This is a genomic window from Pseudomonadota bacterium (assembly GCA_026388315.1).
Lineage (GTDB): Bacteria > Desulfobacterota > Syntrophorhabdia > Syntrophorhabdales > Syntrophorhabdaceae > MWEV01.
The window spans coordinates 57,672-115,342 of record JAPLKA010000110.1 but is presented as its reverse complement, the minus strand read 5'-3'; the positions used below and the strand labels follow the sequence as shown (position 1 = coordinate 115,342).

Here is a 57,671-nt window from a genome sequence, read left to right as displayed (position 1 = left end):
CCGAAATGGTACAGCAGATTTCCGACGTTCTCCCGGGCGCTAATGTCATGGCCATTCAACAGGTAGTGAAGGGCCGCATGGAAACACTCAATCAGTTCGAGAAATTTTCCTATGGGGTTTCAGCCCTGGTCTTGCTTGTGGGGAGCCTCATGGTACTCGTAACAATGATGGGGAGCGTAAGGGAGCGTACAGTCGAAATCGGCATATTCCGGGCCATGGGTTTCCGGAGGAGCCATATCATACGGATCATTCTCCTTGAGGCTGCCATCATCTCCGGGGCGGCAGGTATCCTCGGGTATTTTGCCGGTTTTTTCGCAACAAAGATGCTGATTCCGTTTTTCACTGAAGGTCATGGCGCTGTAGTCCCGTTTAGCCCTGTCCTCGCTGTAGGGGCATTTATGCTGGCAATTTTTGTTGGACTTACGTCAAGCACTTATCCGGCGCTCATGGCGGCTCGTCTTGACCCTAATGAGGCGCTTCGGGCGCTTTAGAATAGACTATCAGGAGGATAAATAATGAAGCTGATACAAGCAGATCAAATAGTAAAACAGTATGGGAAAGGAGAGGCGATGGTGACTGCTGTAAGGGAAGCAAGTTTTGCTATCGACGCAGGTGAATTTGTGGCAGTTATGGGTGAATCGGGTTCAGGAAAATCGACCATACTCTCCATAGTGGGCGCCTTGAATACCCCCACTTCAGGAAAACTCATGGTAGACAGTGTTGATGTATATGCTCTCGGACAGGACGAAAGAGCCGACTTCAGGCAGAAATCTATAGGCTTTGTCTTCCAGAATTTTCACCTCATCCCCTATCTGACTCTCGCAGAGAACGTGATGCTCCCCCTGGCCACCGTAAAAGAAAAAAAAGCTAAGAAGCGTGCCATGGCTCTTGAAGCCCTGAAACAGGTTAACCTTTTGGAAAAGGCGGAACGCCTTCCGAGTCAGGTTTCCGGTGGAGAGCAGGAACGGGTTGCCATTGCCCGCGCCATTGTCAACCGCCCGCCAATACTACTCGCCGATGAACCTACAGGCAATCTCGACTCAAAAACCGGGAGGGAGATTATGGGGCTCCTTAAAACTCTGAACGACGACGTTATGACGATTATCATGGTGACACACAATATGGACTATGCGGCATATGCACACAGGGTGCTTCTGGTGTCGGACGGGGTACTCACATAACAATGAGCAACCACAGGAGCGCAGACTGGATGAATATTGTCAAAGTAATGAAATCGTCCGTATTTGTAATTACTTTTGGTCTATCTATCGCTGTTGCAGGACTGATAATGATCCTCGTTTATCAGGTTACGGTCTTCAGCAAAAGAGTAACTGATTTTTATGCACCGACGATCCATTCCGTAAAGTCCTTTGAAGAGGCCGTAAAACATGTGGATATGGACATCGACAGCAAAGGGTATCCTGATAGGAGCTCGCTCATGATGCTTGAGGAATCGACAAAAAACCTCAAAAGCGTATCAATGAACTGGGATCCCGATTATCGGAAACACATAGAAGGAATGATTCTCACAGCAGAAAATTTTCTTTCAAAGATTTCAAAGGAGGGGATATCGAAAAAAGAGGTTCAGTCTCATATAAGGCAACTCAATAAACAGGCCACTGAACATGTGAAAATACATGATACCGAGCTGTATGACGCAAAAACCGGTATAGGAAGATCTGCGCTGAGCATAAGGGCTATTGCAATAGTTTTGTTGTTAATGGGGTGCATTGTATCTTACCGTGAAGTTCAGATGCATAGGTTGAGGGAGCGCGAACAGGAGAGGCTCTCGGCAATGAAGGTTCTCGTTTCCGCCCTTGACGCCCGCGATCCATATACAAAGGGGCACTCTTCGCGGGTTGCCGATTATGTGGTGGTGCTGGGAAAAGAAATGAACATTGACAAAAATATGCTCGAACACCTCTATATGGCCGGCTTGATGCATGACATAGGAAAGATTGCCGTCCCTGACGCCATTCTGAGAAAAACAGGAAGGCTTACCGATGACGAATGGAAGGAGATGAAAAAACACCCGGTTGCTACAGCGAAGATTTTAGGGGAACTCGAATCCCTCAAGGAAATTATACCGTGGGTACTATACCATCATGAACGGTATGACGGAAAAGGGTATCCCGAAGGAAAGGCAGGTCTTGAAATTCCTTTGTACGCACAGATACTTGCAGTGGCAGATTCCTACGATGCGATGATAAGCACGAGGCCTTACAGGATGGAAATGGATATGGATGCAGTGTCGGCGGAGATTGAAGCCAATAAAGGTAAACAATGGAAGGAAGATGTGGCGGATGCATTCATGAGGTGTTTAAAGAGCGGGCTCATCAATAAGGTACTTGCAAAGCAAGAAAAACTTGCTATTACTTAATAGTATAAAAACAGAGGAGGTAATAATGAAAAAACTGGCAATTATTCTTTTTATGGTATTAATGGTGGCGACCATCGTATCGGCAAAGGATTACGAGGTACAGAAAAAGGCGGGTGGATACGATGTCATTGTCAAAATTGACAGGAACTCTCCTGCTGTAGGAAACAATAACATGGAGATAACAATAAAAGATGCTGCCGCCAAATACGTTACCGGTGCAAAAGTGGTTGTCAATTACTCTATGCCTGCAATGCCCGGTATGCCTGCAATAAACTACAAGGCCGATACTCAGGTGAAGGGCAACTCCTATAAGGCTAAGATAAATTTCTCCATGGCAGGTTCATGGAATGTCGAAGTGAGGATAACACATCATGAAACAATTTCAGCGAAATTTACCATCGATGCGAAGTAGGAATACAGGGGTCAGGGGTCAGGAAGCAGGGGTCAGCGGTCGGGGACCGGGGGGTGGCGGTTGCTTTTCACTATTCACTATTCACCATTCACTATTCACTGTTTTCTTCTCCCTCTTCGCTCTCTGCTCCCCCCTCTTTGCCGATACTTCCGGCAATCTGAGCCTGAACGACCTGATCAGCGAGGGACTTAAGAATAACCCCGAGATACAAATGATTGAAGCAAGGGCACAGGCTGCGGGATACCGGATACCTCAGGCGAAGAGCCTTCCCGATCCGATGTTCATGTTCGGGTATCAGAATGAAGGGTTCCAAAAATTCACTATCGGAGAAGAACCGAATGCCCAGGGGATGTTCGGTATATCCCAGATGTTTCTCTTCCCCGGAAAGCGCGCCCTGAAGGGCGAGATGGCAACAAAGGAGGCGGAGGGCATTACCTCCACGTACCATGCTGCCCGATTAAAGGTTGTCGCTAAAATCAAGGAACTCTATTATGACCTCTTCCTTGCCTATAAAAACATTGACATCCTGGAAGAGAGAAACAAGCTTTTCTCAAGGGTAGAAAGTGCAGCGCTTGCTCGCTATTCATCGGGCATGGGTTCTCAGCAGGAGGTGGTAATGGCGCAGACGGAAAAGTATATGTCCCTTGAGAAAGAAGAGATGCTGAAGCAGAAGATGCAGGCCCTGGAAGGCATGATCAACGCCGCCATCGGGAAAGAGGTGAATGCACCCCTTGGCCGCCCTGTCGAATCGCCTCATTCTCCTCCTTATGCATACAGAATCGAAGACCTCCTGCAACTGGTAAAAGATAATTCACCTGAGATAAAATCGAAGGAAAAGATGATACAGGGGGCAGAAGCAAAGGTAAAAATGGCCCATAAGGAATATTATCCTGACGTAACCATCGGCGCAGGTTACTTCCCGAGAACCCAGGGTTTCCTGGATATGTGGAGCCTTACCGCAACTGTCAATCTCCCGATCTATAATAAGACAAAACAGAGTCAGGCTGTAAATGAGGCCAATTCTTCACTCGTTGAAGCAAAGAGAGACCTCAGGGCAACTCATTATATGCTCTCTTCGAGCATACGAGAGAACTACTCAATGGTCAATACGTCAGATAATCTCATGAAGCTGTATAAGGATGGCTTAATCCCGAAGATCTATCAGGACTTTGAACTTTCCCTTGCCGGGTATGTAAATGGCAAAACAGAAGCAATTACTGTAATTACGAGACTAAAAACCGTCCTTGACTATGAGACCCTTTACTGGGGGCAGTTTGTGGAGAGAGAGAAGGCGATCGCACGGCTTGAAGCGATAACGGGGGGCGCGAGTCAGGGATCAGGGGCCGGGAACCAGGGATTAGAGGTCAGGGGTCAGGGGCCGGAAGGGGGCATAAAATGAAAGGAAAAGGTATACCAATTGCAGTTGTTGTGTTAGTATTGCTGCTTTACCCTGTACTGGCGCTGACCCAGGCAGATTATTCTCAGCACGCTAAACCAGCTCCAACCAAGGTGAAGGAAAAACCCATAGCAAAGAGCGAAGAGGCTGCAAAACAGGAAACCCCAACCGTTGAGATCCCCCTCGAGAAACAGCAGCTTATCGGCGTAAAAACCGCCCAGGTCTCTGCAAGACCCCTTGAGAAGATTATCAGGACTGTGGGTCGCATCGAATATGACGAGCGAAAATTCACAACAATAAACACCAAGTATGAAGGTTATATTGAGAAGCTCCATGCCGACTATGTTGGCAGATACGTAAAGAAGGGCGATCCGCTGGCAGAGATATACAGTCCTGAGCTCTACGCAACCCAGCAGGAATTTCTGAATCTTCTCAACTGGAGCAAATCCAGAAAGAGTGATGATATGGGATTGATGCTCTCAAAAGACGCGGGTGCCATCCTCCAGGCAGCGCGGCAACGGCTGAAATTATGGGATATAACAGACGATCAGATTGAAAATATCGCAGCAACAGGAAAGCCGATCCGTACTTTAACCATCTACAGCCCTGTTAGCGGGTATATTATGCAAAAAACGGCGGTACAGGGGATGCGCACCATGCCTGGAGAAAAACTTTTTGACATTGCCGATCTCTCTAATGTCTGGGTTATCTCGGATATTTACGAGTATGAATTGCCCCTTATTAAGGTCGGGCAGATAGCCAACATTACCTTGAGCTACTTCCCCGGCAAGGTTTTTTCATCGAAGATCGACTATGTGTACCCGGCGCTATCGGGTGAAACAAGAACTGCAAAGGTAAGATTCTCAATTCCGAATCCTGGTGGACAGCTCAAGCCCCAGATGTACACCAATGTGGAAATAAAGATTGGACTTGGAAAGAAGCTTGCCATACCGGATGACGCTGTCATAGATACAGGAATACGGCAAGTGGTATATGTGGATAAGGGAAACGGCTATTTTGAGCCGAGAGAGGTGAGAACCGGACTGCGGGCAGAGGGGCTGGTGGAAATTACAGGAGGTCTGAAGGCTGGAGAAAAGATCGCAACGTCGGCCAACTTCCTTATCGATTCCGAGGCAAAGCTGAAGGGCATTGTACCCCTCGGCGCCGAATCAAAGACAAAACCGGGGAGCACGCCGCCCGCAGGAGGGCATAAACATTGAAATATAGTGAATAGTTGTTAGTGAATAGTGAATAGTTGGAGCAAGAAAAGCCAAAATCACTCTTCATTAATACTGTTTACTGATTTTAAATTGAAAGGAGGCAGTGGAGTGCATTATGTGGATATTTAACAGAAATTGCTTTTGTTATTCACTATTCACTATCGACTATTCACTGATTTTAATATGATAGCAAAAATTATAGAATACAGTGCACGGAATAAATTCATCGTCTTCCTGATGGTGTTCGCCCTGGCAGCCTGGGGGTACTGGGCATTAAAGAATACTCCCCTCGATGCCATACCCGATCTCAGCGATACGCAGGTTATTATATATACCGAATGGACCGGGAGAAGCCCCGACCTCGTGGAAGACCAGATTACCTACCCCATTTCTTCCACGCTTCTTGCGGCGCCTAAGGTGCAGGCGGTACGCGGTTTTTCTTTTCTCGGCAGCTCTTTCATCTACATCATTTTTCAGGAGGGTACCGATATCTACTGGGCGCGAAGCAGGGTCCTGGAGTACCTCCAGGCAGTAAAAAACAAACTCCCCGCCGATGTCAATCCTGTCCTCGGCCCTGACGCAACGAGCGTCGGCTGGGGATTCTCCTATGCCGTTGTCGATGAGACGGGGAAGCATGACCTTGCCCAATTGCGTTCCATTCAGGACTGGAACCTGAAGCTCGCCATCGAGAGCGTTCCCGGAGTTTCCCAGGTTGCCAGTATCGGCGGCTATGTACGTCAGTACCAGGTCACCGTAGACCCAAGCAGGCTCTCCGCGTACAATATCCCCATAACAAAGGTCATGGAGGCCGTGAGAAGGAGCAACCTCGATGTTGAGGGAAGGGTTCTGGAACTTTCAGGCTTTGAATACATGCTGCGGGGAAAGGGGTACATAAAAGGCGTAAAGGATATTGAACAGATTTCTGTTGGCGCAAATACCGCCGGAACACCGATCTACCTGAAAGATATAGCCCGGGTGCAGCTCGGCCCTGAGATAAGAAGGGGCATTGCAGAGCTTGACGGCAGGGGAGAAGTGGCGGGAGGTATTGTCGTAATAAGGTTCGGCGAAAATGTCCTCAATGTCATTGAAAGGGTAAAGGAAAAGCTTAAAAAGACTATTGAGCCGGGCCTTCCTGAAGGGGTAAAGATTGTCGTGACTTACGACCGATCTGACCTGATACACCGCTCCATTGCCACCCTCAAAGAAGAAATAGTTAAGCTCTCCATTGCGGTGAGCGTGGTCTGCATTGTGTTTCTCTTCCATCTGCCGAGCGCCCTTGTCGTCATACTCACATTACCTATGGCAATCATTATGTCTTTCATATCTATGTACTACCTTGGGGTCACTTCGAACATCATGAGCTTGAGCGGTATTGCCATTGCCATCGGCGCCATGGTTGATGCTTCCATTATTATGGTGGAAAATGCCCACAAGAAGCTGGAAGAATGGGAAAGTCAGCGGTCAGCGGTCAGGGGCCTGCCCTCGAATGAGTCTATCGGGGGTCAGGGGTCAGAAGACGCCGAACACCACCGTAGCCGGGTTGATGTTATTATCGAAGCATGCAAAGAGGTGGGGCCATCGCTCTTCTTTGCACTTCTTGTTATTACCGTGGGATTTCTTCCCGTATTTACCCTTCAGGCACAGGCAGGAAGACTTTTCAGACCACTTGCCTATACCAAGACCTTTGCCATGCTCTTTTCTGCCTTCCTTGCGGTGACACTGACGCCGGTCCTCATGACACTCTTTATCCGGGGGAAGATACGGCCTGAAGAAAAAAATCCCGTCAGCATCATCCTCCACAAACTCTATACACCGGTCGCAGAGTTCGCCCTCCGGTTCAAGAAAACTGTGCTTATATCTGCCCTTATTATCCTCCTTATGACTGCCTATCCATTCATGAAACTCGGCTCAGAATTCATGCCGCCTCTCTATGAAGGCACACTCTTCTTCATGCCTGTCACGGCGCCTGCGCCATCCATTTCCGTCGTAACAGATCTTCTGCAGCTTCAGGACAAAATATTGAAGAAGATGCCTGAAGTCTCGCAGGTCTTCGGGAAGGCGGGGCGAGCAGAGACTGCCACCGACCCTGCGCCTCTTGAGATGTTCGAAACCATTATCAACCTGAAGCCTGAATCGGAATGGCGAAAAGGCATGACCGTTGAAAAACTGAAAAATGATATGAACGACGCCCTCACCATTCCCGGTGTTGCCAATTCCTTTACCATGCCCATTAAGGCCCGTATGGATATGCTTTCTACGGGGATCAGGACCCCGGTTGGGATTAAGGTGCTTGGCCCCGATATTAACGAGATCGAACGGATCGGCCTTGAAATAGAACACCATGTAAAAAACATCCCGGGTACGCGGAGCGCCTATGCGGAGCGGGTAACAACAGGCTACTTTTTGGATTTTGAAATAAAACGTGACGAGATTGCCCGGTACGGTCTGGCCGTGGAAGATGTCCAGGATGTGATACAGGCCGCCATCGGCGGAATGAATGTAACGACTACCGTGGAAGGGAGGCAGCGTTATCCTGTGAATATCCGCTACGCAAGGGAATTGCGGGATAATGTGGATAAATTGAAAAGGGTTCTCGTGCCAACAAGCGGGATGGGGAGCAGCCAAGCAAATGAAACGATGGGGTCAGGGGTCAGGGGCCAGGGGTCAGGAATCCAATTCGCATCTCTAAAACCGCAATCTGTCCAGATCCCCCTCGGTGAACTTGCAGATATAAAGATCACAAAAGGCCCAACGGCAATAAAGAGCGAAGAAGGCCTCCTTACATCCTATGTCTATATTGATTTTTCAGGCAGGGATGTAGGAGGATATGTAGACGAGGCGAAAAAGAGCGTTGCTACCTTAAAAATACCTGAGGGCTACCGCCTCGAGTGGAGCGGCGAGTATGAGTACCTCGTAAAAACACACGAGAGGCTGAAGCTCGTTATACCCCTTACCGCCCTCATCATCTTCATTCTTATATACTTTAATACAAAGTCGGTGATGAAGACTATTATCGTCCTCCTCGCTGTTCCCTTCTCCCTTGTAGGTTCATTCTGGCTTCTCTACCTCCTCGGCTACAACATGAGCATAGCCGTATGGGTTGGCTTGATCGCCCTTGCGGGACTTGATGCGGAGACCGGGGTCGTCATGCTCCTCTATCTTGAGCTTGCCCACGATCAGTGGAAAAAGGAAGGGAGGTTGAAGAGTTTAAGCGATCTCAAAGACGCCATTATGCACGGCGCCGTCAAGAGAATCCGCCCCAAGATCATGACGGTGAGCGTCATCCTTGCCGGTCTCATACCTATCATGTTCAGTCACGGAACTGGGGCCGATGTGATGAAGCGGATCGCAGCCCCCATGGTTGGCGGTGTAATCACTTCAATGATACTGGAACTGGTCATCTACCCTACCATCTATATGATCTGGAAGGGGAGAGAATTCAAAAAGACAGAGTTAAACAAGTAATCCGGAAATCAACAATTTTGTCGCGATTGTAATCGGCTATGGCCTGAATTGACTATTTGGCAGTACGTGTATGAAGGCTCTATCTATTGTGGGAGTCAATTGTGGAGGGACGGTATGCATGGAAAACAGAATGAAGCAGCGTAGAGCGATATGGCATACTCTTCCGTTATTATTCGTTCTGATATGCATGTCTTTCAGTGGGTGTGCAAGTCTTTCCCTCGACAGCTACCAGCGAACCCGCTCTTCAGCCATTCCGTCATCAAATGAGACACGCCTGGGAAGAGAATTCGGGGCTCAGATGGAACAGCATCCACGAGAGTCAGGCTTCTGTCTCCTTTCTTCAGGCATAGATTCTTTTCTGGCCCGTGCGTATCTGATTGATAGATCCGATCACAGCCTCGATCTGCAATACTATATTTTTTATGATGATGTAACGGGCAGGCTTCTCCTTGAGCGTATGGTTGCGGCGGCTGACCGGGGGGTCAGGATACGTCTCCTTGTTGACGATTGGAACATCACGGGCAAGGACTTCAGCTTCGCGATGATAGCGGCCCATCCCAACATACAGGTTCGCACTTTTAACCCTTTTTCAGGCCACCGTTCATTAATACTTTCAAGGATGCTTCAGTACGGCTATGGACCCAAGAGGCTGAAGCGAAGGATGCACAATAAGGTCTTTATCGCCGACAACACGGCAGCTATAGTCGGAGGTCGTAATATTGGCGATGAGTATTTCGGCGCGCGGACGGACGTGAACTTCTCCGATCTCGACATTTTGACCCTGGGGCCTATTACGGAGAAGATATCGTCTGCTTTTGACGAGTATTGGAACAGTGAATTTGCCATTCCCATAGATGCCTTTGTGCGGTCGCCTCCAAGCGTTGAAAACCTTGAGGAGTGTCGGGCAGTGCTGCAAACCCATAAGGAGAAAATGAAGGATACGGTGTATGCAGAGCAACTCCGGGAAAACCAACATTTGGAGCATTTCAAATATGGCAACCTGCCCGTAGTCTGGACGGAGGGCGAATATCATTGGGACCGGCCTGGAAAGGTCGCTTCTTCGCGGGAGAATGAACCTACGTTCTACATGGCGCCCCATATTAACAGTCTCATTGATGAGACTCAGACCGAAGCGCTTTTGATATCGCCCTATTTTGTGCCGGGTAAGGCCGGGATGCAGTTGTTTGAGGGTCTGCGTGAAAGAGGAGCCAAGGTGAAAATCCTGACTAATTCCCTGGCCTCCAATGATGCTAAGGTAGTCCACGCAGGATACGCAAGATACCGCAAGGCATTGCTCCGGCTTGGCGTTGACCTGTATGAAATGAAGCCAACCTCCGGTGAGAGTCTCGCAGAGTACCGACGAGACATTGGCAGTTCCTCGCAGGGAGCCCTGCATGCAAAAACTCTTGTTCTTGATCGTAACGTACTCTTCGTGAGTTCCTTCAATCTTGATCCTCGCTCGGCATGGTTTGATACGCAGAACGGTATCGTGGTGAGGAGTCCGGAGATAGCCAGGCAAGTGGCACGTCTTTTTGAGACAGCCACTTCTCCGGAAAATGCATACCGGGTCACCTTCGAGGCGAAACTGCCGGGGGAAGACTTTTCGCGCCCGCAGGATGGAAAGCTTACCTGGATTACGGAGGAGGATGGTAAAGAGGTACGTTATTATAATGAGCCCATGACACGCTGGTGGCAAAGGATAGGTTTGAATATTCTTTCCTGGTTCGCACCCGAGGAAATGCTCTGAAACAGAACAAGCTTGGGACCTCCGCAGGTCAGCGACAGCTATCCATGAATTTATCAGGACGGAACAATACTAAACTAATCCTATCATATTTATAGGGTTTTAGTGTATACTGTGCTCATGGAAAGAAAAAGATTAGATAAACAATATGGTTTCGCAGAGTTGGATTATTCCTTTGAGAGAATTATGACCCTTTTTGGTTGTAAAGGAGAGGAACTGGAAAAACTCTACAAAGAGGCTGACCGGATAAGGCAAATTCTTATGGGTAATGAAATATATATCCGGGGCATTATCGAATTTTCGAACAACTGTGCTAACGATTGTCTTTACTGCGGGATCAGGGCGTCGAATCATGCAGTGAACCGTTATACCATGACCTCCGAAGAGATACTCACCACTGCCCGCGCCATGATCTTCAGACAGCAGACTACCGTTGTCCTTCAATCAGGAGAAACACCAGGAATAAATGACAGGGAAATCGGGAATATCATATTGAGGATCAAGGAGGAAACCCCTCTGGCTGTTACAGTTTCTGTGGGGAACAGACCTTATGAAACCTATCGTTACTGGAAGGACTGCGGCATGGACCGGTATCTGCTCAGATTTGAAACAAGTGACCCCGAATTATTCCGCAGGCTCCATCCCGATTGCACGCTCGAAGAAAGACTGGCGTGCCTTTATGCACTAAAAGAACTGGGCGTACAGACCGGAAGCGGTTTCATGATAGGGCTCCCGGGTGAAACGCATGGCATCCTGGCAAGGAATATCCTCCTCTGCCGGGAACTTGACCTCGACATGATAGGGATCGGCCCTTTCATACCTCATCCGGATACGCCTCTCGGAAAAGAAAAGAATGCATATGAAGGGGATGGGGAGATATTTTTCAAGGCCCTGGCCGTTCTCCGTATTTTCAATCCTGATGCCCACATACCTGCAACAACGGCCTATGATGCTGTCTTCCCCGGTGAGGGAAGAAATCTTGCCCTTCAAAGGGGCGCAAATGTATTCATGCCGAACGATACGCCGGTCAAGCACAGAAAGGACTATCTTCTCTACCCCGGTAAGCCCTGTATTGATGAGGGCGCCGATCACTGTGCCGGTTGCGTGCTTATGAGGATCGAATCCCTTGGGAGGGATGTGGGGAAAGGGCCGGGTCATTCAATGAAGTTGTCAGCGAATAAAACGACCTCATTGAGGAAAACCTTACATGCATAAAATGTTTTACCAGGAGATTGAATTGCTGGAATTTACCCTGTTTCATGATGCATTCCGATGGAGGATAAAATGAATAAAAAGGCCATATCTTTACTCTCCGGGGGACTGGATAGCCTTCTTGCAACAAAGTTGATCATGGATCAGGGGATTGAAATGGCAGCGCTCCACTTTACCTCTCCTTTTTGCAACTGTACTAAAGGTAACAAGGGGTGTGGTCTTCAGGCTGTGAGGACTGCCAGTGAGCTCAACATTAAGGTGACAGTGAAGGTCAAAGGTCTGGAGTATCTGGAGATCGTAAAGATGCCGAAACACGGTTACGGGAAAAATATGAACCCCTGCATTGATTGCAGGATATTCATGCTAAAGGAAACCGGTAAAATAATGGATGAGGTCGGTGCAAGCTTTGTCGTCACCGGAGAAGTTTTAGGCCAGAGACCCATGTCCCAGCGAAGGGACGCCATGCGGTTGATTGAAAAAGAAAGCGGTCTTGAAGGCTTGATTGTGAGGCCTCTTTCGGCAAAGCATTTTGAACCGACATTACCTGAAAAGGAAGGCATATTAGATAGAGAGAAACTGCTGGATATCACCGGACGGACAAGAAAACCCCAGTATAATCTTGCAGACAGCTACCAGCTCAAAGAGTTCAGTTGCCCCGGCGGCGGATGTCTCCTTACAGACCCGATCTTTGCACAAAAACTGAAGGACCTCTTTGCTTACTCAAATTCATATACCATGAAAGATGTGGCCCTCCTGAAGATCGGCAGGCACTTCAGGCTGAATGAGGATACAAAACTGATTCTCGGCAGGAACGAGGATGAAAACAAACGGCTTCAGGCAGCGGCATCAGATGGATGTACTTTTCTTGCACCCCTGGAATTCAAGGGACCCCAGGGGCTCTTATTCGGAGTATTAGATTATGACGTTATGCAAACAGCAGGGAATCTTATGGCGTTTTATGGGAAAGTTGATTCCTTCCCTGTTACCATAGAATCAAATAATGGTTTTGTTAACAGACACACAATAAACAAGACTCATATAGACAAAGAAATGCTTATGATATAGAAAGGATATAATAAGGATATAATAATGTGCATTGATAATATCGTTGAAAGGCTTAAAGAAAGGGCATTTAAATTGAAAAACACAGGTCTGCTCCGTTACCACCATAACCTTGAGACAGCAAGAAGCTTTTTCGATAATATCTGTTCCACCCACAAATATGAAGAGAATATAAATACGGTAAAAGCCGCAAAAGAGGCGGGCCTGTCCACATGCTCCGAGGGAATCATAGGTCTTGGGGAAACCATGGAACAGCGGATAGAACTGGCAATGACATTGAAAGAACTCGATGTGGACTGTGTTCCGGTGAATATCCTGAACCCGAGACCCGGCACACCCCTTGAGAATATTCCGCAGCTTTCCCCGATTGAAATTCTGATCACAATAGCAATATACAGGTTTATCCTTTCCGATAAGGATATAAAGCTCTGCGGCGGCAAGGAAAGAAACTTAAGACAACTCCTGCCCCTCGGAATTATGGCAGGTTGCAATTCCCTCATGATCGGTGATTATTTAACCACCCGGGGAAGAGACCAGGAGCTTGATAAAGAAATGATAAAAGACCTCGGGCTTAATGCGGTCTTCAAATAATGAATTGAGCGATGTCTATATTTCGTGTATCATTATGTGGGGAAAATATTAATAAGGGGTTGTTAAGCCATGTGGGAATATACAGATAAGGTAAGGGAGCATTTCCTGAATCCGAGAAACGTCGGTGAGATCGAAGACCCCGACGGGGTGGCTGAAGTTGGTTCCATTGCATGCGGCGACGCACTGAAGCTCACGTTCAAGCTCGACGAAAACAAGCGTATTAAGGATGTGAGATTCAAGACCTTCGGGTGTGCCAGCGCTATTGCCTCTGCGTCGGCTCTCACCGAGATGCTGAAGGGTAAGACTATAGAGGAGGCAACTGCAATAACAAACCAGGATATTGCCGACTATCTGGGCGGGCTGCCGCCGGAAAAGATGCACTGTTCTGTTCTCGGGCAGGAGGCCCTTGAGAAGGCTATCGAGAATTACCGCGGTATATCCCATAAGAAGCCGGAAGAAGAGATCGTCTGCGTTTGCTTTGGTGTCACCGACGGAGAGATTGAGCGCGCTGTCAGACAGAATCATCTTACCACCGTTGAGGAAGTAACAAACTACACCAAGGCAGGCGGCGGCTGCACGAATTGCCATGAAAAGATACAGACTTTAATAGACAGGGTTCATGCCGCAAAAAAAGAGGAACGGCCCGTTGAGAGACCGAGGCTTTCCAATATCCAGAAGATCAGGATGATCGAAGAGACGATCGAACGGGAGATCAGACCATCGCTTAAGCATGACGGCGGCGATATCGATCTTGTTGATGTCGTGGGAAACAGGGTGCTCGTGGCAACAAGGGGTGCCTGTTCGACCTGCCAGGCATCGCAGGCAACCTTGAAGGGGTTTGTGGAGTGGAAGCTGAAAGAGCTTGTTTCTCCTGAACTCGTTGTGGAGGAGGTGGTTTCATGAAGACCATCTATCTCGATAACAATGCTACGACGATGGTGGACAGGCAAGTCCTCGATGCCATGCTCCCATATTTTCACGACTATTATGGGAACCCTTCAAGTATGCATTCTTTTGGCGGCCAGGTAGCGAAGGCAATCGTTGAAGCACGGGAAAAAGTGGCTGCTCTCCTCGGGGCTGAGACTGAAGAAATCGTATTCACGAGCTGCGGTACCGAAAGCGACAATACGGCAATCCTCTCTGCCCTCGGCATACATCCCGACAAAAACCACATCGTCACAACGAGGGTTGAACATCCGGCCGTGAAAGTCCTCTGCGAACATCTTGCCGCTAAGGGATACCGCATTACGGAGCTTGCCGTCGACAGTGAGGGAAGGCTCGATATGGAGGAATACGAAAAGAGCCTCACCCCCGATACGGCGATTGTAAGTATCATGTGGGCCAATAATGAGACAGGCGTTATATTTCCTGTCAAGGAAGCGGCAGTACTCGCCAGAGAGAAGGGAATACTTTTTCATACTGATGCGGTACAGGCTGCAGGGAAAATGCCCATACAGATGAAGAAAAACCGGATAGATATGCTGTCCTTTTCAGGGCACAAACTCCATGCACCAAAAGGGATCGGAGTCCTCTATGTCAGGAAAGGGACGAAGTTCTCGCCCTTTCTCATCGGTGGTCATCAGGAAAAGGGGCGCCGGGGAGGAACAGAGAACGTACCGTCAATTATTGGTCTCGGAATGGCCTGTGAGCTCGCCCTGCAGAACATTGACAAGGAAAATACCTTTGTCAGGTCCCTCCGGGACAGATTGGAGAATGAGCTGCTGAAGGCGATCCCCCAGAGCCGTGTCAATGGCAACAAACAGGAACGCCTCCCCAACACGACAAACATAAGCTTCGAGTTCGTCGAAGGCGAAAGCATCCTCCTTCTGATGGACCAGTATGGCATCTGCGCGTCTTCCGGGTCTGCATGCACATCGGGTTCACTCCAGCCGTCTCATGTGCTTCGCGCCATGGGAGTGCCCTACACCATGGCCCATGGCTCGATACGGTTCAGCCTCAGCGTGTACAATGCCGCAGATGAGATTGATTTCGTCATCAATAAGCTGCCGCCCATTATCGAAAGACTCAGAAGTATCTCGCCATACTGGACAATGACCCAGGGCGTCTGCGCAAATTCATAGGAGGAACAGTGAACATGGAAGGCATAAACATGCAGGATAAATGCAAGGAAGAAATTACGGCAACCCATGACATTCGCGCGAAGATCCCCTCGCTCATTCAGCGGATTGTCTCACGGTATAATCAAGACGGCCGCTTTCATCATATCGGTCCCGAGCCGATTCCTTCAAGACACGCCATCATTGACATTATTTACAAAACATTCCCCGTTCTCTATCCGGGATACTTCTCACACAAGCGCCTGGATGATGTGAACGTACACTACTACCTGGGTGAAGAAGTGACAGAACTCTTCGATGTCCTCTCGGGGCAGATCGCCTATGCCATACGTCATGACTGCATACGTTTTAACCAGCCCTGTATCCGCTGCGAAGAACGAAGCCAGGAGGTCGCCCTGAAATTTGTCGAGGCAATCCCGGACCTGCAGGAGACACTGTCAAAAGACGTTCGTGCCGCCTATGAAGGAGATCCGGCCTCCCGTCATTTTGATGAGATCATCTTTTGCTATCCAGGGCTGTTCGCAATCACCGTCTATCGGATTGCCCACTTTCTCTATACACAGGGAGTCCCCCTCGTTCCCCGGATTATGACAGAATACGCCCACAGCCGCACCGGTATCGACATCCACCCCGGCGTTGTCATCGGTGAAAGTTTTTTTATCGATCACGGCACAGGTGTTGTTATCGGAGAGACAACGACAATCGGGAATCGTGTCCGCATCTACCAGGGGGTTACCCTAGGCGCCCTGTCCCTGACCAAAGAAGAGTGTGAGTCATTGAGAAACAAAAAACGTCACCCTGACATTGAGGACGACGTCATTATCTATGCCAATGCCACCATTCTCGGTGGACACACGGTCATCGGCGCCCGTTCCGTCATCGGCGGCAACGTGTGGCTCACCGAATCGATCCCGCCGGATACAGAGGTGTTTCTGAAAAAGCCCGAGCTGGTAATGAAGAATAAGGGCCACCGAAAGATGAAATATGGGTAATGAAAAAACATGGAGCCAAACATGGACTATAAAACGAAAATACTACATACAGGAAAGGACAGGGACCCCTATACGGGGGCTTCAAGTATCCCCATCTATCAGGTCTCTACCTTTGCACAGAGTGATCCTGTTGAATTCGGCCCCTATGAATACGGCAGGGGAACGAACCCGACAAGGGAAGCTCTTGAACACACGATAGCCTTGCTTGAGGGCGGGACGAATGGCTATGCCTTTGCCTCCGGCATGGCTGCCATATCGTCGGTGCTGCTCCTTTTCAAACCCGGCGACCATATCGTAGTAGCAGAAGATGTTTACGGCGGTACCTACCGTGTGCTGACGACCATATTCCAGCGTTGGGGGCTCAATCATACCTTTGTTGACATGACGGACCCCGGAAAAATTGAAGCTGCGATTCTGCCGGAGACAAAGGCAATCTTTGCGGAAACCCCTTCCAATCCTCTTCTGAAGATTACCGACCTTGCTGCTGTCGTCGAGATTGCAAAGAAAAAGGAGCTCCTTACTATCATTGACAATACCTTTATGAGCCCCTATCTCCAAAGGCCGATTGAGTTCGGCTTCGATATTGTCATCCACAGCGCGACAAAGTTCATCGGCGGTCACAGCGATGTTATTGCCGGTCTTGCTGTGACAAAAGATGCGGTATGGGGCAACCGCTTAAAGACTATTCAGGTCCATTTCGGGGCAATCCTGGGACCACAGGATTCCTGGCTCCTCCTGCGGGGCATTAAAACATTATCCGCACGGATGGATGTCCAGCAGAAAAGCGCCGAAATAGTTGCCCAATGGCTCGCAGAACAGCAGGAAATTAAAAAGGTATACTACCCCACCCTTCCCTCTCACAGGGGACGTGAAATCCACCTCAAACAGTCATCAGGAGGAGGCGCTGTCGTCTCCTTTGAGCTTGAGAATGGAGAGATTGCAAAAGAGGTTTTGCGAAGGATAAAGCTTCCCTTGATGGCAGTGAGTCTCGGCGGAGTGGAGAGTATCCTTTCCTATCCCGCCACCATGTCACACGCCTCTATGCCGCGGGAAGAACGGTATGCGAGGGGCATCACCGACGGACTGCTCCGTCTCTCCGTGGGCCTCGAAGACCCGAAAGACCTCTGCGACGATCTGCGGCAGGCAATGAAACGATGAGAAGCCTGTTTTTTTGTTTATCTGGTTTCCCGTTTTTGTGATATATATCAAGGGATGTAACATTTGAGGGATGCAAAGCTATGAAGAAAAAACCTTTCATCAACGATCTTTATGTCATCTCCGATTCGGTCACTGTATTGAAGAAGGCTATTAATGACGGTGCAGCTATCGTACAGCTCCGTGATAAATCAGGAGAGGAATCGGTTATCATCGAGAAGGCACAGGAGATCATTGCTTACAAAAAGGTAAAAAACTTCGTCTTTATCCTGAATGATGATCCCATCCTTGCCGTCAAGGTTGGAGCAGATGGTGTTCATGTGGGGCAGGATATAACCACAGAAGCAGCCAGAAAGATCGTGGGGGACAAGATGATTCTCGGCAAGACCACTCACAACCTGAAACAAGGAAGACAAGCCGTTCGGGACGGTGCAGATTATATATCTGCAGGTCCCGTGTTTGCAACGCCCACGAAACCGGGAAGGCCGGCTGTGGGGCTCGCCTATGTAAGAGAAGTAGCAGAAAACCTCGACATACCATCCGTTGCTATCGGCGGTATAGATCTCTCCAATATCGATGATGTTCTTGCAGCAGGAGCAAAGACTGTGGGTGTAGTGCGTGCTTATACCGACACCACAGAATTGCTGATGAGAATCAGGGGGAAAAAAGGATGAGAGTGACGGTGAACGGAAAAACCATGGAAGTGGCGGAGAACACAAGCCTGTGGGGGTTCATCCTTTTATGTAAAATAAAACCTGAAACAGTTATTATCGAGTTGAATGAAAGAGTGATAAGGAGAAATATATGGACAGAGACAGTGCTCATGGAAGGTGACCGCATAGAGCTGGTGACATTTGTGGGAGGCGGGTAATGATGAAAGATAATTTAATAATAGGTGGTAGAGAGTTAAAGAGCCGGTTCTTTCTGGGGACAGGCAAATTTGAAAGCAAGGAGACAATGCGGCAGGCTATTGTCCAATCAGGCACAGAGGTGGTAACTGTGGCCCTGCGGCGCATCGATCTTGAGCAAACGGAGGAAAACATCCTATCCTTTGTTCCGAAAGAGATAATCCTCATGGTCAACACCTCCGGGGCAAGAAACGCAAAAGAGGCCGTTCGCATCGCCTGTATCGCCAGAGAAGCAGGCTACGGAAACTGGGTAAAGATTGAGGTAATCAATGACAGCAGGTATCTTCTTCCGGATAATTATGAAACGATTAAGGCCACGGAGATCCTCTCTGCAGAGGGTTTTGTGGTTCTTCCCTATATGCACCCCGACCTCTACGCTGCAAAAGACCTGGTAAAAGCCGGTGCAGCCGCAATCATGCCTCTGGGCTCGCTTATCGGTTCCAACCAGGGGCTTAAAATGAGGACACTTATCGAAGTGCTTATCGAGGAGATAGAGGAAGTACCCATAATCGTCGATGCCGGTATCGGGCGACCCTCTCATGCTTCAGAGGCCATGGAGATCGGTGCCGATGCCGTGCTTGTCAATACGGCTGTTGCCGCTGCAGAAAACCCTGTACTGATGGCCATTGCCTTTGCCAGGGGCGTAGAAGCAGGAAGAATGGCTTATCTCGCAAAGGCAGGACATGAGCGGACAACAGCAAGCGCCTCTTCACCATTAACGGGGTTCCTCTACGATGAGTAAAATTTGTCTTAACGTCAATCCCGCAAAGATTCACATTGAGGATCTCCATTCCATCTTTCTTTCCGATGACAGGGGACTCCTGGAAGAGTTGGCACAGGCCGCACGGGATATTACAAGGCAATACTTCGGCCGGACTATGGGTCTTTATGCCCCTCTGTACATATCCAATTACTGCCAGAATCAATGCGTTTACTGCGGCTTCCAGGCGGATACCGGCATCGAGAGAAGAAAACTCACCCTTGATGAAATAGACAGGGAATGTAAAGCACTGGCTGCAACGGGCATCCGCAGTTGCCTTCTCCTGACAGGGGAGTCGCGGTATCATTCACCTCCCTCGTACATCAGAGAGGCAATTACCATCGCCGGCAGACATTTCCCCAATATCGCCCTTGAGGTATATCCTCTGGAAACAGATGAATACCGGGAACTCTACCTTGCCGGAGCCGACGGCGTAACCCTCTATCAGGAAACCTACGACCGGGGGCGGTATGATGAGCTGCACCTGGCAGGTCCGAAGAAAAACTACGACTACCGTTTCCAGGCCCCGGAGAGAATAGCTATGGCGGGTTTCAGGCATATCTCCATGGGAGCACTCCTCGGACTTACGGACTGGCGCGAGGATATTCTTAAGCTCTTTAAACATGTCCGTTATCTGGAGAAAAAATATCCGGGAGTGGAGTACGGCCTCTCCTTTCCCCGTTTACGCCGTATATCAAAGGACGATCGACGCTATTTCGAGGTTTCCGACCGGGACATGGTAAAGATCATCTGTGCAGCGAGACTCTGCTTTCCCAGAGTAGGGATCAATCTTTCCACACGGGAGAATGGGGAATTCAGGGACCAAATCATCGAGTTCGGCATCACGAAAATGTCTGCCGGCTCCTCAACAAGGGTGGGCGGATACATCGACACAACAAGGGAATATCAGGACGGGCAGTTCCAGGTTCATGACCCGCGCAGTCTTGCGGAAATAAAATCCATGCTGATACACAGGGGTTATGATCCCGTGGCGACGGACTGGCGGAATATTATCAACCAGTGACGACAGAAGCTGCGCACGCTCTGTTTTCTGCTGTCCAGCACCCTTATCCTCCACTTTGATCCTGCGATGTTTCCGTTCAACTCGTTTTTTTATTGCTTTAAATAGGGTGTCTGTTTAAAATGAACATATGGAACGTATTGATCTGCGAGGAAAAACCTGTCCAATTCCGGTTGTTGAGACAAAACGACTTATCGATTCAAGACCGGTCGAGGAGATCGAGATTCTCGTTGATAATACGACCTCGTCTGAAAACGTACAAAGATTTTTAACATCGTGTGGTTTTGCTGTACATTGCAAAGAGATTAATGATGAATATCTTATTCATGGGCAAAAAGGTTCAAGTGAGATCAAGAGCCCCGAGGCAGGCAGGAAAGTCTTGGCTTTCATTGACGGCGAAACAATGGGCAGGGGCAATGACGAGCTTGGGACCGTTCTCATGAAGTCATTCCTTTATACCTTAAATGAAATTACACCGGCGCCATGGAGAATCATCTTTATCAACACAGGGGTAAGGCTTGTTTCCGAAGATTCTCCCATGATCAATATACTAAAGGATTTAGAAAATACCGGAGTTGAAATTATTTCCTGCGGCACATGTATCGATTATTTTCGAATAAAAGAGAAAATAGGGGTAGGAAGGATCAGCAATATGTTCGAAATTGTTTCCTCCCTTATTGAAGCTTCAAATATCATTAAACCTTAGAAGTCTCCCAATACCGTACCTGAATTTTCCTCTGTAAATGACCTGACCCTGCCTCCCTATTCTAAAAGCTGTTCAAAGTTCAACGGGCCGTCGTGGGGTTTCAACTATCCACTATTCACCATTCACTATTCACTGCCTTCATGAGATCGGGGTCGGACCAAGCTAACCCATTGAAATAAGGCGTTTTATGTATTCAAAATGGTCAATTTTAGGGATTAAAGTGCTGTTTTGCCTATGAAAACCTAAGAAACAATAAGGTGGTTCATCCGGTTCTTGCGTACTTTCAATGCCAACAGGACGACTCTCTTTCTTTCACCTACCTACAAAGCAAGCATATGGCCTTTATTTTGTGGTTGTGAATTACGGATTGAAATCAGCAAATAGCATAAATATGGTTCACTTCTTTTTATAATATTCCGGATACAATTTTTCTGCACACTCCGGGCAGATACCGTGGGAAAAATCAGCTTCCGAATGGTCACTTATGTAGATCTCCATTTGCTCCCAGTATCCTTTATCATTTTTTATTTTCTTACAGGAAGCGCAAATGGGGAGCAATCCATGTAAAGTCTTGACTTGAGAAAGCGCTTCCTGTAATTCAAGAATGAGCCTCTCCCGTTCCTCCTCCGCCAGTTTGCGCTCGGTGATATCCAGGAATGTTCCTATAATTGATGGTTTGCCGTTATATATGGTGTGGGAGCTATAGACTTCAACGTTTCTTATATCTTTGTTTTTTGTAATTATCCTAAATTCAGAATGGAGCGATTTGATCTCTCCGGATATCCTTCTGCGAATATTTTCCTCTAACATGGGAAAATCTTCTGGAAAAACTATATATTCTGGTCCCATTTTATAGAGCATTTCCTCAATTGTGTAGCCAAGCATCTCGGCCAACTTTTCATTGACGTATTTGAATACCCCATCTTGTAAAAGGTAGATACCGACAATCGATTTCTCAGCCAGGCCTCTGAATTTGCCTTCTGACTCGCGCAGTGCTTTTTCCATGTGTTTACGTTCGTAACATCGGTGGCAAAAATAGCTATTTTGGATACCTTGCCCCCCTCATCAGAAACAGGAAATGCAGATATTCCATAGGTTCTTCCCTCTCTGTTGTCTTCAAAATGAACTGGCCCCCCTGTACAAACAACCTTGTCGAACTGCTCTTTTCTGTTTTTTGCAACATCCGGGGGAAAGAGATCATACAGGCAAGCACCGATAAGCTCCTGGACACTTTTATCCAGTCTCTGAGCCACTGTTTCATTCGCTATAAGTATTGTCCCTTCTGGGTCAGTCAACAACAAGGTTTCGCTTGTAGCATTGATTAAAGACCTCAGCGTCTCTTCACTCTCCTTAATTGCCTCTTCGGCTTTCTTGCGCTCGGTGATATCCTGAAGCATGAACTGGATGAGGGACTTTCCCCGGTGTTGTAAGAACATCAGATGAACATCCGCATCCCATATTTGCCCATTGGATCTCTGGTGCCGCCATTCAAATACGTGAGAACCATTTTTACAACCGGCTTGGATGTGTTTTTTAGCTTCAGTCGCTGAGTTTGAGCCGTCATACTGAATCGGTGCAGACACGTCCAGGGGCGTTTTGCCGAGGACCTCCTCGCGGGTCGCATACCCGTATATCTGCACCGCGGCTGTATTACAGTCTATGTATATGCCGGTTTCTGCATCCATAACGATCAGGGGAATATGCGAGGCAGTAAACAAGCTTTTTGTGTATTCCTGACTCTCCCGCAAATCTTCCTCCGCCAGTTTGTGTTCGGCTTCTAACCTTTCCAGTTCAGTAATTCGCTGGCGCATTTCTGAAAGTTCACCGAGGAGTTGCTCTTTGCTCTCATCCTTATCTTCCATCATAAATACCTCTAATAGCATTGATTACCAATAACAATATACAATATTCTATTAATAATTGCTTCTGCGGATTACAGGAAGCTATACGTAACAAAACCTACTTTCTCTCTTAATATTAGTTACTTACACCCTGTTTTCCTTTTGTCTGTTTTTCTCTCTTTTTCACAGTACCTTCTTCTTGTAAATATAGCATATGATCATCCGCCACATTCAGTCTTTTTTGGAGTAACCATTCATCCCTATCTCCTGCTTGGCTCCGCTGCTAAAGCCAAAAAAGTCCGAAGCTCGTCAATGAGTATCTCAAGGTCGGGTTTTGTCTATTGCCAGGTGCCCATCTTAAGGAAGTTTTAAGTTCCAAGTTCCAAGTTTTAAGTTAAAAACAGACAAAATCACTTATGCTGACTTGAGATGGTTAGTATTATTATGTGGGGGCTCAACTATCAACTATTCACCATTCACTATTCACTGTTTCTAAGATCCGGGCAGTCAAGGTTAGCTGCAAAGAGATATCCCTGGGAAACGGGCAGTCTCCCATCTGAAACTGCCGTCCGAATCTCAGGAGGTAGTTTTAAAAGTGAAAGTCCGTTAAACAGCGTAGTTATTGACTTTCCGGTGATCTCAATTATTACACCAACTGTTGGTGTAATAATTGGTTCGATGGATCGTCAGGTCTCAGTTTGTAGTTTATCAGCTCACTCATCACCCCACCCACATCATACCCCTTATCGGGATGTCTTGCCTGAATATATGCCAATATTCCTTTGGCCTGATCCATGGAAGGATGAGCGGAGATCAGAGAGGGGAAAGGAAAAGGGGCAGGCTGGAGGCTGAAGGGGAAAAGCGAAACAAACAGGTGATGGGCAATAGGCGATATAAATCACGAATCACGGAATTTAAGTTACAAATTGCCCCAAAAACAGCACTTTAAGCCAATATTATTTGGGTTTTTTCAACTCAAAACTTAACACTGCTTATAAAACTTGGCTTGGTACGACCCCAATCGATCGAATACCACCACTTGAACCTTCGCTGGAGCGCAACGGTCACAACGTCGGTTGCATGCAAGGTTAGGCCGCTATTAGTAGCGTGAATGCTCACGGCATTCAAGTTTTTTATCCTCAGCCATACCAGGGTTTCTCGTCTGCTTCGACTCGTAACCCATCCATCAGCTTGTTGAAACCACTGAACAAATCCACAACTGCCATGAGTTCGAGCACGGCTTCATCATCTAACCCTAACTTCTGCACCGCAGAAGTGTGAACAGCGAGTCAATATTCACAGCCAAGGACCGCTGACACAGCAACCGCAATAATCTCTTTCGTCAAACGGTCGAGCTTGCCTGGTTCAATCATCACCGCCTTGACTTTGTTCCAATTGGCTTCCAAGTAGCCTGGCTTAGAAGCCATGACCTTGTAAAGATTAGGAACAAAATCAATTCCGAGGCGGGACTTGATGTCATCGTAAACATCTTTGACCTTGCCTGTGGCTTCTTCTTCGGGAACCATCTTGATAGATGCCATTGTTTTCTCCTTTCTTTGAACTATAGTTAAAAGTAGCACCTGCCCTTGCTGGTGCGCTGACACACCAACACCATGTCATACGTCCGTGGTTGTAAATTCACTAACCACCGTGGTGGCGCGGCGACCAAGGATCTCAAGAAACGCCCCACGTATCCTTGCGCGTTCGGTTGATCGCGTGGTTATGCCAAATCTTCTCTATCCTACAATAAACATCAGACACTTCCATTTAAACCTTTGGGCTCCAGAATGCTGAATTTCGAGTTACTTCCTTTAGTCTCTGAAAGAATATCGGCGCATATTCCGGCGCAGAGGAAACGTAATGACCACTTGGTTTTGCCCTGTGACGGGGTGTACTCATAATAGCCATCATATCCGAGAGAGGGAGAATTGCCTCCTCTGTTCCTGAACAAAATCCTGACCAGTTTCTCACATGATCTTCCGACCGGAAGAGATGGATACGGCTTCATGTGAAAGGCCAGTTTTCTGCCCATTGACTCAAGGGTATATCGGTATATCCACAGATGCCGACAGGGGTTTTATTTTGTATGACGCCATCACGCACAACAACTTGCATGGACTCACCGCAATCCAGGCACGGCGCATCGATCTGGACTGCCTTTCCCGGAAATACCCAGCAGACCGCCAGGGCTTCAAGACCTCATTGTGCAAACCATTTTTGGTGCCCTTCAACCATAATGCGGTATTGCGTCGGCAGATTATTGAACGGCGCAAACGACACCATTAAGTCCGTACCGGGGTATAGCCACATGGGCATTACATGTGTGTTGATCAGATCATGGAGAAATCTCTTGCCTTCATCCGGTTTGACGCCAAATGTATTTGCTATTTCTGTGTAATGGGGCGCACTGCCTCTTTCGATAAATGTTTCCATTATATAGTGGAAGGTTCTATCTACTTGTTGTTTATCTTCCATATCTTTTCCTTTCTTTATTGGCTATTATTCGTTTGTGGCATAACAATAATTCTGCTGGAAGCTGCAATTTCTCAAATTATATCCCTCTGAATATTTTCTTTAAACAAAATACACGGCTCTTTGCGGTCATACAACGTTACCGGATACAGTCTTTTTTTTTGCAGCTTACAATCCTTTTAGCAGCAGGAGCTTTCGTTTCTTCCGGTTGAAGAGCAATCGCAACTGGGCTGGCTGTTGGTCAGCGCGCCCCGGATCAACGCATAAGCACACCCAACCCCGGCGTTAACGCTTATGGCGGAGAAGGAACAATTTTTAGCGCAGGCACCGCATTCCATGCATGCATCCCTGTCGCGCATCTGAACTTTTTTCCCGGACAGCTCCAGCACTTCATGAGGACATACCTCGATGCACATTCCACAACCAGTGCATTTATCTTCGTCCAAATGAAGGGTAACCACGTTTTTCAGATAATGGTGTTTCATGTAAGCCCTCCTGATTAATGTTATATAAAACGTCCGGCCAGCCATAACACTATGCCTACCGATGCAGAAGTGATTATGGCCGGTATAGCGAATCGCATTTCACTTTTAACACCGGAAAGGGATGTATAGGTGGAAGCCCCGGTAAAGTTCAAAGCCAGAAAAGCCGATATTGCCGGCAAAAGGAGAAGCAGGGTCAAACCGTTGAATACCCCGTCATGTTGAAAAAAACCACCTTTCAAATAAAGGACCACTAAAGCCCAGAGAAGGCCCATAAGCCAACCTTTCAATGAAAAGGCATGCCCCGGTATCCATGGCAACAATGCCGGGCTTATGACCACACCGATCAGGATCGCGCCGATGAACGGGTACAGACCGGAGAAAGTAACTGTGATCAGTCCCGCTATGTGGGCAATAAAAAGCGCAGCAGTGATCATCGCAAGTGGCTTCAAGGTGCCGACTACCTCGATAGGTGTTAAGAAAAGCCGATCAAAGAAACCGAATTCAACGACCCTCATTTCCCTGGTGGTCTTCATATCGGCATCAAGGAATTCCTTAATGTCACAGGCCTTTACAGGTCCGTAGACCACCTTAAAACCTGATTGCTTTCGCACTTCATGGGCAGCCACCCCGGGCGCCCCCAGTTGAGGAACTATGATCGTACGGTGAGAAACGATCCGGGAGAGGCAAACCACATTGATACGTTTTACAATTTCTTCAGTGCCGAAAGTCCCTTTGCCTGCCGCGCACCAGACATTAATTCCATTGGTGTCGATGACCATGACCCAGGCATCAAGGCCGGATAGTTCTTTTCTAAGACTGTCAAAACTCATTTTGTAATTGGCAGTAACCAGAACCGGGGACGTGTCATCGGGATTTCCAACACCGTAAAGTCCGGGAGAGATATTATAGTTCATGCGATTGATCCCCCACCGGGCTTTCCAGGCACCCGAAATATCCCGGAATACCAAAGATGTGTCAATCAGCGGAATTTTACCTGCCGCTGTATCAACAAATCCCTTGATCCAATAAGGTCGGGAACGGAAAGATGATAAAGTCTGTCCTGAATTAACCTGCTCAGATTCCGGAGCCGCGCAGGATGATGAAAGTTCCGCGTTGCCGGTCTTTTGCTGGTCACAACATGGCAGTATCTTAAAAACCGTAGACGGTTGCCCGCCGCAGCACGGACTTGACTTATTTTCAACGGACATGGGGAATAACCTCCTCGCCTTTCTCGAAAAGGCTGGCCTGACAGCAGTCAAGGGCACCCACTGCTTTTCTTGCCTCAGTAACAGCATGAACAAGCAGGTTGAAACATTCCAAGACCTGTTGGTGCTTTTCCTGCGGGATAAATTCGAAGACCTTTGTGTATTTTGAGTTGCATATGTCCTCAATGGATTGGTAGACCTTTTGTCCCTGTTCGGTCAGAGTTATCGACACATAACGCCGGTCTTTCGGGTTCAGGACCCTGTTTACCAAGCCGACATCAACCATTCCATTGATATGTCTGCTCAACGTGCTGGTATCGAGCCCAAGGACAGTGGCAAGGTCGATTACGGAAGTTTCACCGGTATTGCCGATCTCCACGATAATGTGGCATTGAGCAAGGGTAACCCCACAGCATTCGGTATCACTTTTAAGCTGCCACCCGATTTCTCTTTCCAACTTTCGTAATTTTTCCCGAAAATTCCTGATCATTTCCAGATCCATGCTTGTTTCCTCCAGTCAATATAATTGAGTTATACATTAACTGTATACTACAATAATTGTAGGATACTGTCAAGTACTTTATTTAAATTTATAGAAGAAGAAAAGTGAAGAATCTGCCCTTTATAAAAGGGTTGTATGTCTCAATGACAGATCACCGTCCTTGATCAGGTATTCTGGGCATTGCAGGAACATCTGCGACAATAGATGACATACTGACTACGGAAGGTCGGTGGCAGTCTAAGTTGCAAAACAGGGAAATGGGATTGAAGTGGTAATTTATTCGAAAACCGCATTGAGCCCCAGATCCCTGATCATCTCCCTGTCAAGTTCAGGATCCCTCCCCTGAGTGGTTAAATAATCTCCGGTCATGAGGGAATTACAACCCGCAACAATTCCGAGGGGCAGGAGCTGTCTCAAGTTCCTCTCCTTGCCGCCGCAGAGCTTTATGTCTTTATCGGAAAGGATAAACCTGTATATGGCTATTGTGATAAGGATTTCAATCGGCGATAGCTGCGGAGCAGACTCAAGGGGTGTGCCCGGTCGCGGATTAAGGATATTTACCGGAACACAATCCACATCAAGCTCCTTCAATGTTACTGCCATTTCGATCCGCTGTTCCATGGTCTCTCCGAGCCCGATGATTCCTCCTGAGCATATGGACAAGCCGGCTGCTTTTGCAGTCTTTACAGTGTCAATATCCTCTTCATATGCATGGGTGGTGCAGATATGATCGAAGAAACTTCTCGCTGTTTCAAGGTTGTGGTGATACCGGAAGAGACCGGCCTCCTTAAGCTTCCGGGCTCTGTCTGCATCAAGCATGCCCAGAGAAACGCAGGGTCTTATCCCCAACTCAGTTATACCTTTTATGGCTTCGTAAATCTGCTTCCACTCCGATTCATCGGCAATGCGAGTCCCGCTCGTTATAATTCCGAACATATGGGCGCCGAATCCCTTTGCCTCCCGTGCCTTCTCTATCATCACATCACTTCCTAAAAGAGGGTAAACAGGGGCATCGGTGCAATAATGTGATGATTGTGCACAAAATTTACAGTTTTCAGGACATATACCTGACTTTGCATTGACGATCCCGCAGAGGTTCACATTTATCCCTTTGAAATGCTCCCTTATCTCTGCGGCATATGCTATGAGAAGGAAAGGATTTTCCATTCCAAGCTCATAGAGGACCATGGCATCCCGGAAACCGATATCTCTTGTGCTGATTGCCCTCTCTTTAAGCCTTTCAATGACATTATCCATGCACATTTTTATATCCTCTTTTCCGTATTTTGATTAATTCGGCGACAATGCTCACGGCGATCTCCTGCGGTGTTTCGGCATCGATATCAATGCCGATGGGTGCGTGAACGGCTCGCAAGAGGCCTTTACCTACTCCCTTTTTCATAAGATCGTCGTAAATGATTTTCACCTTTCGTTTGCTGCCGATCATCCCCACATACTGCTGAGGCCGTTTTAAGACTTTTTCAAGAACAACGGCGTCATGCTTGTGCCCGCGCGTAACAATTACCACATATCCACTGAGGGGTGGATGCACCTTCTCAAAAACTCCCTGAAATTCCTCCACAATTACTTCGTCGGCATCAGGAAATCTGTCGCGGTTCGCAAATTGAGACCGGTCGTCAATAACGGTTATGTGAAAGTCAACGAGCTTTGCCATTGTCGATATGTATTGCGATATGTGCCCCGCTCCGTAAATATACAGATGCGGGGGCGGTGTGATGGCCTCGATCAGATACCCGTCCTGAACGCGTGGCCCTTTGTTGCGGAAGTACCCATCAATATTCCTTTCAAGGACAGGGGGAAGTATATCTTTTGTCGCAGCGCCATGTCTGGCAACAAGTATCTTCTCAAAGGGCGGCCCGTCTGCTTTCGTGACCATGATCGCCTTTTCGCCATTGGAGATGCACTGCATGAGCGTATCGTAGACCTCTTTCTGCTTCACCGTCACCGGCTCCAGGAAGATCTCGGCAGTCCCTCCACAGATCATCCCTTCATCTTCAACCGTTTTGCCGTTAAGGGAATACCGGAGGTTTTTCGCCTCTCCGTTGGCGATGACAGTTTTTGCATGCTGCCACACCTCGGCTTCCATGCAACCACCGCCAATCGTGCCATATATCTTTCCATCTTCACCGATGAAAACCTTGGCTCCGGCGTCGCGGGGTGTCGCGCCGACCCGGGAGATAATAGTAGCAAGGGCACCCCGTTTTCCCTGCGCCAGGTAATCAATTATTGTATCAAAGGGTTCCACCGGTCGTCCTCACGTCTTCTTACAGGGGAACATCCGATGCACCGGCGCCTTCAACTCTGCCGAGGATTCCTTCGAATAGTACCGTTGAGAGATACCGTTCTCCGCTGTCAGGGAAGATGACAACGATCGTCTTTCCCACGTTCTGGGGTTCATGGGCGATTTTTACTGCCACGTGGGCTGCGGCCCCGCATGAGATACCGCTCAAAATCCCCTCTTCCCTGGCGAGACGGCGAGCCATCTCTATGGCCTCATCGTTGCTAACGGTTTCAATCCTGTCGACGAGAGAAAGGTCGAGGACCTTCGGGACAAAACCAGCGCCGATTCCCTGTATCTTGTGCGGACCCGGCTTCAGTTCTTCGCCGTTTCTTGTCTGGGTGAGTATAGGTGAATGAACAGGTTCAACGGCAACGGATGTAATCTGTTTTCCTCTCGTGATCTTGAAATATCTGCTAACACCCGTAATGGTTCCCCCTGTGCCGACACCGGAGACGAGGATGTCCATTTTTCCGTCGGTATCATTCCACAACTCAACGGCTGTTGTGGCCTCATGGATTGCCGGGTTCTCAGGGTTTTCAAACTGTTGCGGGAGGAAGTATCGTGATGGCTCACCCTTTGCTATTTCCTCTGCCTTTGCGATAGCCCCTTTCATACCCTTTGCCCCTTCTGTGAGGATGATGCTGGCACCGAGGGCCTTCAACACCTTGCGGCGCTCAATACTCATCGTTTCGGGCATGGTGAGGGTGAGCTTATATCCCCTGGCGGCTGCGACAAAGGCAAGGGCTATGCCCGTATTTCCTGAGGTGGGCTCAATAATCTCCATACCGGGTTTCAGTTTCCCGGTCTTTTCTGCATCCCATATCATGGCAGCGCCGATCCTGCACTTTACCGAATAGGCGGGGTTCCTCCCTTCGATCTTTGCGAGGACCGTTGCACCGGCATCCCCGGTAACCTTATTCAGTTTTACAAGAGGTGTCTTCCCGATAGAATAGGAATTGTCTCGAAAAATATTACTCATGGTGTCCTCCTTGTGATATCGTACAATTAATATCATATTTAATTCATATTAATATGATAGGATAAGTATACTTAAAGAGGGTATGGTTGTCAAACAATTTGTAAATTGCTTCGAGAGGGGGAGGCTCCGGCAGCTTTGCTGTTGGAGGGGGCGACGTGAGCCCCGGAAAATAAGGCAGTCGATAGTCGTTAGTGAATAGTCGATAGTGGAAACACTAAAAACGAGACAGATTACAGATAATATATGCAAGGATATAATTTAGCGAGTTTCGCGAGCGAGAGGGGGAGGCTCCGGCAGCTTTGCTGTTGGAGGGGGCGACGTGAGCCCCTGTTAAAACGGCTAATTAGCGAGTTTCGCGAGCGAGAGGAATTTAGCGAGTTTCGCGAGCGAGAGGGGGAGGCTCCGGCAGCTTTGCTGTTGGAGGGGGCGACGTGAGCCCCTTTAACAGTATAGACTGTAGTTCTGCACAGGCCACAAAAACAAAAACCGAAAAATATATCCAGAAAAGAAAGGCAATAAATATCCCATAGGTTCCGAAGAATGCGGTAAATTTTCCTATGTGAAGTATATAATATTTAAAAAGGTATTTGCCAAGATGCCAGAATAATGTGGCAATGACACTCGATATAATGAGAACTTTTTTGGTTTTTCTCACCGGCGTAAGGAAATAATAGAGTATGTAAAACATGGTGAAAGTAATAAGCAAGTCCAGAAATGAAAACAAAAAAAGCACCGGGGCTTTGGAAAGAAAAACAGGGAGCATCTTTGTAACCTGCGTTTTTAAAACTACCCCGAAAATAAAACTGAAGAACAGTATCGCCTGAACTATAGAGAAGATAAAGGCAAAGAAAAGTTCTTTCTCCTTTGCCCTCAGGAACCGTTCAGGGTGTTTACCGAATATTAATCGGAAAGATGGCCGTATAATCGAAAATAACTTTGTCGTGAAAAAGAAAAGGAACAAAAGTCCCAGGGGGCCGGAAAGTTTTTTCGATAATGAAATGACATTCAGCTCTTTTATCAAGCGCTTGACAATAATTGTATTGTAGGGCTCAGGAAGAACATTTCTGAGGAATTTTGCTAAATGTACCCCGGGAGCGCTTATATCGATGACATGACCGAGGATATAGATGGAGAGGAGTGTAAAGGGGATAAACGTAAGAAGGACATAAAATGATATGGATGAAACAATGATGTTTGCATTATCACTCTGGTACTTCTTGAAAAGTTTTTTTATAATGTCCCAGACAAAGGACAGGTTACGTTTTGCAATGCCTTTTATGTATGCGGACGTCATTTGTGCATCCATTTTAGCATTCCTTATATCGAATCTACAATATTGACTTTTGCAGAAAGACCTTTATATGTATCAATCTTTTTTGTCGTGGTGGGCAGTGTGGAGACCCACAAGCCGGGCTACCAGTACTGCAAGGTACATCTGCCCGGTAATGGCTTGCAGTACTGCAGCCGTTTTTGCCGTATAGCTTTTGGGAATAACGTCGCCATACCCCAATGTGGTCATGGTGGTAAAACTGAAATAAAAAAAGTCCGGGGAATCTATTCTGTTAATTTGCAGAATGAATGATGCAGGGTTAATTACCCAGATTGCAGTATAGAAAATTTGCCACCAGATACCGATGAAAATATAAATCGAGATACTGCCCTTTATTGTGTCTCCTGTAACCCTTTTTTCTGAAAATATTTTTTTCAGCATAAATATAATCGCTATTGCTATGTAGAGCATGTACGTGAAGAGCGCCAGCAGACCTATGTGTTTGTTTTGAACAATGAACGTGGCAAGATAATGAAAAAGTATGCCAAAAAATGCAAAAGATACGCTTATGACAAACAGCGTCTTGCCTGCGTCTAAAATTCTCAGCATTATCACGATAATAGCCATGAACAGGAAAGATTCGGCAAAGAAGGCAATCAATCGATAGCTGTCCACGATGGGAGACAACACAATCAGCAAGATGAGAGAGAAGAGGAGAAGTGAATATTTGTTCTCTATTATCTTTTCGATATCAAGCTTTTTCATAGGGGGGTTTCTCCTGCCTTATATCTCTTTTCAACAAAAAGTGTATACGTTCTGTTTCAGAAATAAAAGATATATTTTTGAAATGCAGGTATTTAAAAGCGATGTTTTACGAATTACATCGATATATGATAGACTTCGTATGCCTTTTTTTCGAGTTCACCCCTCATATCAGGGTGAGCGATATTGATGAGCGCCTTCATCCTGTCGCGGACGGTTTTGCCTTTGAGAGAGGCAATCCCGTAATCGGTTACTACATAATCCACGTCATTCCGTGAAGTCGTAACTGCCGCACCTTCTCTAAGGGTTGGAACGATCCTTGATACGCCACCTTTTGCCGTCGCGGGAAGCGCTATAACTGCTTTCCCCCCCTGCGACATACGTGCGCCTCTCACAAAATCAAGCTGCCCGCCTACACCGCTGAATTGTTTCGGGCCTAATGTGTCCGCACACACCTGTCCGAGCAGGTCAACCTCAAGGGCCGAATTAATGGCAACCATGTTTTTGTTCTGGGCAACGATATAAGGGTTATTCGTGTAGTCGACGGTACGCATCTCAATAATGGGGTTATCATCAATCCAGTCGTAGAATTCCCGTGAACCCATGAGAAAATTAACGACTATCTTTCCTTTGTGAAAGTTTTTCTTCCTTCCATTAATAATACCCTTCTCTACGAGGTGTTTCACCCCATCGGATATCATCTCCGAGTGGACACCGAGGTCTTTAAGGCCACCAAGATTTTTCAATACTGCATCAGGTATTCCGCCAATGCCCAACTGGAGACAGGAACCATCTTCTATGAGTTCAGTCACATGTTTCCCGATATTTCTTTCCACTTCTGTCATTTCTGTTCCTTTGAGTTCTGCTATAGGCACATCCACTTCAACAAAATAGTCTATTTCTGAAACATGCACAAAAGATTCTCCGTGGGTTCTCGGCATCGTTTTGTTTATCTCTGCAACAACAATATTTGCACATTCCACAGCTTTCTTTGTATAGTCAACAGACACACCCAGGCTGCAATAACCGTTTTTATCGGGAGGCGAAACAGTTATCATTGCTACGTCCACTGGGAGCAGCGTATCAAAGAGAAAAGGAATCTCGCTGAATATATAGGGGATATAATCTGCCCTGTTCTCCCATATGGCCTCTCTCGTTGGCGCACCGGAAAATAATGCAACGTGTCTGAAGCTTTTAGCATATTCGGGACGGCAATATAAGGCTTCACCCATGGGCACCATGTGAACAATTTGCACGTCATTCAGTTCATTCACTCTTTTCATTAATTCGCCCGGCAAAACCCTCGGTTCGCCACATGCATGGGAAAATACAATCCGGTTACCTGATCTGACCTTTTTTACGGCCTCTTCAGCGGAGCACAAACGTTCTTTGTAACTGTTCATCCTTTCCTCCTTACTGCTTCCCGCGAACTCAGGATAATGGTTTTGCCTTTAGCATTATCAACTGGGTTTTTCTTAGTCAAACAAGCCCTGGAGCACCCGTTCACCATTATCGATATATCTTCGCGGGGGATATCGGTGAAAAAGGCTTCCAGGGCGTTTTTTACATCTTTCGGGTGTACATCGGGATTACAGTTCCCGCAGTATTTTATCTTTTTCATTTACATTCTCTTCATTCTTAACTCTTAATTGCCTTTCTTCACTCCTGCCAGTTCCCTTGCTATCTGTTCCTTGTAATCGAGATTTGCCAGCCTTCCAATCATTATCTTTTGGGCCTGTGGTGAACCTGCTCCATGCATTGATTCAGTAAGATACCCGACGGCACCCATACCGAGGGTAAGGTTTTCTATCAAGCGCTGTATCCTGGAACGGTCCTCTGTGCTGTATGCAGAAGCGCTCCTGAAATATTTTTCCAGCAAAGGACCAGCTTCCGGGTGCGCAAAATCTTTTTCAGATGGCAGTGTGACGAGTAAACCGCCGGCAATATCCTGTGCCAGCCGTGAAATCTCATAGGGGAAACGGGTTACGTTCAACTTACAGATGTTCGCCAGCATTAAATCGATGAGGTATGTTCCCGATGTGGTGGGCTTCCCTTCCGCTGAACATGCAATACCGCATGAATAAATAGTTTCATTGAGATGGATCATCTCAATGAGTTTTTCCTTTATGTGTGATGCCTTTTCAAGTCCCTGCATCTTCATAACTGCCTGTGCTGCGCCGATGAGCACATCTCCTACACCGCTTTTACAGCCGCCGTAGCTCTGCCTGTGATACCCTGCAAACCGCTCAACAAGGGCGCCGGAATACTTGTACTCTCCACACATGAAAACCCTTTCCCAGGGCACAAAGACATCGCTGAATACAATCAAGGCCTCCTGCCCGCCAAACATGGCGTTCCCGACATCAACGTCGCCTTCTTCCAGCCTTCGCGTATCGCATGACTGTCTGCCGTAAATATAGAGAATACCCCGGGCATCAGCCGGTACAGCAAAAGAGACGGCATAATCCTTATCTTGCTCTCTCATGGTTTGTGTGGGCATAACAAGGATCTCATGAGAATTAATCGCTCCTGTCTGGTGGGCCTTGGCCCCCCTCACAACGATGCCGTCTTTCTTTCTTTCGACAACATGGACAAACTGATCAGGGTCTTCCTGGTCTGAGGGTGCAAGCCTTCTGTTGCCTTTTGTATCGGTCATAGCTCCGTCAACAACCAGATCATTCTCTTGAACATATTTCAGATATTCGCGAAACCGTTTGTTATATTCGGTCCCTGACTCCTGATCCATCTCAAAGGTAACGGAATCAACAGCATTAAACCCGTCAAAACCGACGCACCTCTGAAAACAGCAGCCCGTTTTCTGACCGAGAAGCCTCTGCATCTTCACCTTTTTGACAAGATCGTCTGCACTTTGATGGAGATGGGTGAAACGGTTAATCCGATTTCCCGTCAGACTTGAGGCCGTAGTTAATAATTCTTCGTACTCAGGCTGGTGGCTTAATTCATAGGTCATAGCACAGGCGTTTATCGATGGTCTGATAATCGGATGATCAACATAGTTATCTATTACTTCACCCGCCAGGAAAATACGTTTTTTCTGCTTCCTCAAGCTTTCAATATATTCACTGCTTGTCATGAGAGGCATGTCAATCCCTCCTCGTTCATTTTTTTATATGTTACAATAACTTAATAAGCAATTTACATGCCAATATGGGCAGCGGTCAGGGGTCAGCGGTCAGGGGTCAGCTAAACCTAATAGCATGTAGGCTTTCAAGTGCCACAATTACAGTTGCTGGCCAAGCAGAGGTAGTGCTATAATTAGATTCGCACTTGGCAGAAATATGGTGATGCATAATTGCATCAATAACCTTTGAGTTGGTTTTTGCCGACAACTGATTGCTGATTGCTGACAACTTCCTTAAACTGCCAGATACTGTTTCTTTATGGCGTCGTCTTTTTTGAATGTTTCAATGTCCGCTTCATACCTGATGTGACCTTTGTCGATGATGGCAACACAATCTGAAACAGCAATGGCGAATTTGATGTTTTGTTCTGAAAGCAGTATCGTAGTCCCTACCTCTTTCAGTTTCAGAACGAGGTCTTTCAAATTTTTTACCATGACGGGGCTCAACCCTTCGGTGGGTTCATCAAGGAGGAGCACCAACGGGTTCCCCATGAGGGTTCTCGCTATGGTGAGCATCTGCTGCTCACCACCGGATAACGTTCCGCCCGCCCTGGACTGAAAATCCTTCAGAACAGGGAAAAACTCATACACCAGATCAAGGTTCCAGATACCTTTTCTGTCTTTACCCATTGAGGTACCCAGGGTCAAATTTTCTTTTACCGTGAGAGGCCCGAAAATCTTACGGTCCTCGGGAACAAGGCCAAGACCGAGACGGGCAATCTTAAACGTTTTCATGCCCGTAATATCCTGCCCTTTAAAATATACCTTCCCTTTTTTTGGCACAATGTCCATGACAAGGCTTTTAAAGGTTGTGCTCTTACCTGCACCGTTTCGACCCATGAGGCAAAGCGTCTCACCTTCGTGGGCAATAAAGCTTACATCGAACAATATGTGGCTTTTTCCGTAATAGGAATTGATATTTTCAGCGACTAAAAAATCGGACATTTCACAACACCTCTTTCCCGAGATAGGCTTCAATTACAGTTTCGTGGTTGCGTATGTAATCGGGTGGTCCTTCGGCGATAAGCTGCCCCTGCACCAATACCCTGATCGTTTCAGCGATACCGAAAACCATATCCATATCATGCTCGATAAAAATCGTCGTTAACTGGAAAAATTTATGGAGTTCTTTCAGGAGGTGCATCATCTTTATCCGCTCATCAGGCGCCATACCTGCAGTCGGCTCATCGAGCAGCAATATTTTCGGGTTCAATGTTAATGCTATTGCGATATCAAGAATCTTCGTATCTCCGTGTGATAATTCTGAAGCCTTCAGCTCTTTGCAATGGGAAAGCCCGATTTTATCAAGGATAAACTCCGTATGTTCGCGGGCATCCTTGAAAGCCATTCTGTCGGCAAAAATCTTTGCATTCTTTCTGAAATTAGCAAGTGCTGCCAGATATACATTATCAAAGACCGTTTCCTCGAGAAAAAGGCTCGATACCTGAAAGGCGCGGACCATCCCAAGTTTTACTATTTTTTCCGGTCTTTCCTTTGTTATATCCTGATCTTCGTATACAACGCTCCCGTCATCAGAGGGGATAAAACCCGTTATAAGATTGAAAAAGGTTGTTTTCCCGGCCCCGTTAGGCCCGATAATTGCGGACATCTCGCCTTTTTTGACACTGATGTTTACATGGTTCGTCACATGAATGCCGCCGAAATGTTTGTCAAGATTTTTAATTTCAAGAATTACAGACAACTTCTGTCTCCTTTTCCTCTTTGTTCTTGTTGCCAGCCAAACGTTTAATCCCCAGTACACCTCTTGGGAACAGAAGGACAACAATAAGCACTACCACACCGATACTGAATGACCAGTATTCAGTGTATTTCCCGACTATTTCTTCCAATCCCGTAAGGATCGCCGCACCTATGACAGGACCGAAGAATGTACCCATACCACCGATCGTTGCCATGAGGATCGCATTGCCTGATGTTGGCCAGTGCAGCATATCAGGATGGATACTTCCATCAAGACCGGCATAAAGCCCGCCTGCTACCCCTGCAAAGAAGGCCGATATAACAAACGCCTTGAGCTGATTTTTATATACATTCAAGCCGAGGAACGTTATCCTTTGAGGATTCTGCCTTATACAGTTGAGAACAGATCCGAATGGGGACTTCCGTATCCTCCACAAAATATACATGCAGATAGTGACCACTACAAAACTGAAGAGATAGTATTTTGTTACACCTCCGGTGAGCATGGCAGGTTTGGCTATTGCCTGTATACCGTCGTCGCCACCTGTGAAGTGATAAAGTTTAAAGGTAAGACCCCATACCAGTTGAGCAAAGGCCAACGTAAGCATAGTAAAGTAGACGCCCGTTAACCTGAGGGTTAAAAGACCGATGAAAACAGAGACAAAAGCGGCGCCTGCTGCCCCGAGTACTATGAAAAGGAGAAAATATTCCGGGCCTGTTGCCTTGACAAGCATACCGGTAATATAGGCGCCTATCCCGTAAAAAAGCGCATGCCCGAATGATACAAGCCCCGTTGTTCCAAATAAAAGATTAAAGGCTACGGCATAAAGACTGAAAATAATAACCCTTGAAACGAGGTGGATATAATGTGTACCAGGATTTACAATAAGTATTCCAAGAAAAAATACAAAATATGCTATCCAGGGCAGATAGTCTTTTAATTTTTTCACAGCGCTATTTCCTCCCCACCATCTTTTTCGCAAGAAGTCCTTCGGGTTTCACGATCAAGACTATAATCATAACGATAAAGGTAAGGACGGTAGCCAATTCCGGCATCCAGAGAATTCCGAAAGAGAGAACTTCACCAATAATTAAAGCGCCCAGCAGGGCACCCCAGAAATTGCCGAAACCACCGATTACTACTACGATCATAGAGTCAATAATCACTTCAACTCCAGCGCCGGGTGTAACGGTTCGGAGCGGTGCCGCCAGAATCCCTGCGAGTCCGCCCATGGCCGTTGCCACTCCAAAAACGAGCGTCATGATCATGGGTACATTCGTTCCGAGCAGACCAAGCATGTTTCTGTCGAGAGACGAAGCCCTCACCATTTTTCCTTTGTCCGTTTTCGTGAGAAAGTACCACGCGAACAAAACAACAAGTAAGCCAACTACTATGATGAAAACATTGTAAGTCGGAACCACTGTAGTTCCTATGTTCAAAGAGCCCATAAGGGCATCGGGCTTAGGTATGGTCTTATACTCTGGACCCCAGATAAATTTTACCACGTCGTCAATGATGAGTATGAATGCGTATGTCATGAGCAATTGGAAAGCGCCTTCCTGGTCCCTCCCGTAAATACGCCTGAGGAAAAGAACTTCGATCACCATCCCTACTATCCCCGCACCTATAACACCAACTAGAAGCCCTACCCAGAAATTGTTGAACATCTGCATAAGCTGGTAGGTAAAATATGTGCCCAGAAGATAGAAGGAACCATGTGCGAAGTTCAGGACGTTTACCACTCCGAATATGAGTGTAAGACCGCTTGCGACGAGAAATAACAACATGGCAACAGAAAGACCACTAACAAACTGTGCAATTAATGTATTAAAGTCCATACCTGAACCCTGCTCCCTTTACTGAATTTATTTACCTTTCACTTTTGTCATATAGTCAATGTATTCAAAACTTGGCCACAGTTTGTCAGCAGGGTACACTTTAAAGTTACCCAACATATACTTTGCCGGCGGGAATTTGTCATTCTTTACTGTCGTGCCAATCGCCTGGACTTGAACGATCTGGTGTGTCTTTGGATCGATATAGGAGATAAATCCTGGTGGATCTTCCGGAGTCTGGATCTTCATGCCTTCCATAGCTTTAACCAGGGCTTCTGTATCGTTTGCATTGCCAACCTTTCTTATCGCCTCAGCGATCACATGGATACCCACATAGGCGCCTTCCGCTGCGTATGATGGATACCTGCCGGCTGCTTTATAGAATTTTTGCACATAGGCCTTGTTAGCCGATGTTTCGGGCCAGTTATTGTGGTGACGGGCAGACATAATGATCCCTTCAGGCATATCAGCTCCAAGGGCTGCAAGCGCTTCATAATTTCCGCCTGCATCTACATGGAAATATTTCATTTTTTCAAAAAGTTTGTATGGTTTTGCCTGTTTAATAAAGGAAACTGTATCTCCGCCCCACATGCCGTTAACAAGAATATCAGGGGCTGCCTTAATAATAGCAGTTATATAAGACGTATAATCGGGTTCGTAGAGTTTCGGCCAGTATTCACCAACAAGCTGATACTTAACGCCTAATTTATCCAAACCCCATTTCAATTCCATCAACTGGTCACGACCATAGGCATAATCAGGGCCGATATAGGCAATCTTTTTCCAGTTCTTCACTTCGTCTTTCAGGTAGTATGCCCCTGCCATCATAGACTGGAAGGTGTTGTTGCTGGTTCTGAAATAATATTTCTGGAATTTGTTGGCAGTCAAGTCTGTTCCGGCATGGTCAGTGCCCACAAAGATTACTTTATACTCTTTGCTCACTTCTGTGACCGCAAGACCAATACCAGTAGAGATGATACCAAAAAGAAATTTACACTTTTCATCCGTAATATAGCGTTTCGCCACACTGACAGCATACTGGGGGTTTTTGTCATCGGTAATTATCACATCTAACTTGGCGCCCCCCGGCAACCCCTTTGCATTCACTTCATCCAGTGCAATCTTGATGGCAACCTCTGAGTCCTTGCCATACTGTCCTCCACGGCCTGTCATGGTGTAAAGCGCACCGATCTTGATTGTTTCGGCACCATAAACGGCTGTAAGAGGGGCCAATACTGCTAAAATAAGCAATAACGAAATGAGCTTGCGTTTCATGAAAACCTCCTCTATGAATTTTGAAGCAATAAAACCACTTCCTTTAACCAAGCAATTTATATGCCACTGGACATATTTCTGTCAAGCAGTTTAACGACAGTTTTGAATGATGAGTTACATACCCTGCAGACGCTCGTAATGACTGTTATGATAACGGAAATCCGGTAATTTTAAAAAGGCTATTCATTCCTGCTTTCGCAGGAATAACAAGTTGAAGGAAAACTGTAAGCGATCTGAAAAAAACGCTTTGATGCAATTATGCATCGTTTTAATTCTAATCTGCATCGGATGGCCTGATATTCAATTTTTTCATCTTGCGGACAATCGTGCTCTGGCTGATTTTCAGATTTTTTGCAACCTTATGGGTGCTCCCGTATTTCTCGATTGCATTCTTGAGAACCCTGTACTCCATGAGGTTCACGATTTCGTTATACGACCTGTTTCCACTATCTATGAAGATGCGTTGCGAATCCACGGCGCCCCTCACCTGAAGAGGGAGATCCTCAACATCTATCAGGTCATTTTTACTGATCAGAAACGCCTGCTCGATAATGTTGGAAAGCTCCCTCACATTACCGGGGAATGGATAAAGCATGAGCAACTGCGTAGTCTGAGGATTAAAATGTTTTTTCATATTGTACCGCTCATTAAGCCGTTCGGTGAAATATTGTATCAGGGGTATTATATCTTCGGTGCGCTCCCGTAATGGCGGGATCACAAAAGAAATGGTATTAAGGCGGAAATATAAATCCTGCCTGAACTTCTTATGCTCAATAAGGGCGGCCATATCCTGGTTCGTGGCAGATATAATCCTTATATTAAGCTTTACTGTTTTCGTGGAGCCAAGCCTCGTCATCTCTTTCTCTTCAATAACACGTAATAGTTTTGACTGGAGTCTCAGGCTCATATCACCTATTTCATCCAGAAAAACCGAGCCCTTATCGGCCACCTCAAGAAGTCCCTTTTTCCCTTTCGTACTCGCACCGGAGAAAGCACCGGGGTCGTAGCCGAAGAGCTCACTTTCAAAGAGGTCTTCGGGGATGCCGGCACAGTTAATCACGATAAATGGCTGGCCTTTTCTGCTGCTTGATTCATGGATAAGCCTCGTCATGAGCCCTTTGCCCACACCGGATTCACCCGTTATCAAAATATTTGAATCAAATTGGGCGGCCTTTATTGCCAATTCCAGAATTTCAAGAATCTTTTTACTCTTTGTTGCAAATTTTATCTTCTGCTGCTGAAGGATCTTCATCTTGTCAAGCTCTGCCAGATAATGGTTCGCTTCAAGTGTCCGCTCATGCAGCTTGTCTTTTAACTCCATGAGTTCCGTGATATCCCTTACATTCGTCACAACGAGGACAATCGTGCCGTTGTCTTTATCAAAAACGGGACTACCTGTTACAAGCACCTTTTTCCCATTCCTCAATTCCTGCATAATGGTAACCAGTTTCTTCTTTTCAATTACCTCCACACTCACGGAACGGTCAATTACACCTGAGGCAACAAGGTCCCTCATGTTTTTGCCGAGCACCTCTTCACGCTTGATACCAGCTATCCTCTCGTAGGCCTGGTTTATCATAAGAGTATTGGCATCGCCATCCGTGATATAAAGCCCGTCATAGGTATTTTCTATGATAGCTTCGAGGTCTTTTGCAAATTTCTTAATATGTTTTCTGAGTTTTTCCATTCCCCACAATTCCTCTAATTTTTATATAAAATTAACAGAGAATGCACTTGTTTATCAATGCAAATCCGAGAACGGATGAATAAGTAAATGAACCTGATATTTTTCCTGCTCACACCTGAGGGGGCTTTTTATTGCCAGGGTTTTCCTTAACGGGTGCGGGCATTGGGGCTGTGGCAGTTTTAAGTTCCAAGTTTTAAGTTTTAAGTTAAAAACAGACAAAATCACTGATGCTGATTTGAGATGATTAGTATTATTATGTGGGGGTTCAACTATAAACTATCAACTATTTTTGTGGAACTTAGTTTTTAAAGAACGTTATCCTACCCTTGTTAAGGCCACCTTCTGTTATGAGGCGATGCTGTGGCTTTGGTTCCGGAAGCGGCACCGCGGGCCGGGCGGGCTGAACTTGTGTTGGGCCGGGCCCCCGTATTCGTGCGTACGACGGACTGCCCTGGTTTCGGCTGCGCCCTGCGGGGCTGCGGCGACCGCGCGAATTCGGTATTCCTTGCCGGCGCTGCTTTCGTATAATCAAAACCCTTCAGTATGCGCCGCTCGATCTTCTTGCCCAGCACGCGTTCGATGCTCTTTACCTGGGGCTCGTCCTCCTGGCTGACAAAGGTGAAGGCGTCTCCGGTCTTTGCGGCGCGGCCGGTCCGGCCGATGCGGTGCGTGTACGCATCCGTTGTATCCGGCATATCATAGTTGATGACATGAGATATGCTCAATACATCGATGCCGCGGGCCGCGATATCCGTTGCCACCAGTATCTGGTATGAGCCATTGCGGAAGCCGTCGAGGGCGCCCTGGCGCTTGTTCTGCGACAGATTCCCCTGGAGCGAGGCAGCCCTGTATCCTGCCTTCTGCAGCTCCTGGCCGACGCGTTTTGCCCTGTGCTTGGTGCGTGCGAAAATCAGGATCGATTCCGTATCGGTCTGCTTGAGGAGTTCCATTAGGAGACCGGTCTTCAGATGCTGCGCAACCGGATAAAGGGCATGTGAGACCGTGTTTGCCGGGGTCGTATTACCGATCTTTACCGTAACAGGATTATGCAGCACTTCGTCCGTCAGTTTTCGGATACTGTCGGCCATGGTGGCTGAGAACATCAGCGTCTGCCGCTTACTGGGCAATTGTTTGATGATCCGCCTGATGTCGGGGAGAAAGCCCATATCGAACATTCGGTCCGCTTCGTCAAGAACAAGGACTTCCAGATTCGCAAGGTTGATGGTCCTCTGGTTAAGGTGATCGAGTAACCGGCCGGGACAGGCAACAACAATGTCAACGCCGGCTCGCAGTTTCTGGACCTGCGGGTTCACACCCACGCCGCCGTAAATCGTACAGCTTGTCAGATGCGTATTGCGCCCCAGTTCTCCGATCGATACATGGATCTGTTCTGCCAGTTCACGTGTGGGCGCAATGATAAGGGAGCGCACCTTGCCGCGTGGACCCGGGAGCAGATGCTCCAGAATCGGCAGCACGAATGCCGCTGTTTTGCCGGTCCCGGTCTGGGCGAGGCCCATAACGTCTTTGCCTGCAAGGACGGGCGGGATCGCCTGTACCTGGATAGGAGTCGGGATCTGGTAGCCGAGTGCCTTGACACCGGCTGCTATTTGTGGATGAAGCTTAAATGAACTAAAACTCATGACACCTTCTTTATTAAAGTAGATTAGTAGCTAAAGCAAAATATGACCGGATATTATCTCGTTAGGGGAGCGTTTTGGACAGATTGTTTGATAAATCTCTCACGCAGCCTTGATCATTACTTCGTTACTTGAGTAACACTATAAGCTTATTCTGCGGCCCTGTCAATTGGAGAATGGAAACCCGGATCCACCACCTCTTTTCCCCGTGACCTCTTTCCCCCTACCCTATTCTGATCCTCGGGTCGGCAATGGCATAAAAAAGGTCGGCAAGAAGGTTGCCGAGGAGTGTAAGAAAAGCGCCTATCACGAGGATACCCATGATAGTAGGATAGTCTCTTGACATAACGCTCATATAGAACAGTTGTCCCATGCCGGGAATGGCAAAGATCGTTTCAAAAATGACACTTCCACCGATAAGCCCGGGCACGGAAAAACCAAGTATCGTAATGACAGGCAAAAGGGCATTCCTCAGGGCATGCTTTTTGAGAACCATACCCTCAGGGAGTCCCTTTGCATATGCTGTGGTTATGTACTCCTGGCGCAGCACTTCAAGGAGTCCGTTCTTCATGTACCGTGAGATGCCTGCCAGACCACCGAAAGCCGATACGCAGACAGGGAGAATAAGGTGTTTCAATATATCCAGTATCTTCCCGGCAGCAGAAAGTTCATCATAATTGAAAGACTTGAGCCCTGATATGGGGAGAAATTCAAGATAGACCCCGAAAAACATCATTAAAAGCAACGCAAGCCAGAAGTACGGCATGGCATACCCTGCAAAAACAAAAGTAGTGAACGCCTTGTCCATAATACTGTCCTTGTAACGGGCGCAATATACGCCTATGGGGATACCGATAAAAAAAATGAGTATCATTGAAAGAAAGTTGATGGAAATCGTTATAGGCAGGCGCTCCTTTATTTTATCGATAACAGGTCTGCGGTCCGGTGTGAAAGAGGTGCCAAAATCGAGCTTTACGAAGCGCTTGAGCCACATATAATACTGCGTATAGAGGGGTTTATCGAGCCCGTAAAGGCTCCTGATCTGCTCCCTCATCTGTTTTGTCACCTTCGGGTTCATCTCTGCCCCGACAACATCAGGCTCGCCTGGGGCAAGATGTATCACTGCAAAAGAGATGAGCGTGATACCGAGCAGCATGGGAACCATCAGGATAAGGCGCTTAAGGAGATATCGCAACATTCGACTTATACCTCCTCTGTTCTTCCGGTACATACCATGTAAAGATATTATAGCTGATACCGGCCGGCGCAGGCTCTATCCCTTTAAACCGCTTGTGAATTGCGAGGTTCGCATAAGGGATGAAGAGAAATGTGTATGGCTGTTCTTCGGCAAGGATTTCCTGTATCCGGTCGTAGTATCGTTTCCGCTCATTCTTATCGAAAGTATGGCGAGCCTTTACGAGCAGGTCATCGACCTCCTTATTTTCAAAGGACATGAAATTAAGCTCTTTGGAACCCTGTTTCGAAGAATGCCAGACATCATAAATGTCCGGGTCGGACCGCGAGATCGTCCAGCCGAGGATGACCGCCTCAAAATTCCTTTTGTCTATGAATTCATTGATGAAGCTCGCCCACTCTACAACCCTGATTTTCACACTGATACCGATATCCTTGAACCTCTGCTGAATCAATTCGGCGCAGCGTATCCGCACATCATTGCCCTGATTCACGAGGATAGTAAACTCAAGGGGTTTTCCGCCTCTGGAGAGCGTTCCGTCGGAGCCTTTCTCAAAACCTGCTTCCTTCAGAAGTGCGAGGGCCTTCTCTTTGCTGTATTCGTATTTCTTCACGTTTTTGTTGTAAACCCACATATCCGGTTTATAAGGTCCCGTTGCCTCTATCCCCTGGCCAAGGAGGATACCATCAATAATTTCCTGCTTGTTGATGGCATGGCTTATAGCCTGTCGCACCCGTTTATCCTTAAAAAACTGGTGCTTCAGATTATAGCCAAAATATACATATGTGAAGGAGGGGTACTGAAACCTGTTGAATTCCCTCTTGAAGGCCGGATAATTTGTCTGTTTCGTAAACTGGAGAGGCGTCAAAGACATGCTGTCTATGGCGCTGTTCTTTAACTCAAGAAACATGGTGGCGCTGTCCGGGATTACCTTGATTACATGACGGGCAATGAAGGGTTTCCCCTCGAAATAGGCATCGTTTGCAATAAGAACGACCCTGTCCCCGGAAATCCACTCTTTGAACACATACGGGCCTGTCCCGACAGGCTTTCTGATGAGCGGTGATTTTGTGATATCTTTTCCTTCCAGAAGGTGCTTCGGCAATATTGATGTACCCCAGCTTATCAGGCTCGGGGCAAAAGGTTTGTTGTATGTTACCTGAAATGTGTAATCATCGATCACTTTTGCCTCTTTCACTTCCCTGAAGTCGCTTGAATAAGGTGTAGGTGTTTTCGGATCAATAATAACTTTATATGTGTACATCACGTCGTGTGCGGTAAACGGTTTGCCGTCATGCCATTTGACGCCTTTTTTGAGGTGGAATGTAAAGGTAAGGTTATCTTTTGAAATATCCCATGATTCGGCAAGATCCCCCACTATATTGAGATTTTTATCGAGTTTTACAAGGCCATTATAGACGTATCCTGCGATTTCATGGGATGCCGAATCGGACGCAAGGATGGGGATCAGGCATGATGCCTCGCCGATGGATGCAGTAATCATTGTATCGCCATAGGCAGGCTTTCCCGGATCATCGTAAAAACCCTGTTCTTTTTTCGGTCCACAGGCTACCAGAAAGAGCAGGAGAATCAACAAAACAAAGGCTTTCCTCAGTGTCATAACGATAAGGTATTCTAACAGACAAGAAGCAGAAATGTAAACCGCTGAATCCTTGTATGTGCAATTTTTCAAATCACATTCGAGCGGCCGAGTCTTCCGAAAGTTTGACATGTTCGCCAGGATGTTCAGGAGTTGATAATGGGAGGTCTTTGGAGGCTTCACGCTGATTCAAACGAATCACCTTTTCACGTACCAACTCGATATGTTCTTTTAATGTGTAAAGTTCGCCATAGAAATTGAGCGGTATACTAACTTTATTGGCCGCCGCTTCGATCCGGTCGAGCTTTGCGGAATAATCCACAACATGTCCTGGTCGCAATTGTTGCGTTATTTCTAACTCAAGGTATTTCAATTCGCCATACAAACGATAGAGTTTTGATCTGTTTCGCCAGGAATAAAACCAGGGCAGGATTCTCATAAGAGGAAATATAACCGCAAGTACCGGAATCAATATCTTGACTATACGGTCCAACAATACGGCAACCCAAAAAGGCAGGTAATCGAGCAAAAAAGGACGGCCCGTTTTATAGAACCTTTCCGCTTGGTCGCTTAAAGGAAAATCCTGAACCTTGGGAGCAGGAAATTCTCCCGCTTTATTTACCCAGCCGGCGCCCCCATGAATCTCAGCCGCAGCATCGAGGAGAAGATACATCAGGGCCGGGTGCATCATGTTACGCACAACAAGATTTGTCGTTGATGCAACGAGATTGATGTCCGATGGAGGCAATCTTTTCGGGATGTTTATTATGCCCTTCGGTAATATCACATGGGACAGGCCGGGGACAAGCCTTGTATATGCTTCTGCCTGGCCTAAATTCATAAGCTTCACGTTGTAAGCATTAAGCAACTCCTGCATAAATAATGTATCAGTTGAGCCGATTGTAATAACAACGTCAACCCGGCCTTCCTTCAGTGCCTTAATCGCTGCTCCATCTGCAATATCCAGCAGGATGGTCGGTAGGTCTGCTGCGTTGCCGGCTTTGAGTAAGTCGAGTGATAGTTTCCGCAGACCGCTGCCTTCTGGCCCTATGGCGATCCTCTTTCCTTTGAGCTGTGAAAAATCATCGAGCGTCTCTTTACCTCTATAAAACACCCATAGAGGACTGTACGTGATGCTTCCCAAGGAAAGCAGATTCGGTGCTTCAGGACCGGAACTTGTTCCCCCTTGAACAAATCCGACATCAACTGCTATCGTTTTATCTTTCAGTCGCTTGAAATTCTCCACTGATCCAGAAGAATCGAGCAACTTGAGATGTACATTTGAGCGTGCCAGGATTTCCTTGTAGCGCTCACCGAAAGCAGCATAAGTACGACCTTCGATTCCGGTAATCATGACGATAGTGCCAGGAGGGGCAGGCTGGACAACATAATAGGCAATCAGGAAAACGGCAAAAACCACTAATAGCGCAGGGATAATAAATGTGAAAAGTTCACGGATCGAAATGTCACGAAAATCTATTTTTCTCATTTCTGGTAATAACCAGTCCCTATAACCCACCCGAAGGGCTTGAACAAAAGCACATATGACCTCTTGGCCTGGGCCTTTGTCTCTCCCTTCTTCGGGAACCAGTATTCCACGTATCCGCCGCCGGTTGTTCCTGTTGCGAGAAATTCCTTTACGTAGAATATCCCCTTCTGGTCCTTGTCCTCGATCCGTTTCCTTCCTTCCGTATCCTTCCGGCCGTAGAGAACCACATTGACACCTTCCGTCGTATCCGCCCAGAAATACCCGTCTACCCCGTAGCGAAGTTCACGGAGAAGGTCAGCGCCAAGTTTCCTGGCCTGCTCAAGGGATATCTCTCCCTTCTGATATTTCAGAAAAACAGCCTGAAGCATGCTTACCGCTGTTTCGACTTCGCTCTTAATTAGCATATCCTGAGCTGATACGCTCTCCGCTTTGTCAGACTGTGCAAAAGCGGGCAGGCACAAAACCCCCATGCTCAGCACAACCGCGCACACCGTTTTCAACACTCTTTTCATACATCCTCCTTATTTTACGGGGCTTGCGCCTGTCCCCGTAGTGGGGTCGCCCCCTCCCCCTGCCTAAACAGGGTTTAATGTAGTTTAGATACAGTACTCATAATTATACAATATATTATTTTTTGCAAGGAAAACTTGAATAAATGGATTTTTGCCATTTCCTTTTCCATTTTATTTTTTAATTGTAAGATGAAACAGTCAACTTCTATCTTGACAATATAAAAAAGTTCGTGTTATATGCATCTATAGTGTATTAAGGAAATTATACATATCATGAGGAGGAGGTAGGGTTATGAAAAAAGTTTTAATGTTTGCATTTGTGTTACTAATCAGTGTTGCATTTGTCTCCACAGTGTTTGCACAGATAAAGGGTGCGCCGGAAGAGAATGCACCGGCAAGGACTACGCCTGGTAAGGCTGCACCGAAACTGGTAAGGCTGCACCGAAAGGAACTCCTGCTGTAAAGGGTGCAACAGAAGAGTCAGCACCGGCAAGGACTACGCCTGGTAAGGCTGCAAAACCGGGAACTCCGGATGTAAAGGGTGCGCCGGAAGAGAATGCGCCGGCAACGGCTGCGGCTGGAACAGTTGAAAAAAAGGCAAAACCTAAAAAAGTCAAAAAACCAAAACAAGTCCAGAAACCAGCGGATGTTACAGGACCGGCAGAAGAGTCAGCACCGGCAAGGACTACGCCTGGTAAGGCTGCACCGAAAGGAACTCCTGCTGTAAAGGGTGCAACAGAAGAGTCAGCACCGGCAAGGACTACGCCTGGTAAGGCTGCAAAACCGGGAACTCCGGATGTAAAGGGTGCGGCAGAAGAGTCAGCACCGGCAAGAAAGTAATCAGATAACACATAATAAAAAAAAAGGGGGGAGGCAACTCCCCCCCCCTTTTTTTGGTTCTTTCTAACGTAGCTTCAAACCTGCTGCCACTACATTACCACTGACCTGTCTTTAAGTATTCATCCATCGCTGCAGCGGCTTTTCTGCCAGCACCCATTGCGAGGATGACTGTTGCAGCGCCTGTCACAATGTCACCACCTGCAAATACGCCTTTCCTGCTGGTCTTGCCTGTTTCTGTATCAGCTTCGATATTGCCGGACTTACGCAATTTCAGCCCTTCTGTTGTGGATGTTAATATGGGATTGGGCCCCTGACCGATAGCAACGATTACGACATCAACATCTATGATATGGTTGGAACCTTTAATCTCAACCGGTCTTCTCCTGCCCGACGCATCGGGTTCACCAAGTTCCATCTTTACACATTCTATTCCATTGACCCATCCGTTCTCGTCACCGATAACCCTGATGGGTGCTGTAAGGAGCCTGAAATCGATATCTTCTTCCTCTGCATGGTGGGCCTCTTCTGCCCTGGCAGGCATTTCTGTACGGGAACGGCGATATATGAGATAGACATTATCAGCGCCCATTCTCTTTGAAACCCTCGCTCCATCCATGGCCACATTACCGCCACCAATAACGGCTACCTTGTTCCCTACCCTGACCGGCGTATCATATTCCGGGAAAAGGTATGCCTTCATCAGGTTTGCACGGGTGAGAAATTCGTTGGCGGAATAGACACCATTCAGGTTCTCACCCGGGACATCCATAAAGTAGGGCAACCCTGCACCGGTGCCGACAAATATGGCATCATAACCCTGTGCAAAAAGTTCGTCCACCGTCGTTGTCTGGCCGATAATCGTATCCACTTTTATTTTAGCGCCGAGCTTTCCTACATAGTCCACTTCCCTCTGTACTATCGCTTTCGGGAGACGAAATTCGGGAATTCCGTAAACGAGAACCCCTCCCGCCTTATGGAGCGCCTCAAAGATGGTCACTTCATGGCCTTTTTTCGCAAGCTCTCCGGCCACAGTCAATCCGGCAGGGCCTGCACCGACAACGGCTACTTTCCTGCCCGTCGGTTTTGGAATCTCCGGGGCACGGACATCGCCCTGATTCAGTTCATAATCAGCGGCAAAGCGCTCGAGACGACCTATTGCAATAGGCTGACCTTTTTTACCGAGAACACATTTCTCTTCACACTGTGTTTCCTGGGGGCATACACGACCACACACAGCCGGCAGACTGTTTGTCTCTTTAATGGTATGGATAGCGCCCATAAAATCGCCTTCTTTAATCTTCTTGATAAACTGAGGGATCTGCACATTCACAGGACAGCCTTCCACACAAGGCATATTCTTGCAGTTCAGGCAACGCGCAGCTTCACGGAGGGCATTTTCTCTGGCATAACCGAGGGCAACTTCATTAAAGTTCTGCATTCTCACCTTGGGATTCTGCTCAGGCATGGGCTCACGAATCTTCGATTTCTTCAGCGCCTTTTCCTTGGCTTCGAGTTTGCACTTGTGATCCCACATGGCACGGCGTTCTTCCCTGTTATACATTTTTCCACGGAGTATCAACTCGTTGAATTCAACTTTATGGCCGTCAAATTCAGGACCATCGACACAAACAAACTTGGTTTCTCCGCCAACGGTGGCACGGCAGCAACCGCACATGCCAGTGCCATCAACCATGATTGTGTTAAGGCTTACCACTGTATGTATGTTGTGGGGGCGGGTCACTTCCACGACAGCTTTCATCATGATTACCGGCCCAATCCCGATAACGAGGTCGATTTTTTTCTTTTCTGCGATGAGCTTTTTCAGCACATCTGTAACAAAGCCATGATGGCCATATGTTCCATCGTCTGTGGTCACAAACAATTCACTGCTTATCGCCTTCATCTCTTCTTCGAGGATCAACATCTCTTTTGTACGCGCACCGATAATGTTAATAACCTCATTTCCTTTTTCATAGAGGGCCTTTGCAATGGGATACACAGGGGCAACACCAACGCCGCCGCCGACACAAATAACTGTCCCGAACTTTTCGATGTGACTGGGTTTTCCGAGTGGTCCCACCACATCCAGAACCGTCTGACCCTGTTCAAACTTGTCCATTTTTTGTGTTGACGTTCCCACTACCTGAAAAATAACCGTAACCAGACCTTCTTCCCGGTTGAAATCAGCGATGGTGAGCGGTATTCTTTCTGCATAATCATCGACCCTCAACACCACAAACTGCCCGGGTTTGGCCTTTTTCGCAATATCGGGTACATAGAGCTTAAAAAGTGTGACTGAAGGTGCTAACTGCCGTTTTTCAACGATTTCATTCATTTTTGGTTCTTTTGCCATGATATCTCCTTTTATTAAATTTAGGGATTCCGGTATCCCGGAATTCATTTATTTTTATCCTGTTTAATCGGCAACATGACCGTAAAGGTGGTGCCTTTGCCCGGCTTGCTGTCAACTTTTATGTGACCGAAATGTGATTCCACAATCTTTTTTACAATGGATAAACCAAGTCCCGTTCCTGTCACATATCTCGTTTCCGGTCCGCATACCCTGTAAAACTCATCAAATACACAGGGCAGGCTCTCCTCATCAATCCCGATCCCTGTATCAGCCACAGTGATGTTCAAAAAATGGCTATCAGACTGAGCATTAACAACCACCTTGCCATTTTTCACATTGTATTTAATCGCATTTGAAACAAGATTAGTGAAGAGTTGCTCAATTTCTGCCCTGTCTGCCTCAGTAAGAGGGAGCGGCCCCGGGATATTAACCTCAAATCGAATATCCTTTGCTGCCCCCTGGCCTTTCAACAACTCAACAGTACCGGTAATGATGTCTGAAATATCAAGGAGTTCTTTTTTCCTTGCTACACTTTTCGACTCCAACCTGCTGTATTGGAGAAGGTCATTTACCAGATCAAGCAGTGAGTGCGCCCGTTGTTTTGCACGTTCCATCATCTGCTGGTACATCTTGGGGTCACTCCCGGCCGCACCTGTAAGATAGGCAGAAAGATAACCCTCAATGGCTGAAAGAGGGGCCCGCAATTCATGGGTTACCATGGCAACAAACTGGGATTTGATTTCGTTTATCTCTTTGAGGACCGTAATATCACTTAATGTGCTCACAACACCGAGGTCTTTGCCTGTTTCATCCCTCACCTTGGAGACATTTACCATTATTGTCTTCTTGCCGGGGGGAGGCAGTACAATCTCTTCAGAGATGGTAGTGTACTGGGATGATTCAGGGCTGAAACCTTTGTCAATAATCTTAATCAGATCCTTCTCGGGGATGATTTTGCTTATTTCTTTCCCTGCCTCTGATTGCCCGCTGAAGTTTAACATCTTTATAGCTGCAGGGTTCCACAATACAAGCTGATGTTCTCTGTTGATGACAAGGATTCCGTCGGCTATAGAACTCACAATCGTATGGAGTTTTGACTTTTCGTTTGCCACTTCGAGGAGTTTCTGGTCCCTCTCCTCCATAAGCCGTCGCGCCTGTTGACTTAATCTGCGTTTTTCCAGACCACGGTTTACTACTGCAAGCAACTGGTCCGGGGTAAAGGGTTTGGGGACATAGTCATAAGCGCCATGCCTCATTGCATCAACTGCTGTTTCAATTGTGGCAAAACCCGTTACAACGATCATAATGATTTCGGGATCGAGTTGTCTTACCTGTCCCATCAACTCAATGCCACCCATTATAGGCATCATCAGATCCACAAGCAAAAGGTCATACTGTTTTGCCTTTGCTAATTCAAGACCTTCCTTGCCGTTGCTGCCCACATCTACCGAGTAGCCTTCACTGATAAGAATCCGGCGGCACCCCTCACGGATACCCTTCTCGTCATCAACAACTAAAATATGTATCGTTTCACTCAATTCAGACCCTCGGTTAAAATTTTAATTGTTCAAGCCGATTAAGCCGTTCGAACCGATTAAGCCGATTTATTCCTGGCCAGCAGTTCATTGATTCTCTTTATCAACTCTTCAGGCGACAGCGGCTTGTTTGCAAAAGAATCCGTCTTCATCCAGTAACCATCGAGGTCCTGATTAAAATCCATACCGGTTTCACCCAACACTGCAGTAAGCATCAAAATCGGTATGTCTCTGTAAACCGGGTCTGCCTTCAACGCCTTTGCAACACCAAAACCCGTATCATGCTTTTCCATCATAAGGTCAAGGACAATTAAATCCGGCTGCTCAAATTTGACCTTGTCCATTACTTCCCGGCCAGCAAATGCAACGGCTACCTCAAATCCACTGTTTTCGAGGACTGCCTTGTTGAGGTCGATAAAATCTACATCGTTGTCAACAAGTAAGATTTTAGTTTTTTTGCCCATAGTTCCTTCTCCCTGTAATTTTATTTTGAAACGATAATCTATTTAGATGTGTTTCTTCCTTTGCCCCTTCCTCATCGGTAGAGATTGGTAAAGAAATAGTAAAAGTACTTCCTTTGCCCAACTCTGAGTTTACGTCAATCTTACCGCCATGACGTTCGACAATACCATATGAAATTGCAAGTCCAAGGCCCGTCCCTTTCTCCTTTGTCGTAAAAAATGGGGAAAAAAGTTTGCCCATAATCTCCGGGGGAATACCGGGACCAGTATCCTGAATCTTAATCTTAATCCGTTTTTTATCAATTATTGTGCTGATTGTCAATTTTCCATTTCCTTCCATGGCTTGTGCTGCATTTAAGATAATATTGAGAAAAACCTGTTTCAGTTTCGTTTCATCAGCAATGATGGTCGGCATGTCCTGGGCAAAGGATTTTTCCATTTTAATATTGTGAAACAGTGATTGATTGACAATAAGGCCAAGCACATCTTCGAGCAAATCATTTACATTCATCTGGCCCTGACGAAGTTTTGTCTCACGGGCAAAGCTTAAAAGACCCTGAACGATCTCTTTAGCCCTGTTCGCTTCGCTGATGATCAATTCTAAATCCTCTCTCCTGGGGTCCTCTTTATCAAGGCCCTTCAGGAGAAGATGGGCATATATCATGATTGTTCCAAGAGGGTTATTAATCTCATGGGCAACGCCTGCAGAGAGCTGGCCAAGGGATGCAAGCTTTTCTGTCCTAAGGAGGTGTGCCTGTGCCTGCTCAAGCTCCTGGTGTGAGATTTGTAACTGACTATGCGATTTTTTGAGCTGCTGGTAGATTTTTTTGCTCTGTTCAAGCAGATAGGGGAGGCAGTATTCAGCCTCTGCTATTCCCTGGGCAACGGCAATAGCCTTATCCCTACATGTCGGATAACCACAAGCCCGACAATCCATGTTATGATTCGGGGGGAGTTTGCCAATCCTTTTCAGGATCGCCCTAATTTCTTCTTCTGTGGGAGTGGGGAGTTTCTCCTCCATACTGGAAAAGTCACGGTGCAGATCAACATGTTCAAAACGGTCCAATTCAGCAGTAACCTTTGAAACATCCTGACGGCTCATTTCATCCTTCGCATAACGGACTACAAGCTGCCTGCGGCCGAGGACAGACAATTCACGGTCCGCAAAAGGACCGTCTACACAACCGAAACAATACACAAAATCGAGAAACTTGGGCTGTATGTGTCCTGATGCCAGCTGGTTGAGCGCCCCTATAACCCTTTTGTGCCCATAGGTTACGCTGATTTCATCCATCAATATATCAAAGAGTGCACCGGTACTCCGGTATAACCCGCCTATGACGGATATAACTCTTCCAAGAAATGGCTTAGGACCATCAAAATCTGTCTCCGCCAGGTCAGCGCTGTTTATCCCTCCGCCATCAAGCAATTGTCGCACATCGCGGAATGTAATCACATCATCGATAGCACCGGCAGCTTCAGGGGTCACCATCTCTCTCATCTGCGCCAAACAGGGTGTTATATAGATGACCTTCCAGTCCGGGCCCTTTATTTCACGGGCAATCCTTCCGATAGCAATCATCGGTGATACAATGGGCGCAATATTTGGGATAAGCTGGGGGAGGTATTTCTGTATGTAAGTAACAATAACCGGGCAGAACGATGATATTAAGGGTCTGTCAATATTGTCGGTGAGGAGCTTTCTATATGCCTGGCTTACCAGTTCGGCACCAAAGGCCCCTTCCCACACCTCGGTAAATCCTGCATTTTTCAAGGCTGTTACCAGTTGCCTGGGGGTTCCGACATCGAGAACCACCGGGAAGGCTGGGTCAAGGCAGGCTATGGTTTTTTCGTTAGTTGCCAGAAGCCCCCTTACCTTGTCAAGGGCACTTTTATAATCGAGGGCTTGTTGTGGGCAGGATGTGATGCAGCTTCCACAGAGGATACAACGTTCCGGGAGAATTTTTATGCTCTCTTTTCCCAGCTGGATAGCCTTTGCAGGACATATCTGGATACAATAAGAACATTTCCTGCACTTGCTGCGATTGACGGTAATTTCGCGGGAGTCCCCGTGAGGAAAATACACGCTTTCTTTTTCTACCTTTGCCCGTTCCATGTAAATTCAAATAACCTATGAGATATTGTTATGTTAAACGAATAAAGACCTTTTGTCAACAACACCTGTGTATTGATAATTTATGCTTGTGATAATATGTACAATTTACAAACAAATTTCAATAACCAATTTCAAATAACCAGACAGAACTGCAAATTCCAATGGCCAATGTCCAAATACAAACACTATCAGCATGTTAATTACTTTGGAATGTGGATATTAGTTATCGGCTATTGCTCTTCAATTTCTTTTTCGGTAAGGTACCGATTGAGAAAATTCTTAATTCTAAATTGGTTCTCCCCTTACCACTTCCCGGTTTCGAGGTATTCGTGGATTGAGCGGGCCGCCTTTCTCCCCGCACCCATGGCAAGGATAACTGTCGCTGCACCTGTCACAATATCCCCGCCTGCCCAGACACGCTCTTTCGTAGTCTTTCCTGTCTCCTGATCGGCCACAAGCGTCCCGCGACGTGTTGTCTGGAGACCTGGTGTAGTGGACGGTACCAGCGGGTTCGGGCTGTTTCCGATGGCGCAGACTACTGCATCCATCTCCATACGAAAATTCGAATTCGGTATCTCGATGGGCCGCCTCCTCCCTGATGCGTCAGGCTCTCCCAGTTCCATTTTGAGACACTCAATCTCTTTGAGCCAGCCGTTTTCATCACCGATGTATCTAACCGGCAGGGTAAGCATGTTGAAGATTACACCTTCTTCCTCGGCGTTCTCACTCTCTTCAAGCCTGGCAGGCAGTTCTGCATGAGACCGCCTGTAAATAATCCTTGACTCATCTGCGCCCATGCGGAGCGCTGTCCGTGCAGAGTCCATGGCAACATTGCCGCCCCCGACAACGGCCACCCTGACATGCTTCTTTACCGGGGTGGATGACATGGGAAACTGGTATCCCCTCATAAGGTTCATACGGGTAAGGTACTCATTCGCCGAATAGACACCATTCAAATTCTCCCCCGGTATATCCATAAACCATGGAAGTCCCGCACCTGTGCCGACAAACACGGCATCAAATTCCTTCAATAATTCGTCTATCGAACGCGTCTTGCCGACAACATAGTCTGTTATCACCTTTGCGCCCAGTTGCCTTATATAGTCAACTTCTCTGGCAACGATTGCCTTGGGAAGACGAAATTCGGGAATTCCGTAAACGAGAACCCCTCCCGCCTTATGGAGCGCCTCAAATATGGTCACTTCATGGCCGAGAAGTATCAGGTCGCCTGCTACGGTAACCCCTGCAGGGCCGGAACCGACAATAGCAATCTTTTTACCGGTGGGCTTTGCCTTGGTGGGTATATCAACCTTCCCCTCCTTTGCTTCCCAGTCGGCAAGGAACCTCTCCAGTCTTCCGATGGCCACCTCTC

Annotated in this window: 53 protein-coding genes (2 of these 53 cut by a window edge); 21 read left to right on the top strand and 32 right to left on the bottom strand. The window is 47.1% G+C overall.

Annotated elements, in window-relative coordinates; genetic code table 11:
- The 20 genes from NTX75_15790 to yedF all read left to right on the top strand — a co-directional run.
- Positions 1–491: the 3' portion of an ABC transporter permease gene (locus NTX75_15790; protein ID MCX5817674.1), read on the top strand. 667 nt of this gene lie to the left of the window's left edge; only the last 491 of its 1,158 coding nucleotides appear in the window; its start codon lies off the left edge, out of view; its stop codon occupies positions 489–491.
- A 24-nt stretch (positions 492–515) separates the two neighbouring features.
- Positions 516–1,181 carry an ABC transporter ATP-binding protein gene (locus NTX75_15785; GenBank protein ID MCX5817673.1) on the top strand — a complete coding sequence of 222 codons (666 nt, stop codon included), beginning with the start codon at positions 516–518 and terminating at the stop codon, positions 1,179–1,181.
- 29 nt (positions 1,182–1,210) lie between these two features.
- Entirely contained in the window at positions 1,211–2,380 is a 1,170-nt protein-coding gene (locus NTX75_15780; protein MCX5817672.1) for an HD-GYP domain-containing protein, read from the top strand.
- A 25-nt stretch (positions 2,381–2,405) separates the two neighbouring features.
- Entirely contained in the window at positions 2,406–2,792 is a 387-nt protein-coding gene (locus tag NTX75_15775) for a FixH family protein (protein MCX5817671.1), read from the top strand.
- Positions 2,752–4,191 carry a TolC family protein gene (locus NTX75_15770; GenBank protein ID MCX5817670.1) on the top strand — a complete coding sequence of 480 codons (1,440 nt, stop codon included), beginning with the start codon at positions 2,752–2,754 and terminating at the stop codon, positions 4,189–4,191. The genes NTX75_15775 and NTX75_15770 overlap by 41 nt, the downstream gene beginning before the upstream one ends.
- Positions 4,188–5,408, top strand: a complete 1,221-nt coding sequence (locus NTX75_15765) for an efflux RND transporter periplasmic adaptor subunit (GenBank protein ID MCX5817669.1) — start codon at positions 4,188–4,190, stop codon at positions 5,406–5,408. The genes NTX75_15770 and NTX75_15765 overlap by 4 nt, the downstream gene beginning before the upstream one ends.
- A gap of 183 nt (positions 5,409–5,591) precedes the next feature.
- Positions 5,592–8,873, top strand: coding sequence for a CusA/CzcA family heavy metal efflux RND transporter (locus NTX75_15760; GenBank protein MCX5817668.1), 3,282 nt, complete (start codon positions 5,592–5,594; stop codon positions 8,871–8,873).
- 118 nt (positions 8,874–8,991) lie between these two features.
- The gene (locus NTX75_15755; GenBank protein ID MCX5817667.1) at positions 8,992–10,620 is read left to right on the top strand and encodes a phospholipase D family protein; all 1,629 of its coding nucleotides are present in this window, start codon (positions 8,992–8,994) and stop codon (positions 10,618–10,620) included.
- A gap of 117 nt (positions 10,621–10,737) precedes the next feature.
- Positions 10,738–11,832 carry a [FeFe] hydrogenase H-cluster radical SAM maturase HydE gene (gene hydE / locus NTX75_15750; protein MCX5817666.1) on the top strand — a complete coding sequence of 365 codons (1,095 nt, stop codon included), beginning with the start codon at positions 10,738–10,740 and terminating at the stop codon, positions 11,830–11,832.
- A gap of 69 nt (positions 11,833–11,901) precedes the next feature.
- The gene (locus NTX75_15745; GenBank protein MCX5817665.1) at positions 11,902–12,894 is read left to right on the top strand and encodes a hypothetical protein; all 993 of its coding nucleotides are present in this window, start codon (positions 11,902–11,904) and stop codon (positions 12,892–12,894) included.
- A gap of 24 nt (positions 12,895–12,918) precedes the next feature.
- The gene (gene bioB, locus NTX75_15740) at positions 12,919–13,482 is read left to right on the top strand and encodes a biotin synthase BioB (GenBank protein ID MCX5817664.1); all 564 of its coding nucleotides are present in this window, start codon (positions 12,919–12,921) and stop codon (positions 13,480–13,482) included.
- 69 nt (positions 13,483–13,551) lie between these two features.
- A complete protein-coding gene (gene nifU, locus NTX75_15735; GenBank protein ID MCX5817663.1) occupies positions 13,552–14,385 on the top strand; it encodes a Fe-S cluster assembly protein NifU in 834 nt (277 codons plus the stop codon).
- Positions 14,382–15,563 (top strand): cysteine desulfurase NifS, encoded by a 1,182-nt coding sequence (gene nifS, locus NTX75_15730; protein MCX5817662.1) that lies wholly within the window; start codon positions 14,382–14,384, stop codon positions 15,561–15,563. Before nifU ends, nifS begins: the two co-directional genes overlap by 4 nt.
- Positions 15,564–15,577: 14 nt before the next feature.
- Positions 15,578–16,552 (top strand): serine acetyltransferase, encoded by a 975-nt coding sequence (locus tag NTX75_15725; protein MCX5817661.1) that lies wholly within the window; start codon positions 15,578–15,580, stop codon positions 16,550–16,552.
- 21 nt (positions 16,553–16,573) lie between these two features.
- On the top strand, positions 16,574–17,710 hold the full coding sequence (locus NTX75_15720; protein ID MCX5817660.1) for a PLP-dependent aspartate aminotransferase family protein: 1,137 nt from the start codon (positions 16,574–16,576) through the stop codon (positions 17,708–17,710).
- An 80-nt stretch (positions 17,711–17,790) separates the two neighbouring features.
- The gene (gene thiE, locus NTX75_15715; GenBank protein ID MCX5817659.1) at positions 17,791–18,381 is read left to right on the top strand and encodes a thiamine phosphate synthase; all 591 of its coding nucleotides are present in this window, start codon (positions 17,791–17,793) and stop codon (positions 18,379–18,381) included.
- On the top strand, positions 18,378–18,578 hold the full coding sequence (thiS, locus tag NTX75_15710; protein MCX5817658.1) for a sulfur carrier protein ThiS: 201 nt from the start codon (positions 18,378–18,380) through the stop codon (positions 18,576–18,578). The genes thiE and thiS overlap by 4 nt, the downstream gene beginning before the upstream one ends.
- A 2-nt stretch (positions 18,579–18,580) precedes the next feature.
- A complete protein-coding gene (locus NTX75_15705; GenBank protein ID MCX5817657.1) occupies positions 18,581–19,357 on the top strand; it encodes a thiazole synthase in 777 nt (258 codons plus the stop codon).
- Positions 19,350–20,399: a 2-iminoacetate synthase ThiH gene (gene thiH, locus NTX75_15700; protein ID MCX5817656.1), complete on the top strand. Its 1,050-nt coding sequence runs from the start codon at positions 19,350–19,352 to the stop codon at positions 20,397–20,399. Before NTX75_15705 ends, thiH begins: the two co-directional genes overlap by 8 nt.
- A gap of 127 nt (positions 20,400–20,526) precedes the next feature.
- Entirely contained in the window at positions 20,527–21,102 is a 576-nt protein-coding gene (gene yedF / locus NTX75_15695; protein ID MCX5817655.1) for a sulfurtransferase-like selenium metabolism protein YedF, read from the top strand.
- 396 nt (positions 21,103–21,498) lie between these two features.
- Here yedF and NTX75_15690 read toward each other — a convergent pair whose 3' ends face one another.
- From NTX75_15690 to NTX75_15560, 27 genes are all read right to left on the bottom strand, one after another.
- A complete protein-coding gene (locus tag NTX75_15690) occupies positions 21,499–22,041 on the bottom strand; it encodes a PAS domain S-box protein (protein MCX5817654.1) in 543 nt (180 codons plus the stop codon).
- Positions 21,933–22,967, bottom strand: coding sequence for a PAS domain-containing protein (locus NTX75_15685; GenBank protein ID MCX5817653.1), 1,035 nt, complete (start codon positions 22,965–22,967; stop codon positions 21,933–21,935). Before NTX75_15685 ends, NTX75_15690 begins: the two co-directional genes overlap by 109 nt.
- A gap of 1,115 nt (positions 22,968–24,082) precedes the next feature.
- A complete protein-coding gene (locus tag NTX75_15680) occupies positions 24,083–24,484 on the bottom strand; it encodes a carboxymuconolactone decarboxylase family protein (protein MCX5817652.1) in 402 nt (133 codons plus the stop codon).
- A 212-nt stretch (positions 24,485–24,696) separates the two neighbouring features.
- Entirely contained in the window at positions 24,697–24,975 is a 279-nt protein-coding gene (locus tag NTX75_15675) for a hypothetical protein (GenBank protein MCX5817651.1), read from the bottom strand.
- A gap of 167 nt (positions 24,976–25,142) precedes the next feature.
- Positions 25,143–25,418, bottom strand: a complete 276-nt coding sequence (locus NTX75_15670) for a hypothetical protein (protein ID MCX5817650.1) — start codon at positions 25,416–25,418, stop codon at positions 25,143–25,145.
- A gap of 176 nt (positions 25,419–25,594) precedes the next feature.
- Positions 25,595–25,900 (bottom strand): mercury methylation ferredoxin HgcB, encoded by a 306-nt coding sequence (gene hgcB, locus NTX75_15665; GenBank protein MCX5817649.1) that lies wholly within the window; start codon positions 25,898–25,900, stop codon positions 25,595–25,597.
- 20 nt (positions 25,901–25,920) lie between these two features.
- A complete protein-coding gene (gene hgcA / locus NTX75_15660) occupies positions 25,921–27,108 on the bottom strand; it encodes a mercury methylation corrinoid protein HgcA (protein ID MCX5817648.1) in 1,188 nt (395 codons plus the stop codon).
- A complete protein-coding gene (locus NTX75_15655; protein ID MCX5817647.1) occupies positions 27,098–27,607 on the bottom strand; it encodes a MarR family transcriptional regulator in 510 nt (169 codons plus the stop codon). Before NTX75_15655 ends, hgcA begins: the two co-directional genes overlap by 11 nt.
- 276 nt (positions 27,608–27,883) lie before the next feature.
- A complete protein-coding gene (bioB, locus tag NTX75_15650) occupies positions 27,884–28,864 on the bottom strand; it encodes a biotin synthase BioB (protein ID MCX5817646.1) in 981 nt (326 codons plus the stop codon).
- Complete coding sequence (locus NTX75_15645; GenBank protein ID MCX5817645.1) at positions 28,857–29,873, bottom strand: XdhC family protein; 1,017 nt, start codon at positions 29,871–29,873, stop codon at positions 28,857–28,859. The genes bioB (NTX75_15650) and NTX75_15645 overlap by 8 nt, the downstream gene beginning before the upstream one ends.
- A 19-nt stretch (positions 29,874–29,892) precedes the next feature.
- Positions 29,893–30,888, bottom strand: a complete 996-nt coding sequence (gene cysK, locus NTX75_15640; GenBank protein ID MCX5817644.1) for a cysteine synthase A — start codon at positions 30,886–30,888, stop codon at positions 29,893–29,895.
- Positions 30,889–31,258: 370 nt separating this feature from the next.
- The gene (locus NTX75_15635; GenBank protein ID MCX5817643.1) at positions 31,259–32,194 is read right to left on the bottom strand and encodes a YihY/virulence factor BrkB family protein; all 936 of its coding nucleotides are present in this window, start codon (positions 32,192–32,194) and stop codon (positions 31,259–31,261) included.
- A gap of 60 nt (positions 32,195–32,254) precedes the next feature.
- On the bottom strand, positions 32,255–32,923 hold the full coding sequence (locus NTX75_15630) for a potassium channel family protein (protein MCX5817642.1): 669 nt from the start codon (positions 32,921–32,923) through the stop codon (positions 32,255–32,257).
- A gap of 113 nt (positions 32,924–33,036) precedes the next feature.
- On the bottom strand, positions 33,037–34,323 hold the full coding sequence (locus NTX75_15625) for a 4-hydroxybutyrate CoA-transferase (GenBank protein ID MCX5817641.1): 1,287 nt from the start codon (positions 34,321–34,323) through the stop codon (positions 33,037–33,039).
- Positions 34,320–34,541: a hypothetical protein gene (locus NTX75_15620; protein MCX5817640.1), complete on the bottom strand. Its 222-nt coding sequence runs from the start codon at positions 34,539–34,541 to the stop codon at positions 34,320–34,322. Before NTX75_15620 ends, NTX75_15625 begins: the two co-directional genes overlap by 4 nt.
- 24 nt (positions 34,542–34,565) lie before the next feature.
- On the bottom strand, positions 34,566–36,023 hold the full coding sequence (locus tag NTX75_15615) for a 4-hydroxyphenylacetate 3-hydroxylase family protein (protein MCX5817639.1): 1,458 nt from the start codon (positions 36,021–36,023) through the stop codon (positions 34,566–34,568).
- Positions 36,024–36,296: 273 nt separating this feature from the next.
- The gene (locus NTX75_15610; protein ID MCX5817638.1) at positions 36,297–37,007 is read right to left on the bottom strand and encodes an ABC transporter ATP-binding protein; all 711 of its coding nucleotides are present in this window, start codon (positions 37,005–37,007) and stop codon (positions 36,297–36,299) included.
- 1 nt (position 37,008) lies between these two features.
- Positions 37,009–37,764: an ABC transporter ATP-binding protein gene (locus NTX75_15605; GenBank protein MCX5817637.1), complete on the bottom strand. Its 756-nt coding sequence runs from the start codon at positions 37,762–37,764 to the stop codon at positions 37,009–37,011.
- Positions 37,748–38,713 (bottom strand): branched-chain amino acid ABC transporter permease, encoded by a 966-nt coding sequence (locus tag NTX75_15600; GenBank protein MCX5817636.1) that lies wholly within the window; start codon positions 38,711–38,713, stop codon positions 37,748–37,750. The genes NTX75_15605 and NTX75_15600 overlap by 17 nt, the downstream gene beginning before the upstream one ends.
- A 4-nt stretch (positions 38,714–38,717) precedes the next feature.
- On the bottom strand, positions 38,718–39,602 hold the full coding sequence (locus NTX75_15595; protein ID MCX5817635.1) for a branched-chain amino acid ABC transporter permease: 885 nt from the start codon (positions 39,600–39,602) through the stop codon (positions 38,718–38,720).
- Between the two features lie 27 nt (positions 39,603–39,629).
- The gene (locus NTX75_15590) at positions 39,630–40,874 is read right to left on the bottom strand and encodes an ABC transporter substrate-binding protein (GenBank protein MCX5817634.1); all 1,245 of its coding nucleotides are present in this window, start codon (positions 40,872–40,874) and stop codon (positions 39,630–39,632) included.
- Between the two features lie 274 nt (positions 40,875–41,148).
- Positions 41,149–42,561, bottom strand: coding sequence for a sigma 54-interacting transcriptional regulator (locus NTX75_15585; protein ID MCX5817633.1), 1,413 nt, complete (start codon positions 42,559–42,561; stop codon positions 41,149–41,151).
- Between the two features lie 329 nt (positions 42,562–42,890).
- On the bottom strand, positions 42,891–44,201 hold the full coding sequence (locus tag NTX75_15580) for a DEAD/DEAH box helicase (GenBank protein ID MCX5817632.1): 1,311 nt from the start codon (positions 44,199–44,201) through the stop codon (positions 42,891–42,893).
- Positions 44,202–44,421: 220 nt separating this feature from the next.
- Complete coding sequence (locus NTX75_15575) at positions 44,422–45,396, bottom strand: ABC transporter permease (protein ID MCX5817631.1); 975 nt, start codon at positions 45,394–45,396, stop codon at positions 44,422–44,424.
- The gene (locus tag NTX75_15570; GenBank protein ID MCX5817630.1) at positions 45,377–47,014 is read right to left on the bottom strand and encodes a peptide-binding protein; all 1,638 of its coding nucleotides are present in this window, start codon (positions 47,012–47,014) and stop codon (positions 45,377–45,379) included. The genes NTX75_15575 and NTX75_15570 overlap by 20 nt, the downstream gene beginning before the upstream one ends.
- A 73-nt stretch (positions 47,015–47,087) precedes the next feature.
- Positions 47,088–48,482, bottom strand: coding sequence for a C4-dicarboxylate ABC transporter substrate-binding protein (locus NTX75_15565; protein MCX5817629.1), 1,395 nt, complete (start codon positions 48,480–48,482; stop codon positions 47,088–47,090).
- Positions 48,479–48,994 (bottom strand): cache domain-containing protein, encoded by a 516-nt coding sequence (locus tag NTX75_15560; protein MCX5817628.1) that lies wholly within the window; start codon positions 48,992–48,994, stop codon positions 48,479–48,481. The genes NTX75_15565 and NTX75_15560 overlap by 4 nt, the downstream gene beginning before the upstream one ends.
- Before the next feature lie 292 nt (positions 48,995–49,286).
- On the opposite strand from NTX75_15560, the gene NTX75_15555 reads away from it, so the two are divergent.
- On the top strand, positions 49,287–49,457 hold the full coding sequence (locus NTX75_15555) for a hypothetical protein (GenBank protein ID MCX5817627.1): 171 nt from the start codon (positions 49,287–49,289) through the stop codon (positions 49,455–49,457).
- A gap of 471 nt (positions 49,458–49,928) precedes the next feature.
- Here the strand turns inward: NTX75_15555 and NTX75_15550 are convergent, their stop codons facing one another.
- From NTX75_15550 to gltA, 5 genes are all read right to left on the bottom strand, one after another.
- Entirely contained in the window at positions 49,929–52,169 is a 2,241-nt protein-coding gene (locus NTX75_15550; GenBank protein ID MCX5817626.1) for a bifunctional dihydroorotate dehydrogenase B NAD binding subunit/NADPH-dependent glutamate synthase, read from the bottom strand.
- Positions 52,170–52,231: 62 nt separating this feature from the next.
- Positions 52,232–53,725 (bottom strand): response regulator, encoded by a 1,494-nt coding sequence (locus NTX75_15545; GenBank protein MCX5817625.1) that lies wholly within the window; start codon positions 53,723–53,725, stop codon positions 52,232–52,234.
- A 56-nt stretch (positions 53,726–53,781) separates the two neighbouring features.
- Positions 53,782–54,186, bottom strand: a complete 405-nt coding sequence (locus NTX75_15540) for a response regulator (GenBank protein MCX5817624.1) — start codon at positions 54,184–54,186, stop codon at positions 53,782–53,784.
- On the bottom strand, positions 54,170–56,299 hold the full coding sequence (locus NTX75_15535; GenBank protein ID MCX5817623.1) for an ATP-binding protein: 2,130 nt from the start codon (positions 56,297–56,299) through the stop codon (positions 54,170–54,172). Before NTX75_15535 ends, NTX75_15540 begins: the two co-directional genes overlap by 17 nt.
- A 302-nt stretch (positions 56,300–56,601) precedes the next feature.
- Positions 56,602–57,671 carry the 3' portion of an NADPH-dependent glutamate synthase gene (gene gltA, locus NTX75_15530; protein ID MCX5817622.1) on the bottom strand. It continues 352 nt past the right edge of the window, so 1,070 of the gene's 1,422 nt are visible here — the last part of the coding sequence; its start codon lies off the right edge, out of view; its stop codon occupies positions 56,602–56,604.

What these genes read in the sequence shown, in the direction of transcription:
- NTX75_15785 (MCX5817673.1), top strand. Translation starts at nt 516, where the DNA reads ATGAAGCTGATACAAGCAGATCAAATAGTAAAACAGTATGGGAAAGGA.
- NTX75_15780 (MCX5817672.1), top strand. Translation starts at nt 1,211, where the DNA reads ATGAATATTGTCAAAGTAATGAAATCGTCCGTATTTGTAATTACTTTT.
- NTX75_15775 (MCX5817671.1), top strand. Translation starts at nt 2,406, where the DNA reads ATGAAAAAACTGGCAATTATTCTTTTTATGGTATTAATGGTGGCGACC.
- NTX75_15770 (MCX5817670.1), top strand. Translation starts at nt 2,752, where the DNA reads ATGAAACAATTTCAGCGAAATTTACCATCGATGCGAAGTAGGAATACA.
- NTX75_15765 (MCX5817669.1), top strand. Translation starts at nt 4,188, where the DNA reads ATGAAAGGAAAAGGTATACCAATTGCAGTTGTTGTGTTAGTATTGCTG.
- NTX75_15760 (MCX5817668.1), top strand. Translation starts at nt 5,592, where the DNA reads ATGATAGCAAAAATTATAGAATACAGTGCACGGAATAAATTCATCGTC.
- NTX75_15755 (MCX5817667.1), top strand. Translation starts at nt 8,992, where the DNA reads ATGGAAAACAGAATGAAGCAGCGTAGAGCGATATGGCATACTCTTCCG.
- hydE (MCX5817666.1), top strand. Translation starts at nt 10,738, where the DNA reads ATGGAAAGAAAAAGATTAGATAAACAATATGGTTTCGCAGAGTTGGAT.
- NTX75_15745 (MCX5817665.1), top strand. Translation starts at nt 11,902, where the DNA reads ATGAATAAAAAGGCCATATCTTTACTCTCCGGGGGACTGGATAGCCTT.
- bioB (MCX5817664.1), top strand. Translation starts at nt 12,919, where the DNA reads ATGTGCATTGATAATATCGTTGAAAGGCTTAAAGAAAGGGCATTTAAA.
- nifU (MCX5817663.1), top strand. Translation starts at nt 13,552, where the DNA reads ATGTGGGAATATACAGATAAGGTAAGGGAGCATTTCCTGAATCCGAGA.
- nifS (MCX5817662.1), top strand. Translation starts at nt 14,382, where the DNA reads ATGAAGACCATCTATCTCGATAACAATGCTACGACGATGGTGGACAGG.
- NTX75_15725 (MCX5817661.1), top strand. Translation starts at nt 15,578, where the DNA reads ATGGAAGGCATAAACATGCAGGATAAATGCAAGGAAGAAATTACGGCA.
- NTX75_15720 (MCX5817660.1), top strand. Translation starts at nt 16,574, where the DNA reads ATGGACTATAAAACGAAAATACTACATACAGGAAAGGACAGGGACCCC.
- thiE (MCX5817659.1), top strand. Translation starts at nt 17,791, where the DNA reads ATGAAGAAAAAACCTTTCATCAACGATCTTTATGTCATCTCCGATTCG.
- thiS (MCX5817658.1), top strand. Translation starts at nt 18,378, where the DNA reads ATGAGAGTGACGGTGAACGGAAAAACCATGGAAGTGGCGGAGAACACA.
- NTX75_15705 (MCX5817657.1), top strand. Translation starts at nt 18,581, where the DNA reads ATGAAAGATAATTTAATAATAGGTGGTAGAGAGTTAAAGAGCCGGTTC.
- thiH (MCX5817656.1), top strand. Translation starts at nt 19,350, where the DNA reads ATGAGTAAAATTTGTCTTAACGTCAATCCCGCAAAGATTCACATTGAG.
- yedF (MCX5817655.1), top strand. Translation starts at nt 20,527, where the DNA reads ATGGAACGTATTGATCTGCGAGGAAAAACCTGTCCAATTCCGGTTGTT.
- NTX75_15685 (MCX5817653.1), bottom strand. Translation starts at nt 22,967, where the DNA reads ATGATGGAAGATAAGGATGAGAGCAAAGAGCAACTCCTCGGTGAACTT.
- NTX75_15675 (MCX5817651.1), bottom strand. Translation starts at nt 24,975, where the DNA reads ATGGGCAGAAAACTGGCCTTTCACATGAAGCCGTATCCATCTCTTCCG.
- NTX75_15670 (MCX5817650.1), bottom strand. Translation starts at nt 25,418, where the DNA reads ATGGAAGATAAACAACAAGTAGATAGAACCTTCCACTATATAATGGAA.
- hgcB (MCX5817649.1), bottom strand. Translation starts at nt 25,900, where the DNA reads ATGAAACACCATTATCTGAAAAACGTGGTTACCCTTCATTTGGACGAA.
- hgcA (MCX5817648.1), bottom strand. Translation starts at nt 27,108, where the DNA reads ATGTCCGTTGAAAATAAGTCAAGTCCGTGCTGCGGCGGGCAACCGTCT.
- NTX75_15655 (MCX5817647.1), bottom strand. Translation starts at nt 27,607, where the DNA reads ATGGATCTGGAAATGATCAGGAATTTTCGGGAAAAATTACGAAAGTTG.
- bioB (MCX5817646.1), bottom strand. Translation starts at nt 28,864, where the DNA reads ATGGATAATGTCATTGAAAGGCTTAAAGAGAGGGCAATCAGCACAAGA.
- cysK (MCX5817644.1), bottom strand. Translation starts at nt 30,888, where the DNA reads ATGAGTAATATTTTTCGAGACAATTCCTATTCTATCGGGAAGACACCT.
- NTX75_15635 (MCX5817643.1), bottom strand. Translation starts at nt 32,194, where the DNA reads ATGGATGCACAAATGACGTCCGCATACATAAAAGGCATTGCAAAACGT.
- NTX75_15630 (MCX5817642.1), bottom strand. Translation starts at nt 32,923, where the DNA reads ATGAAAAAGCTTGATATCGAAAAGATAATAGAGAACAAATATTCACTT.
- NTX75_15625 (MCX5817641.1), bottom strand. Translation starts at nt 34,323, where the DNA reads ATGAACAGTTACAAAGAACGTTTGTGCTCCGCTGAAGAGGCCGTAAAA.
- NTX75_15620 (MCX5817640.1), bottom strand. Translation starts at nt 34,541, where the DNA reads ATGAAAAAGATAAAATACTGCGGGAACTGTAATCCCGATGTACACCCG.
- NTX75_15615 (MCX5817639.1), bottom strand. Translation starts at nt 36,023, where the DNA reads ATGCCTCTCATGACAAGCAGTGAATATATTGAAAGCTTGAGGAAGCAG.
- NTX75_15610 (MCX5817638.1), bottom strand. Translation starts at nt 37,007, where the DNA reads ATGTCCGATTTTTTAGTCGCTGAAAATATCAATTCCTATTACGGAAAA.
- NTX75_15595 (MCX5817635.1), bottom strand. Translation starts at nt 39,602, where the DNA reads ATGGACTTTAATACATTAATTGCACAGTTTGTTAGTGGTCTTTCTGTT.
- NTX75_15590 (MCX5817634.1), bottom strand. Translation starts at nt 40,874, where the DNA reads ATGAAACGCAAGCTCATTTCGTTATTGCTTATTTTAGCAGTATTGGCC.
- NTX75_15585 (MCX5817633.1), bottom strand. Translation starts at nt 42,561, where the DNA reads ATGGAAAAACTCAGAAAACATATTAAGAAATTTGCAAAAGACCTCGAA.
- NTX75_15580 (MCX5817632.1), bottom strand. Translation starts at nt 44,201, where the DNA reads ATGAGTTTTAGTTCATTTAAGCTTCATCCACAAATAGCAGCCGGTGTC.
- NTX75_15575 (MCX5817631.1), bottom strand. Translation starts at nt 45,396, where the DNA reads ATGTTGCGATATCTCCTTAAGCGCCTTATCCTGATGGTTCCCATGCTG.
- NTX75_15570 (MCX5817630.1), bottom strand. Translation starts at nt 47,014, where the DNA reads ATGACACTGAGGAAAGCCTTTGTTTTGTTGATTCTCCTGCTCTTTCTG.
- NTX75_15565 (MCX5817629.1), bottom strand. Translation starts at nt 48,482, where the DNA reads ATGAGAAAAATAGATTTTCGTGACATTTCGATCCGTGAACTTTTCACA.
- NTX75_15560 (MCX5817628.1), bottom strand. Translation starts at nt 48,994, where the DNA reads ATGAAAAGAGTGTTGAAAACGGTGTGCGCGGTTGTGCTGAGCATGGGG.
- NTX75_15555 (MCX5817627.1), top strand. Translation starts at nt 49,287, where the DNA reads ATGAAAAAAGTTTTAATGTTTGCATTTGTGTTACTAATCAGTGTTGCA.
- NTX75_15550 (MCX5817626.1), bottom strand. Translation starts at nt 52,169, where the DNA reads ATGAATGAAATCGTTGAAAAACGGCAGTTAGCACCTTCAGTCACACTT.
- NTX75_15540 (MCX5817624.1), bottom strand. Translation starts at nt 54,186, where the DNA reads ATGGGCAAAAAAACTAAAATCTTACTTGTTGACAACGATGTAGATTTT.
- NTX75_15535 (MCX5817623.1), bottom strand. Translation starts at nt 56,299, where the DNA reads ATGGAACGGGCAAAGGTAGAAAAAGAAAGCGTGTATTTTCCTCACGGG.